This is a genomic window from Pseudoalteromonas sp. CST2 (genome assembly GCF_028599385.1).
In the GTDB taxonomy this organism is placed as follows: Bacteria; Pseudomonadota; Gammaproteobacteria; order Enterobacterales; family Alteromonadaceae; genus Pseudoalteromonas; species Pseudoalteromonas atlantica.
In genome coordinates this window covers 519,043-576,713 of record NZ_JAQREO010000001.1, presented here as the reverse complement: position 1 = coordinate 576,713, position 57,671 = coordinate 519,043, and the positions used below count along the sequence as shown (strand labels likewise).

Sequence of the window (57,671 nt, the reverse complement as noted above, 5' to 3'; positions counted from 1 at the left end):
GTGTGCGGAACAATCGATTTAAAGTTTTGCTTGCGATCCCACGGGCAACCGTCGCTAGGATCGCGAAGCAACGCCATAATATCGAGTAGTTGCTCAAGGGCGTTACTGTTTGCCATTTTATTGGTTTCGCTTGGCACTGTGCACACCTTCAATTTGATGCAGCTTTGACAAAACCCGGTTTGTGCCCGATAGATCATGCACTTCTATTTGCATAGTAAATACTGCTAACTGATCGGCCCCAACTGTATTGACGTTCATGTTGATCACATTTACTTTTTCGTTAGCCAGTACAGAGCTAATATCGCGAATTAAACCTGAGCGATCGCTGGCTTCTATTTTTATACTTAGCGCATAAGAGCCGTTTATTTCATCTGACCAACTAACCGATATAACACGCTCTGGGTGTTGCTCTTTTAAGTTGTTAAATGAATCGCAATCTTCGCGGTGTACCCCAATGCCACGGCCTTGTGTAATATAGCCAATTATTTTATCGCCAGGTACTGGGCGGCAACACTTAGCAACGTGGCTCATTAAGCTGCCTACACCATCAACCACAATGCCGTTTTTATCGCCAGTTACTTTACTTGGCGCTTTAAAACGAATAACGGGTTCTTCTTCAGTACGATCACTGACAAAGTTAAGCATTTGGTTTAAGCGAACATCGCCGGCACCAATGGCAACCATTAAGTCATCTAGTTCTTTAAAATTAAAGCGCTTAATGGCTGGGTCTAAATCTTTGTAGGTTAAATCTAGCTTTTGCAGTTCGTTATCTAGAATCTCTTTACCGGCGCTTAAGTTTTTATCGCGGTCGAGCTGTTTAAACCAATGATGGATTTTAGCCCTTGCACGCGACGATTTAATATAACCAAGCGATGGATTTAACCAATCGCGGCTTGGATTAGGCTGCTTTTGCGTGAGAATTTCTACCTGATCGCCCGTTGATAGCTGATGTGTAAACGGCACTATTTTGCCAAATACTTTAGCCCCTATGCAGCGGTGCCCTACATTTGAGTGAATGTAGTAAGCAAAATCAAGCGGTGTAGCGCCAACAGGTAAATCGATGATATCGCCACTTGGGGTAAATATATAAACGCGGTCTTCTACAACTTGGTTTTTAAGCTCTTCGGCTAAATCGCCCCCATCAACCACTTCTTCTTGCCATTGCAGTAATTTGCGCAACCAGCTAATTTTTTGCTCATAGCCTGAGCCACGCCCAGGTAAAGCGCCTTCTTTATACATCCAGTGCGCGGCTACGCCTAGCTCTGCATCTTGGTGCATTTCGCTGGTGCGTATTTGTATTTCAACGGTTTTCCCTTCAGGGCCAAATACCACGGTATGAATTGATTGATAGCCATTTTGTTTGGGTGTAGCAACGTAGTCGTCAAACTCTTTATTAAGGTGGCGCCAATTAGTGTGCACAATACCTAGCGCGCCATAACAATCTTGCAGGCGCTCTACAACAATTCGCATTGCCCTAATATCAAACAGCTGATCAAACTCGTAGTTTTTTTGCTGCATTTTTTTATAAATGCTGTAAATGTGCTTAGGGCGGCCATACACTTGCGCCTCAATACCGGCTTCGCTTAAGCGAGCTTTTACTTGCGCAACCATGTCTTCCATATAGGCTTCACGAGCAAGACGTTTGTCATCAAGTTGTTTAGCAATGCTTTTATAGGTGTCGGGGTGTAAATACCTAAACGATAAATCTTCTAGTTCCCACTTAAGCTGGCCTATACCTAACCTGTTTGCTAACGGGGCAAAAATATCGGCGGTTTCTTTAGCGGCAATAACACGCTCTTCTTCATCGCCATTTTTTACATTGCGTAAATGGCACACTTGCTCAGCAAGTTTAATCACCACAGCGCGCACATCTTCAACCATGGTAAGTAACATTTTACGAATGTTATCTACCTGCATAGTGCCTTTACCTTGGTGCGATAAAGTACTAATAGCAGCCATTTGCGCAACCCCAGTTAAAAGCATGGCTACATTTTTGCCAAGTTGTGCTTCTACGGTTTCAAGGTCTACTAAGTCATTTAAGTAGTAATGCGTGAGATACGCGGTTGCGAGAGATTCTGCATCTAAATTTAGCTCGGCTAAAATCTCGACCATTTCTATGGCCGTGTTTTGCCGTGCTTGGTTGTCACATGTAACACACAATGCTTGCGCTTTGTTTAGTAGCGTTATTTTCTCTTGCGATAACGCTAACTGTTTTAGGCTAGTAGCAAAGTCACCTGTGTCGTCCTGCTGATGTGATTGACGTGTAGCGACCATAAAACGCTTTACCTCCGTTGAAATAACGCCATTGTTTCTATGTGTCCTGTATGTGGAAACATATTCATTAGCCCAATTTTAGTAACTTCAAAGCCTGCTTGCGAAATAATTGCACTGTCACGGGCTAAAGTAACAGGATCGCAAGAGACATATAAAATGGTTTTAAACTGCTTTAAAGGTAGTTGCTCTAAAACAGCCATAGCACCTGTGCGAGAAGGGTCTAATACTAATACGTCTAGCGCCTTATTAAACCATTGTGCTGTTTCAATTTTTTGCGTTAAATCAAAACAATGAAAGTGCGCATTAGTGATAGAGTTAGTTTGCGCATTTTGTGTCGCCATTGCAACCGCCGATGTAACCCCTTCTACTCCAATAACCGATTTAGCATGCTGGGCTAGCACTAATGAAAAGTTACCAATACCACAAAATAAATCCAATACTTGCTCGTTTCCTTGCAAGTTAAGCCAATTTACCGACTGAGCTAACATAGCTTGGTTAACTTCATCATTTACTTGAATAAAATTACCAAGGCCAAATTCAAACTTTAAATTAAACTTTTCTAAAAAATAATACGGCGTAGGCAAATAAGCCTGCTCTATAACATCGCTGTTGTCTTGCCAGGTAATTAACCACTGCTGTGCGTTTGCCGCTTCTTGTACGTAGCTTTTGGCTTCATCTGGTATCGCTTTAGTATGGCGAATAACAATAAAGTTCCCAGCCTCGTTTTGGCACAACTGTAAATGACTTATACTGTGTAGCGCTTTATATTGATTAATAAGCGTTTCAAAAATACTAAATACGTTAGTAAATGCCTCACTAAGCACATCACATTGCTCAATACTAATCACATTTTTAGAGCTAGGCGCACGATACCCAACTCGCATTTTTTTAGCGGCTTTATCATACATTACGGCAATACGGGCACTGCGTCTGTAATGAGTGGGCTTACTTAAAAGAGGCGCTTGCCAATTTAAGTCGCTTAATTTGGCAAATTTTTGAAACAGTTGCGTCACTGCATTCTGCTTTTCAGCCACTTGCTGATTTATTTCTAGGTGCTGCAACTGGCAACCACCACAGTGATTATAATGCTGACAAAAAGGCTGCGTGCGTGCATCGCTTGGATTAATAACCTTAACCAGCTTTGCACTACTGTATTTGGCTTTATCTTCTATTAGGGTTGCCGTTACTTTTTCATTCATTAAAGCGCCGCTTACAAAGCACACTTTATTATTGTGTTTGGCAACGCCCCGCCCTTGATGATCCATGGCCGTAATATTAAGTGTGAGTGTTTGCTGTTTAAGTGGTTTTTTCTTTGCTTTAAAAATTTGCGCCATGCGGCATTACCTTAAATTTTGTATTACGTATAAGCAAATCAGATGCTTTGAGAATAGCCGATGAACCGTATATACTCGATCCATACTAATAATGATAATAACGCTTCCATTATGACCAAATTAGGCTTACGTGATTCTGTTTTAACCTTAACCTTGATCCCCACAGTGATCATTGGTTTGTTACTTGGCGGCTATTTTACAATAAATCGTTACATTGAGCTTGATGAAATTTTATATCAGCAAGGCAGCTCAATATCTGAACCCTTAGCAATTGCTTTAGAGCAGCCTTTACTTGAAAAAAATAAAAAGCTGCTCAACCGTCTGATTAGTTACACACACAATAAGCACTCCCCAACCATTAAATCGATTGCTATTTTTGATACCAGCAATCAGCTTATTATGACCAGCAACTATCATCGCTCGTTTGATGAACTAACTCAAAAAGAACAAATTGAAAATCTTCACACAACAAAAATTAATAAATCAGAAGAGTTAATCACGTTCTATACTCCAATTTTTAATCACTCTGCACCGGTATCAAAATGGGATATTAATGATTTTCAAACCCCGCTTGGCACCGTTATTTTACAACTTAATAAAGACCAAGCGATTATAGGCCAGCAGCGAGCGGTTTTAATTAGCGGCATTGTTATTTTATTTTCAATAATATTGGCATCTATTTTAGCGCTTAAGCTTAGCCGTATGTTTATGAACCCGCTTAATAAGTTAGTACTTGCCACCGACAAACTAGTTGAAGGTAAAAGAGACACGGGTTTAAACGACACCATGATGGGCGAATTTGAACTTTTGCGTGAAGGGCTTAATACCATTGCCCACACTATGGTTATGCAAAAAGATGAAATGCAGAAAAATATTGATCAGGCCACGAGTGATTACCGCGAAACCCTAGAGCAATACGAAACTTCAAATATTCAGCTAACCATGGCCAAAAAAGAGGCGCAAGATGCTAACCGCGTTAAGTCCGACTTTTTAGCTAAAATGAGTCACGAGTTACGTACCCCGCTTAATGGGGTTATTGGCTTTACGCGCCAATTGTATAAAACACCTTTAAATAAACATCAAAAAGACTACCTCGATACCATAGAGCTTTCTGCCAATAGTTTATTGACGATTATTAGCGATATTTTAGATTTTTCTAAACTTGAAGCGGGCGCAATGGAGCTTGAATCAATCCAGTTTCAACTGCGCGATAGCGTAAACGAGGTTATGACATTATTAGCTCCCTCGGCGCATGAAAAACAACTTGAACTATCTATTTATATCAACCCACAAGTGCCTGATGATTTAACCGGTGACCCCACTCGCCTTAAACAAGTACTCATTAACTTGTTAAGTAATGCCATTAAGTTTACTGAAAAAGGCTCTATAAAAGTTGATATAAGCTACCGCTTATTAGATGAAGACCGCGCCTCTATTTTAGTATCAGTAACCGATACCGGTGTGGGTATTCCAATGGATAAGCAAGATGCGTTATTTACTGCATTTGGCCAAGCAGATTCATCTATCACCCGAAAATTTGGCGGCACTGGTTTAGGTCTTATTATTACCAAACATATTGTAGAGGCTATGAATGGCCGAATAACGCTAAATTCAGCCCCGGGAAGCGGCACCTGTTTTACCTTTAATGGTGTGTTTAGGTTGCCTGACCATACCTTTAGTAACGACTTACCTTCTAAATCACTTATTGGTAAACGCATATTATACTTAGAGCCACACGAGCATACGCACCACTCAGTGCTTTCTGTATTAAACGAGTGGGAAGCGGTTGTAACCGCCTGTTTTAATGAAGCAGCGTTTTTAGATGCCATCAAACATAAAATGTTTAAATACGATATTTGTATTATTGGTGATATGGCATCGGTAGATGATATGCAGCGACTTAAAGGCTATGTGAATATGGTTCGCGAGTCGTGCGATTATTTATACCTTATGCTCAATACTGTATCACATAATATGCGCGAAGCGTTTATTGGTAGCGGTGCCGATGCGTGCTTAAGTAAACCGCTTAATCATCGTAAATTATGTGAAGTACTGGCTGCGCCTTATCGCCTTGATCATCCAACCTTAAATATTGAGCCAAGCGATCAAACATTATTGCCATTAAAAGTACTGGTGGTAGATGACAACGATGCAAACTTAAAGCTTATTTGCACCTTGTTAAAAGAACAAGTTGAATTTATAGATACGGCCTACAATGGCTCACAAGCCTACAGTTTAAGTAAAAGCCATAAGTACGATGTTATTTTTATGGACATACAAATGCCGATTATGGATGGCATTACCGCGTGTAAACTTATTAAGGAGTCTTCTTTAAACGAAGACACACCTATTATTGCGGTAACCGCGCATGCACTGCACAGTGAAAAAGAGCAGCTATTAAAAGATGGCTTTAAAGGCTATTTAACTAAGCCTATTGATGAGGACATGCTGAGCCAAATTATATGCGATCATAGCCCGCAATCGCCCGTAAGCCGCGACAAAATTAAAAGTGTAACGTCACAAAGCCCAGCTCCATTTGAAAGTAACTGCTTAGATTGGTCGCTTGCGCTACAACGCGCAGGGGGTAAAGGTGAGCTGGCGCTGGAAATGCTCAATATGCTGTTACAAAGTGTGCCAGAGACACTCTCGCAGCTCAACGAGGCTATTGAGAAAAACGATTGCCAAACGGTATTAAGTGTTATTCACAAATTCCATGGCGCGTGCTGTTATACCGGTGTGCCTAAGCTTAAATCACTAGCAGAAACCATAGAAACCTCACTTAAAAGTGATTGCGTGCTAGATAACGTTGAGCCTGAACTATTTGAGCTTCAGGATGAGCTGGAAAACCTCATGGCAGATGCAAGTGTTACCGAGCATCAACGCTAAAAAACACGTAATAAAAAAGCGCAGTAAATGCGCTTTTAACAGGTTTTAATACCATTTTACTTAATTAAGTATTTCTATTAAATGGTGCCACCATAGGGTTAAATTTATAACCTTGCCTCAATCATGAGGCGTTTCATGTCGCGTACTGCTTTTTCAAGGCCATCAATAGCTGCGCGCGCAATAATAGCGTGGCCAATGTTAAGCTCATAAATTTCAGGCATTGCAGCAATTGGTTTTACGTTATGATAATGAAGGCCATGCCCTGCATTTACAATTAAGCCTAAGCTCGCCGCGTATTTTACACCCTCTCGTATGTGCTCAAGCTCTTTGTTTAAATCTTCATCATTAGTGGCATCTGCATACGCGCCGGTATGAATTTCTACATACGGTGCACCACACGCTTTAGCTGCATCTAACTGTGCTTTATCGGCGTCAATAAATAATGACACTTTAATACCCGCATCAGTTAGTGTTTTAGTGGCCGCTTTAATTTTATCTACATTACCAGCCACATCTAGGCCGCCTTCGGTCGTAAGCTCTTCACGTTTTTCAGGTACTAAACATACGTACTCAGGCTTTACTTCAAGGGCAATATTAATCATTTCATCTGTAACCGCTGTTTCAAGATTCATACGCGTTTGAATCGTTTTAGCCATTACGTATACATCGCGGTCTTGAATATGGCGACGGTCTTCACGCAAGTGAATAGTAATACCATCTGCACCGGCGTGCTCTGCCACACTGGCTGCATGTGCTGGGTCTGGGTATGATGTACCACGCGCTTGGCGAAGCGTTGCAATATGATCAACGTTTACGCCTAAAAGAATGTCTTTCATTTTGTTACCTGTAAAATATGTTTATTGAGAGGCCATAAATAATTCACGGCTTTTTAATGGTTTATTACCCAGTAAAGGTTTTAGTAAATAACGGCTTAATTGTTTTGCCATATAGAGTACATCGCTTTGGCTAAAATCATGATTAGCAATCGCTTTGAGCTGCGCGCCGCTAAACCCTGAGCGCGTATCTTGTTGCATCAAAAAACCCAACTCAGGAAAGTAACTATACGTTTGTCTTTCATCAATTGGCTCACCACTGGCATCAAAGCTAAAGTCGACGCCATAGCCCAACAACTCTAATAATTGAAATTCGTATGAGCGCAGCACCGACTGTAAATCAACATCGCTATTTAAGTTCTCTAGGTGAGTTTTGTAGAGCTCAAACACTTGTTCAAGTGGCTCGTTTACCGGCACAATGCGGTTAGTCAGCTCATTTAAATAAAAGCCACAGTAAAGCTTATCCTTTGTTAAATATAAAGGATTACCATGTAGCTCAAATTTATTAATGTATTTTAAATCGTACTTGCCACTGTAATGAACAAGCAGTGCCTGAAAAGGCTGCAATTGTGCTTTGTGTTTAGTGGCCTGGCGACCACTCACTCTGGCTAGCATTCTTAGCTGGCCTACGCCTTCTACCAGCATATCGAGCATTACTTGGGAGTCGCTATAAGGACGCCGATGTAATAGGTACGCTGTGTAGAAGTCGCTATCCATATTAGTTGGTTAAATGCAGGTTAATCTTCGCCATAGCCTAAACTTCTTAAGGCACGTTCATCATCTGCCCAACCCGATTTAACTTTAACCCAAAGCTCTAAAAACACTTTGTTATCGAGCATTTCTTCAAGGTCTTTACGGGCTTCACGGCCAATCACTTTAAGCTTTTCGCCTTTGTTACCTATTACCATGCGTTTTTGGGTTTCACGCTCAACAAGAATTAACCCGTTGATATGCCAAACACCGTTTTCTTGCCATTTAAACTGCTCAATTTCTACAGTAACAGAATACGGCAGCTCTTCGCCCATAAAGCGCATTAGCTTTTCACGAATAACTTCTGCCGCCATAAAACGCATTGAGCGGTCGGTTACATAGTCATCAGGAAAGTAAAATTCGCACGGTGGTAAGCGTTTAGTTACTTCGGCTTTAATTAAATCAACGTTTTTACCTTGCGTTGCCGATACCGGCATAATGCCCACAAAATCAAATTTGTCGCCAAGCATCTTCATATGCGGTAATACTAAATCGCGGTCTTTTACTTGGTCTATTTTATTAATAACAAGTAAAACGGGCTTACCACTTTGCGATACTTTATTAAGTACCATTTCGTCATCGGCATTCCAGTGAGTGCCCTCAACAACAAAAATAATAAGCTCTACATCACCAATTGAGCTCGATGCAGCACGGTTCATTAAGCGGTTAATAGCGCGCTTTTCTTCAACGTGTAAGCCCGGCGTATCAATATAAACAGCTTGGTGTTGCCCTTCTGTATGAATACCCATAATACGGTGGCGAGTTGTTTGTGGCTTGCGCGAGGTAATACTTACTTTTTGCTCAATGATTTCATTAAGCAATGTTGATTTACCTACATTAGGGCGGCCAACAATGGCAACCATGCCACAAAACGTATCAATATCACCTTCATGAGGCTGTATTAAGGTATCAAGATTCATTTTTTAGTATCTTCAATGCTTTTTCGGCAGCTTTTTGTTCGGCTTTACGGCGCGAGCTACCAACTGAAATAATGCTATCCATACCTTCAACTATACATTCAACCGTGAACGTTTGATTGTGCGCTTGACCTTTGGTATCAACAACGGTGTAGCCCGGTAAAGATAACTTACGCGCTTGTAGATACTCTTGCAGCAGGGTCTTAGGATCTTTTTGATTAAGCCCTGGTGAAATAGCATCAAGTCGAGATTCGTACCACGCTAAAATTAGCTCGCCACAGCGGTCTATGTTTGAGTCTAAAAACACAGCCCCTATAATGGCTTCTACAGCATCAGCTAATGTTGATTCACGACGAAAACCACCGCTTTTTAACTCACCCGGCCCAAGGCGCAAGTAGTCACCTAAACCAAACTCTAGCCCAAATTCAGCAAGGGTTTGGCCACGCACAAGCGTAGAGCGCATACGGCTTAAATCGCCTTCACGCGCTTTTGGAAATTTGTCGTACAAAGCATTGGCAATAACAAAGCTCAAAATTGAATCGCCTAAAAACTCTAAGCGTTCATTGTGCTGACCTTTATGACTGCGGTGCGTCATTGCCTGTTCAAGTAAACCTTGATCAGCAAATTCGTAGCCAATTCGTTTATATAATTCTGTTACATTTTTTTTCATTGTTACTGAATATTACCTAGGCGTTCAAAACGAACACCAGTTGGAACCCATCCTGGTAAAACATCATCTGGGCCATTCTCAAATTCAAAACTCATCCATATAAAGACAGCTTTACCCACCAAGTTTTCTTTTGGTACAAAGCCCCAAAAGCGACTATCTTGGCTGTTGTCGCGGTTATCACCCATCATAAAATAATGATCAGCTGGTACAGTCCATTCATCCGAAGGAGTCCCTGGTTGCTGATAGTAACGCCCTTTACGTTCAGGAGCGCGTGGGTTGATTAAAATGTCGTGCTTGAGTGTCGTTAAATCTTCATTTACTCGGGCAAGCGACATTTGGCCTTGTTTAAACTCATTATCGTTAATTAATTTAAAATCAATTTTATTAAACTCATTACAAAGTAAGTCACCCTGCTGGGTCTCGCCTTCTTTACAATTAGGTTGAATATATAAACGCTTATCACGATAAACAATTTTATCGCCTGGTAAACCAATAGCACGTTTTATATAATCTACTCGCTCATCTAACGGGTATTTAAAAACAACAATATCGCCGCGTTCAGGCTCGCCTACATCTACAAGCTGGCTACGCCATACTGGGTCTTTAATCCCGTACGAGTACTTTTGTACTAAAATAAAGTCGCCCACCAACAAGGTTGGCATCATTGAACCTGACGGTATTTGAAAAGGCTCAAAAATAAACGACCTAAAAATAGTAATAGCTGCAATCATCGGAAAAATCGACTTTGCAGTTTCTGTAATTGCCGGCTCAGGTGCTATTAACGCCGCTGTTTCTTCATCAAGCTGGCCACCGGCAGATGTTTGGGCAAGCGCCAAACGCTCTTGCCTTTTTGGCGCATACATTAGGTGGTCAATTAACCATATTAAACCTGAGCCTAACGTTAATAACACCAATAAAACTGAGAAATAACCAGCCATCTATAATCCTTTGTTTTTATTTACCAACTTTCAAAATAGCTAGAAACGCTTCTTGCGGTACTTCTACGTTACCCAATTGCTTCATTCGTTTTTTACCATCTTTTTGCTTTTGCAGTAGCTTTTTCTTACGACTCACATCACCACCGTAACACTTAGCGATTACATTTTTACGTAATTGCTTAACCGTGGTACGCGCAATAACATGTTGTCCTATTGCAGCTTGAATCGCAATATCAAACATTTGACGCGGAATAAGCTCTTTTAACGCATCAGCAAGTTGGCGGCCACGTGATTGTGCACTGTCGCGGTGAACAATTATAGCGAGCGCATCAACACGTTCACCATTGATAAGTATATCAACACGTACCATGTCTGATGTTTGAAAGTGCTTAAAGTTGTAATCAAGCGATGCAAAACCACGACTGGTTGACTTTAATTTATCAAAAAAGTCCATAACCACTTCAGCCATAGGTAGTTCATAAGTTACAGCGACTTGCTTGCCGTGATAACTCATTTTAGTTTGCATACCACGCTTTTCTACACACAGAGTAATAACGCTACCTAAAAACTCTTGCGGTACAAGTATGTTTGCCTCTACCACTGGTTCGCGTATTTCAACAATATCATTTACCGCCGGTAAGTCAGACGGGTTATCAATTTGACTCGTACCTTCTTTGGTTACTACTTCGTAGATTACAGTAGGTGCCGTGGTAATTAAATCAATATCGTATTCACGCTCTAAACGCTCTTGAATAATTTCCATGTGTAGCATACCTAAAAAGCCACAGCGGAAGCCAAAACCCAGTGCTGTTGAATTTTCAGGTTCAAAAAATAACGACGCATCATTTAAGCTTAGTTTATTAAGCGCATCGCGGAACGATTCATAATCATCAGAGGCAATTGGGAACATACCTGCATATACTTGCGGCTTAATTTTTTGAAAGCCTGGTAAACGCACTGGTGCCGCATTTTTTTGATGCGTAATCGTATCGCCCACTGGGGCGCCGTGTATTTCTTTAATACCGGCAATAACAAACCCTACTTCGCCGGTACGTAAAATACCCGTGTTGGTTTGTTTAGGGGTAAAAATACCCACGTGATCAGCTGTATGTACTTGCTCGTTCGACATTATTTTTATTTTGTCGCCGGCACGTAGTTCACCATGCTTAATACGCACTAGTGATACAACACCTTGGTATGGGTCAAACCACGAGTCAATAATAAGCGCCTGTAAAGGTTGATCTTTTTCACCTACCGGTGGTGGGATATCCTTTACAATCATTTCAAGTACTTCAGCAATACCAACACCAGTTTTTGCACTACATTGCACAGCGTCTAGGGCATCAATACCAATAATGTCTTCAATTTCTTCTGCTACACGAAGCGGATCGGCTTGCGGTAAATCTATTTTATTTAAAACAGGGATTACTTCTAAATCCATTTCAATGGCGGTATAACAGTTTGCCAGCGTTTGTGCTTCAACACCTTGTCCGGCATCAACAACTAAAAGCGCACCTTCACATGCCGCTAAAGAGCGAGAAACTTCATAAGTAAAGTCAACGTGCCCTGGTGTATCGATAAAGTTAAGTTGGTAGGTTTCGCCATCGTTAGCAGTGTAGTTAAGCGTTACACTTTGCGCTTTAATGGTAATACCGCGCTCACGCTCGATGTCCATTGAATCTAACACTTGCTTTTGCATTTCGCGGTCTGTTAAGCCACCACAAACCTGGATCAAACGATCTGAAAGGGTCGATTTACCATGGTCAATATGGGCGATGATCGAAAAATTACGGATATGCTTCATAAACTGGATTCTAAACTTCTATTTTAATAGGCTAAGTACGAATACCTGAGTGACTTGAAAATACTTATTGGGTATAAGTGCTATATAAATGGCTAAATGCGCTTTAGATAATCAAATTTTTGATTGCCTTTTTACCCTGTATTTCCAAGTTACTCTGGTATAAAACGGCAATTTTACATTTAATTGGCCTTAATCACCATCTATTTGCGTTAAAGGAAGGCTAATTGGATGAATTTTTATCACTTTTACATCATGCCTGAGTGTTTTTACTTTGCTTTTAGCTAAAAAGTAACCACCTACACCGCCCAAAGCGGCGAATAATATTTGCCATCCCTGCGCTAAAAGTAGTAATTCGGCACTAATAAATGCAAGCGTTAATCCTAAAAATAAAGGCAGCATGTATACAGCAAAAGCATGTTTGACTAGATGCGAATCATCTAATGAGAGCGTTACTTTTTGGCCCACTTCTACAGGAGTATCAAATTGATATGGAAAGGTTTTTTTATCGCTACCAAAGAGTTTGGCAAAGACTTGCGAGCCACAGCGGCCATTACACCCTTCGCAGGCTTTTTTTTGCTGGGCTTCTAAGTGGGCAGTGGTGCCATCTAGGGCAACCACTGTAAGTGTTTGTTCAATCATAACAACCCTTACGAATTGTTTATAATGCGCGAGTCACTGACTCAGCAATTGCCTTTGCGGTTTGGCTTGGCACATTACCAACAACGGATACATCAAAGTTTCCGCCATTATGCACATAAATTGTCGTTGCGCCAGAAGTTAATGATCCGCTTAAGCGGCGACCTGGTAGGGGGCGCTGTACAAAAACAGAAATTTCCACAAACCCATCAGAATATAAATAATAGTCAGTAAGTTCGTTGTTTAAATCAAGTTTATGGCGGTCTGATTTTAGTAATTTAAAGCCATTAGGTAACCAACCAATGCGCCAGTTTGTGGCATTACTTTTTTCACCTTCCAGCGCGTTACCTGGTAACGGCGTTGGAAAATTACGATTGAGCACTTCTAAAATCATCGGTGCTGGTTGCTCTGTTACGCTAATATGGGTTAACTGTAGCTGCTCTAATGCTTCACCTTGGTGGTTAACATAAGCGGCTTTTAATAACAGCGATGACTCTGTATCAAGCCAAATCCAATAGTTATATTTGTATTCATCTTTTGATTCTATTCTCACCAGTTGCGCCGCTCGCCCTGCAATACGGCCTTTACCACCTAGCACAAAATCATATTGGCTGCTTAGCGCTTCAATATCTTTAAATAATACTTCAGGTATTGGCCCAGCAATGGAGTCTGTATTTATAGAATATGGCTGCGATTGCGGTTCAAAGTAGGTTACTTGGTCGTTAATTCTCACCATTTCTAAGCCCGCTCCATTAAGTAAACTTAAATGCTCAAGCTCTGTTTCACCTTGCTTTGCATGCACCCAACGGTAAGGTTCCATGGCTTTACCCTTTACCACCACAAAAGAGGCGTCAAAATTACGGGTATGCACTGCATTCGCCATGTTTAGTAATAAATCTTTGGCGGGATTTGTGTCGTTAGCAAAAACATTAAAGCTTAATACCAACGACAGAACAAAAGTGATTACTTTCATTTAATTAGTTTTTTTCCTCTTGCGCTTTGTCACTATTTTGCGCTGTTTGCAAAGAGTGTGCAACACGTGCTTGACGTTGATGCTCTAAAACTAACGCGCCAATGCGTTGTTGCTGTAATTCGCGTAAACCTTGCTCAGCGTTTTCAAGAGCAGGTTCTGATGAATAACTCACCGGCGATGCCATACCTGTTAATGGGGTAGTTTGTAAAAGCGGAATTTCGCTTTCTTGCTCGCCCGCACCTTGCGGCAAGGTATTTACGCCAACAATGGCAAACATAGCTACGCTTGCAGCAATAGCAAGTTGTGCAACCGGCTTGCGCCAATTAAACGCCACTACTTTGTTATCTTGCTGGGCTTCACTGTGCTCGGTATCGGATGCGTTATTTGTTGTCGATTGGGTGAAATCGGCATACACAGGCTCACTTTCAAGTGCTAAGGCTATGTTATCGCTTATATCGATGTGTATGTCGTTGTTATTTTTTTGAGCACGCATCGCATCACCAATTAGCGCATATCGACCAAACGTAGCAACATCCTGATCAGAAATTTTACCCTCTGCAAGGTGTTGTTCGCCGTCAAGTAATGCTGATAACGTTTCGCTATCCAACTTGTTAACGTGTGCTTTTGTCATACTAAGACTCGCCTATTAATGGGTTTAATTTATTATCTATTGCTTCTCGGGCTCTAAAAATACGCGAACGTACTGTCCCAACAGGGCAATCCATTACCACGGCTATTTCTTCATAGCTCATCCCTTCGATTTCTCTTAGGGTAATCGCGGTTTTGAGGTCTTCAGGCAAACTATCAATCGTATTAAAAATAACAGCGCGTACTTCGTCGCTTAACAGTAAGTTTTCAGGCGATGCGTTTGAACGCATCGAATCCGCACCGTCATAAAACTCGGCATCTTCAGCGTCTATATCGTTTGCTGGCGGTTTACGGCCCTGAGCTACTAAATAATTTTTAGCACAATTAACGGCAATACGGTATAACCACGTATAAAAGGCACTATCACCTCTAAAGTTTGGAAGTGCACGGTAGGCCTTAATAAATGCCTCTTGTGCTACATCTGCAATATCGCCTTGGTTAGACACATAACGTGAAATTAACCCTGCAATTTTGTTCTGATACTTCTTTACTAATAGGTTGAAGGCGTTTTTATCTCCTTGCTGGACCCTTTTTACAAGCGCTAAATCTAATTCCTGCTCGCTCATTCGAGCCGGTACTCCTCTGTTTGATTCTTGCTGGTTATTCATAGTGTCGCCATTGTTCACAAATACTCTGACCTCTTTATGAATAAAAAGTTCTGCTTAATATTATTTTTTTATAAAATAGTCGTAAATAACGGCGCTAAGCCATTAAAATCACTACGTAGTAATATGACAAATATGATACAACTACATTATTAAAAACAAATATTGCTCTAATTTGAGCATTGTAACCGCAAAGTACCTCTGACATGAACCAAAATAAACATCATATTGCTGATGTCGCTATTATCGGTAGCGGCGCGGCGGGCTTATCTCTTGCATTGTCTTTAGCTAACTATTGTAATGTTACTGTGATCAGTAAAGGTGCCCTCACCGAAGGCTCTACACTGTATGCACAAGGCGGGATTGCCGCAGTATTTGATAAAAAAAACGACAGCATAGAATCACATGTTGAAGATACCCTTGATGCCGGCGGTGGTTTATGTGACCGAGAAGCTGTGCATTATACTGCAAGTAATGCGCATCAGTGTTTACAATGGCTCATTGAGCAAGGCGTTCCTTTTGATATGGAGTTTGATAGCAAAGGAAAAGAGCGCTTTCATTTAACCCGCGAAGGCGGACACAGCCATCGCCGTATTTTACATGCAGCCGATGCCACTGGTAAGGCCGTACAAACCACGTTAATTAGCCAAGTTAAAGCGCATAAAAACATTACCCTGCTCGAGCAATACAACGCCATCGATTTGATTAGTGATAAAAGCTTAGGTAAGCCGGGTTCGCATATTCATGGCATGTACGTGTGGAATAAAAAAGCAAAAAAAGTAGAAACTATTTCAGCTAAATTTGTAGCGCTCGCAACAGGGGGGGCAAGCAAGGTGTATTTGTACACTTCAAACCCTGATGTATCTAGCGGTGACGGTATTGCCATGGCGTGGCGTGCAGGCTGTAGGGTAGCCAATATGGAATTTAACCAGTTTCACCCCACAAGCCTTTATCATCCAGAGCTACAAAACTTCTTAATTACCGAAGCTATGCGCGGTGAAGGAGCGTATTTAAAGCGCCCCGACGGCACTCGCTTTATGAAAGACTTTGACGATAGAGAAGAGCTGGCACCGCGCGACATAGTAGCCCGTGCTATCGACTTTGAAATGAAGCGTTTAGGTGCAAATTGTGTATACCTAGATATTAGCCACAAAGATAAAGACTTTATTATTGAGCACTTCCCTACTATTTACGCAAAGTGTTTAAGTGTAGGGCTTGATATAACCAAAGAAGCCATCCCGGTTGTTCCTGCCGCGCATTATACGTGTGGCGGTGTAATGAGCGACTTTAACGGTAAAACCGATTTAGATAACTTATACGCTGTAGGCGAAGTAGCCTACACAGGTTTGCACGGCGCTAACCGTATGGCGAGCAATTCATTATTAGAGTGCATTGTATTTGCTCACGCTGCCGCTAAAGATATTTTAAGTAAACTTGAGCATGCGCCAGCACCACTTGCGCTGCCAAGTTGGGATGAAAGCCGAGTCAGTAATTCTGATGAAGAAATTGTTATTACCCACAACTGGCACGAACTGCGGTTATTTATGTGGGATTATGTAGGCATTGTGCGCTCAACTAAACGCCTAGAACGAGCACTGCACCGTGTTGAGTTATTACAACAAGAAATACATGATTATTACGCAAACTTTAGAGTAAGTAATAACTTATTGGAGCTTCGTAATTTAGTACAAGTAGCCGAGCTTATAATTAGAAGTGCAATGCAGCGTAAAGAAAGCCGCGGCCTTCACTATACGATTGACTACCCTGAGCAAAACGAAAACCCAACACCCACTATTTTGATTCCACCTCGCCATTAATGGCAATCAATGCTGCGCGCTTTAAACGTGCGTAGCTTTGCTTATTTACGCCATTAGCTGAAATAATAAGCCATTGGCGTTTATTAAAACCTTTAATGTGTAACCACACACTGGTATTTAATATTTTTGTTTTAGGGGTTATTTGCCCCTGAACTTTTAAACTTTCGTTTTCGAAGCGTATTTGCTTAGGCTCTAAAATAATAACGCCACTTTCAGGGTGAATGGCCACTATTTTTTGCCATACCCAGCAAAGCGCAATTGCATTTACAGTTATACAAACAACAATGCTAAAAAAAGAGCTTAAATAAAGCCCCAATACCACACTTAATAAGCAGAAAAACAGCACCACAGGCCGCTGCTCTGCTTTATTATTTACTACTGTAAACCTATACACGAACTCGGTCTAAAATTAGCGATACCATGGTATTAAGCTCAGCATCTTTACACTCTTCATGGCCCATAAACCATGCAAATAAATCAGGGTCTTCTTGGGTTAGCAAACGCTGAAATACAGCCTGTTGCTGTGCATTTAACGAATCATACGCCTGCTCTACAAATGGCATAAACAAAACATCTAACTCTAACATGCCGCGGCGACAAGCCCAGCGTATACGTGCTTTACTATGAATTTCAGTCATTTTAAACCTCATACTTAATTGTCCCGAGTTTAACAAATACCCGCCTAATTAGCAGCTATTAATCTGTGTTCAAATAATAAAAAACTGCCCGCCTTCGTTGCTGTACCCTAGGTTATAACTGCGTTATTATGTCTACTCATTTGTATTGCACAGAAGGTTTTTATGTCGAGCGTTTATGCATGTCCGTTATCTCACCAACTTATTAGCCTAACCGGTGCGGATAAATTGTCTTATCTTCACGGACAAATCACTCAAGATCTCAATAAACTATCTAACAGCAATTATTTATGGGCTGGTCACTGCAGTGCCAAAGGCAAGTTGTGGGGTGTGTTTAAATTATTTTCTCACCAAGATAGCTACTACTTAGCAGGTTCACAGCCTGAGGTAGAGAAGTCGCTCAGTGAGCTAAAAAAATACGCTGTGTTTGCCAAAGTAGATATTGATGTTTCTACGAACAGATTAATCGGGTTGATCAGTGACGATTTAACCCCAGTACTAGAAAAACTTGATATTCGTTTTTCTGATGACCAAACGGCCTGTGATTTCCCAAGTGGTAAAGCCCTTAAGTTAGCGCCAAATCGCGTTTTACTAATGGTTGATAGCCAATTTAGTATGCCAGATGATGTGTCTACATTAGATAACTGCGCACTATGGCAAGAAGCCGCTATAAAAGCGGGCGAGCCACAATTAAATAGTGACGCCATTGGCGAATACGTACCACAAATGGTAAACCTTCAAGCGATTAACGGCATTAGTTTTAAAAAAGGCTGTTACACCGGCCAAGAAACGGTTGCCCGTATGAAGTACCTAGGTAAAAACAAACGCGCTATGTATATTGTTACAGGTAAAAGCGATGGCCTACTTGAAGAGCCAGAGCTTGAAACCCAAGTGGGCGAAAACTGGCGCCGCGCTGGTAAACTAATTGCCCAAAGCTATAACGAAAATAGCCAAACCATATTTGGCCTTGTTGTGCTGCCAAACGATACACCAAGTACACACGTACTTCGTGCAAAGCACACCCCTCAGGTAGAGCTAAGCATTCTGCCTCTACCTTACTCTCTTGAAGATGAATAAATAGGAATGACTATGATCGTTGCACCAAACACAGTAGTAAAAATGCATTATTCAGTACTGGATAACGATGGCAATACCATTGATAACTCTTTTGATGGCGAGCCACTGGTTTTTATTATTGGCACAGGCTACTTAATCCCAGGGCTTGAAAATGCACTCCAAGGCAAGCAAGCCGGTGATACATTAAATGTAAAAGTAGAACCTGAAGAAGGCTACGGCGAACGTCACGATAACCTAATGCAAGCGGTGCCTAAGTCGATGTTTGATGGCATGGAGATTGAAGTGGGTATGCAATTTAGAGCGTCGACTGATGATGGTGATCAATCTGTGATGATTATCGAGATTCAAGATGAAGACGTTATAGTTGATGGCAACCACCCGCTTTCGGGTATTACCCTTAATTTTGATGTAGAAATTTTAGAGGTGCGCGAAGCAACCGAAGAAGAGCTTGCGCACGGCCACGTGCACGGTGAAGGCGGTTGTGGTCACGATCACTAATCATACCGCCGTTTATAAAAAAAGCGCCTAAGGCGCTTTTTTTTATAACATATTGTTGTAGGTCGCGGTTTTTATTGGCGCCGGTTCCTCTAAAGGGGTTTCACTGGGTGTTATTTTACCCTCAAGCGCACGTAATAAGCCTTGCTGATCATTTGTTCCCACTCGGTACTTAGTACCGTCTTTTAAGGTTAACTGTAGCGCACTAAACCCGGATACAGAATACACCCACCCATCATGCGTAATACGAATACCAATACCATGGCGGTAAGAGTTTTGCACCGCTTTAGCCTCCACTATGTCCGCAAGTGCTAATCGTTGCCCCGCAACGCCAGGGCCAAAAGCCCAACTAATTGTTTGCTCGTCAACTTTTACGGTTAAACCATGAAACAAAAAGCCGACTAAAACCAATACACCGGCAAATACCATTAATGGCACATCGGCGCCCATTAAGTTCCAGGCGAGGGCTACAAAGCCGCCTATCCATGCTAAAACAAAAAATATAAACACCGCATATTGTTTATGCTGATACATAACGCTCTCTTTATTATTAAAAACTGTACACCAACGTGGCGCTTAATTCTGAGTCGTATTTAAGGTTATCGTCTTCAGGTTTTGAATTATAACGATACATGTAGGCAAACTTTAACGATACCGCACCTATGACTTGGCTAATCAAAGCGGTTTCTGACTTCAAACGCGAATTTAACCCCGACAAAGACTGCTCAATACTCACATCTTGATTAAAGCGCGTGCGCTTTGATACCAAACGCTCCCACTGCATTGCAATACGAACTAAATAACCGGTTTTGTTTTCATCTTCTTCGCTTACCTCTGACTCATCATCAGCGACGGAGCGATATAAACCTGGGCCAATATCAATATCTACTTTATTTTTTACACCTTGGTAAACTCTGGCACCATAGCCAGTAGCCACCGTACTTTTGTAATCTAGGCCACTAAATTTATCTTCTTCGTAGTCACCGTAAATAAAAAATGAAGAGTTTTTAACGCCCACTTTGTAGTTACCCTGTGCAGAGACAAAAATACGGTCTGCCGTTACATCGGTTTGCCCTGTATCTTCGTTTTGATCTCGTTTATACAAGGTGTCTAATTTAAATTGGTTACGCCAATTTTCGAAGTCTTGGTATAAATTTCCTCTAAACTTAAAGCTGGTAGAGTTAGTATTACCCTTACTTAAAATCAAGCCAAATTCCGTATCGCCATAGAGCATTTCGCCTTTATGTAGCTCGTGAATTTCTTCATCAGAGAGTTGTCCATATTCATGAAAGTCTTCAAATGGATCAACAGCCCAACAGCGGCTGCTCATTATTAAAAACACGAATAGTAAATACTTATGCACGGTAAACTCTCTTGCACATACAAACAAAACTGCTTACTCAGCGTGCTCTGTTTCTTTCCACAAAATATGACAAAACGGCGCGTCTTTATCACGGCTAATTAAAATTTTTGCAAATAACACATCTTCGTTTTCAAACTCTAACCCCACTAGCACTTGCACAAATAACTCCGGCTCTATTTCAAGTGCTACAAAGTCTTGCCATTGCTCATCAGGCTCGCCCTCTTCAATAAACCCAAGTTCTTCTCGGTATTCGTTAAAGTCTTCAACATCTTGTTCGCTAAGATTATTTGGCGCCAGCTCTAAAAAAATATCGTACGCTTGATGGGTAACTTCTTCTTCGCTATATAAACGTGGGCCTGACATGGGTAAAACCTCAATGCATTTTAAGTGCGCACATAATATCAAAACTCATCTGTGTTTTGAGAAAAAACAGCTAAAAATAATGACTTTTTTGTTACCAGCTCATGCGCAGTTAAGCTTAAATAAGATTCAAAGTGCTTTGACTAAAAAAGTTAAAAATAATTCAATTTATTTTTTATTATAAAACAAACCGTTACTTTACTTAGTAAGGCGTACATCATAAGCTCAAACACATAATAATAGGAGAGCGCAATGATAAAACTAGAAATACAACAAGGCATTGCTAACGTTATTTTAAGCCGCGCAGAAAAACAAAATGCACTTAGCTTTGATATGTTCATGCAATTAAACAGCACTATTAAACGTATAAAAAAAGATAAAAGTGTTCGCGCCGTAGTGATAAAAGGTGATGGTGAGCATTTTTGCTCTGGGCTTGATGTGGCTGCAGTGATGGCCTCACCATTAAACATTGTTAGGCTGTTGCTAAAATGGCTACCTGGCAATCAAAACCTAGCGCAAAAAGTAGTACTGGGCTGGCAATCGTTAAGCGTACCTGTGATTGCGCAAATAAATGGAAATTGTTTAGGGGGTGGGCTACAAATAGCATTGGGCGCCGACTATAGAATTGTTGATACCCAAGCAAAACTGGCCATTATGGAAGCGCGTTGGGGGTTATGCCCCGATATGGGTGCTAATGTAGTGCTTGCTGGTTTATTAAAGCGCGACCAAGCACTGTGGCTGGCAAGCCACGCCAACCCGATTAGTGCATACACTGCCTACGAGCTGGGGTTAGTCACAGAGCTTACAGACAATACCGAACAGGCCACACAGCGCATGTTAAATATATTACGTGAGCGCTCCCCCGATACACTGGCAGCGATAAAGCGCGTTACTCAGCAAAGCTACACAACAAACCAGCGACAAATTTTAGCTAAAGAAACGTTTAGCCAAATTCGCTTGTTACTCAATCCTAATACTAAAAAAGCAATTGCCAAAGCAAAAGGGAAAACAGATATAAGCTATGCAAATTCAAAACGCTGGTAAGACTAAATTAGTATTTAATAATAGTGCGTATTTGCTAACGTTAATTTCTTTCTATATTAATGAGCCATTATCATGAAGTACTTGCTTAGCAGTGCAATTATTTTACTGTGCTTAGGGTGTGCTAAATTAATAATGCACTTAATTGGTGGCAGCTTCCCTGCACCGCTCCTTGGCATGGTTATTTTACTGAGTTTATTACTGTTAGGTGTAGTGAAAGAGCACCATATTAAACCCTCGGCCTCCCCTATTTTAAATATTATGCCAATATTTTTTATACCCGCGGGGGTAGGATTTATCGAGCACATTGCACTTATTAAGCTGCATTGGCCCTATTTGGTTTTGGTTATTTTGCTCGTCCCTGCCAGTACGCTTTTACTGGTAAGCAGCGTTGTTGGCTATGTTAAAGGTAAAAATAACAATGACTGAGCTGCACCTTACGCTATGGTACTTAACAACTCCCGCTATTATTTTGCTGTTTTTATTATTAAGAGCGTTTAATAAACACTGGCAGCAAAGCATAGTAAAGTCGCTCACCAACCCGGTGTTTTTAAGTATTGCGATTATTGCCTTAGTGCTTGTTAATTTAAAATTACCTTATGCTGATTTTTCCACGCATAGCCAACTACTTAGTTGGCTATTAGAGCCTGCTATAGTGGCACTGGCCTTACCTTTATATCAGCAGTTTATACATGTCAGAAAAAATCTACTGTTAATAGTAAGCACGTGTAGCTTAGGCATTATTAACGCCACTGTGGTGGCTTTTATTTTAAGTATTTTATTTGATGTACCCGCCAATTTAAGCGCCTCCGTAGCTGCATTAAGTGTAACTACGCCTATTTCGTTAATAGTTACTGAGTCTTTAGGGGGGATTAGCTCTCTTGCCGCAGCATTAGTCATATTTATTGGCTTACTAGGTGCACTCTTTGGGTTAATGCTCATTAAGTGGGTAGGTGTTAATAACCACCAAGCTCAAGGAATAGCAATGGGAACTGCGTGCCATGCTATAGGCACCGCAGCAGCACTGGACGAGCACCCAAAAATAGGTGCGTTTTCCTCGGTTGCGATGGCTTTAAGCGCATTATTAACCGCCATAATAGTCCCCGTGCTATATCCTTTTTTAGTCAACACTTTGCTATAGTTAGCAAAAAATAATTACGCAATATAAAGAGCCCACTATGATCAGTTCTGAAATAGAACAATTTGAAAAATACTACACCATGCTCACTGAGTATTTAGTTACCTACAGTATGCAAATTGTGGGTGCCGTTTTTATTCTTATACTAGGTTTGTGGGTTGCTAAAAAACTCTCAAATTTAGTCGCTAAATTGATGGCTCGTCATAATGTCGATATTACGCTTACCAGCTTTGTCAGTAACGTGGTAAAAGTATTGCTTATTGTGATGGTTGTAGTGATAGCACTTGGCAAAATAGGCATTAGTGTTACCCCCTTTGTAGCGGCTATAGGTGCTGCCTCTCTAGGTGCGGGTTTAGCCTTACAAGGGATGCTTTCAAACTATGGCGCAGGCCTTGCTATTATTGCAACGCGCCCCTTTGTGGTAGGCGATACCATTGAAGTAAAAGGGGTCAGTGGTCAAGTAAAAACAATTGAGCTGGGTTACACCATTTTAATAGATGAAGAAAAAGTAGAAATCACTATTCCTAACAAGCACATAGTGGGTGAAATTATTCACAACTCGTTTAGCTACTCGTTAGTTAAAGGAGAAATAGACATAGCCTATACTGCCTGCGCTGATACCGCTGTTAGCCTTATTGAAGAAGTATTAAAGGCTCATGATCAGGTGGCTCAAAACCCTATTTCTCAAGTAGGCATAGAGCGCTTTGCCGATAGCGGCGTAACCATTAGTTATCGCTATTGGGTGCCTACAACCAAAATAATAGAAACCAAGCTTGCTATTAACGCAGGCGTTTATAAAGCCATTAATAGCGCTGAGATAGAAATACCCTTTCCGCAGCGGGTGGTTACTATTAAAGAACGCGACCTTTCTTAATAAAAAACAAAGCCGCTTAATGCGGCTTTGTTGTTTTTTAGCTTAAAGCAGTAATAAACTGCCTAACCCTAAAAAGGTCACAAACCCAACTATATCGGTAACCGTGGTTAATATTACCGAGCCAGAAAGCGCAGGGTCTATTTTCATTTTGTCTAAAATAGACGGTATAACAACCCCAGCTAACGACGCAGCAACTAAATTAAGCAATATAGCAACGGTAATTGTAATGCTTAGCATTATGTCGCTAAACCAAACAAAGGTGAGCGCGCCAATCACTAATGCCCACACTAAGCCGTTCACCGCCCCCACCCGTAGCTCCTTTTTTAAAAGTGCATTGCGGTTAGAGTCGGTTACCTGGCCAAGCGCTAAACCGCGCACTATTACCGTTAAAGTTTGACTCCCGGCGATTCCGCCCATAGAGGCCACCACAGGCATAAGTACCGCCAGTGCCACAACCTGCTCTATTGTTGCGCCAAATAAGCCAATAAACCAAGATGCTAAAAACGCAGTGGCTAAATTTATACCCAGCCAAATTCCCCGGTTTTTAGCACTTTTTCTTACACTGGCAAACAGGTCTTCGTCTTCGCGTAAACCACCAGCTTTGGCCGCAGCTTCGTCGGCAATTTCTTGGCGTAGTTCGTATGCCGAGCTAATGGTTAAACGCCCGACTAATTTATTATCGGTATTAACCACCGGCATGGCCATTTTTTCACTGTGAATAACCACTTCTGCCGCTTCGTATAAATCATCATCTGCATGTAATGATGAAAAATCATAGTTTGCCAGCGCCAATAGGTTATCGCCTTCATCGGCTTTTATTAAATCATTTACTGCAAGTTCACCTATTAGGCTGCCTTGGCGGCTAACTAAATACACAACTTCGCTGTATTGTGGCAAACCTTTGTGCAGTAATTTTTTAACGCCTGCAATTGTTGCTTTTTCAGTTATTTTTAGAAAGTCGAAACCAACCCAGTGACCTAATTGCTCAGGCGGATACTGCTGAGCAAGATCGTATTGTTTCGTTTGTGCTTCATCGAGTTGCTTTTTAGCATAATCAACAAAGCGCTCAGGAATAACCTCTTCAAGCTCAAGTAATTCTTCAACATTCACTTCATCTAATAGCGCGTATGCCTCGCTATCATCTAAGGTTTGTAGTAACCATAAGCAGCTGTCATCGCTCAGGGTGACAAATATTTCATGCTGCGTGTCTTTATCTAATAGCTGCCAAATTTCTAGACGCTGTTCTTTTGGGATGGCTTCAAAAAGTAGCGATAGGTGCTCAGTAGATAAATTAAGCTGTGCATCGGCTAAAAGCTGGCTTTTTTGCGTGTGTGTTTCGCATTGTAATAAATCGTTTATTAGCTGCGGTAGTTGGTCGACTGGATACTCAATCATCTTGAAACCTTAAATTTAAAAATGCACATTGCTTATAGTTTACTTGAACAATAAAAAATTGCAGAAAAAACCTAAACTTATTAAGACGCTTTAAGCTTTGATGGTTGAAACTGCGCTCATTATTTTTGCGCATTGTAGGGGCAAAAACACCAGCGATACTACTGTTTATTTTAAAAATTAAAAAAGAAATTATTGGCCTTATTTTTAGCCAAAAAAAAGCCCATAACGCTAAGCTGTTATGGGCAAAGTCACACAATGAAAAAAGGGGAATTAAAATCTATCTGTTAAGTTACGTATTAGGTCAGAGTCCACAAACTGCGTGACCATTGCAGCACCCCATGCATATGCACGTTGTATTGGGTAGCCTTTAAATATCCAGCGTTTACGAACATGGTTAAAACGCTGCAAATACTGCTGCTTAGCACGCGGCAAAGGTGTACTACTTAGCTTATCCCACGCTTTATATACGCCCGACATGTCAGAACCGCGCATAAAACGTTGCAACCAACGCGCAAAGCGCGAAAAGCTAATGGTTGACTGAAAATCAATGATATAAGGCTTGCCATCGCTACCACATAATATATTGCCCATATTACGTAAATCTAAATGCACAATGCCTAGGCGGTGCATTTTTGCAACTTGGCGTTCAAGCTCAATAAAAAATTCAACAGGCAACGTCTCGCCCTGGTGTATTAAGCTCCTAAGCGGCGTGCCTTCTATGTAGTCATACGCCACCGCTATCGGCGATAAACGGCTAAACCGATTAGCAACTGCATCAAGCTGTGCTAAGCGGCTCAACCCTTTAAATTCTTGATTTACAGAAAGCTTGGCAAAGGTTTTACGAATAAACCACGGGCTTTGGCTAAAGTCTTTTACTATTAAGTCAAACGTATCATCTTTGTACCTGTATACAATTGCGTTCGCAAAACGCCCTTTATGAACAACACTTAAATACTGTTGCATAAATACATGTTCAGGAAACTGCTGCTGTAATTGTGATAACAACTTATTTTCAATCATAACAAACCTAACAAGATGATAACTTTAATTGCCTAGGCAACTATATTAGCAAAGTTGGATTTGCCGCACAATTAGATCTAGTACTTAGCAGGCTAAGTTTTTATTGAAACAGTATCGCTAAAATGTTGATAATCTTTTTTAGAGATTTAAGAAGGTGTATCTAGGTTGTTTATTGCTCGGTTTAGTAAGTCCATAACGCTGTGTTTTTCATTTTCAGAAAAACCGCTAAGTGCTTTTTCGTACACTTGATTTACTAAGGGCATTATTTGCGGATAAAGCGCTTTGCCTTTATCACTTAAACTTAAAAGTGTAGAGCGTTTATCAAACTCACATTGTGTTTTTTCAATTAAGTCTTTTTCTTCTAAACGCTTTAACAAACGGCTCATCGCCCCTTTATCGTACACCATATGATCGCTCAGCCCAGCTAATGTGTTTACTGAGCCACGCGCTAATAGCACTACCACAATATATTGCGCAGAGGTTAAGTCCATACAATCGAGTTGGGCATCAATGTGTGTGGCAATTTTTGAACGTAAAAACGATATCAACCGGCCTAGGTCTTGCTCTGCTACGAGCGTTTCGGGGTCGGCGTTTTGTACTGAAGGCATACTTTGTTGCATATAAGGGTTACTCTGTTTATTCAAAATGCGTGTAATAGACTACACATAATTAATAAAATTCCCTAGGGTTAGCGTACTTTCAAAAATAAAAATTTGTTCTACCTAGGGTCTGGCATGTTTGGCGTTAATACTGCGTTATCCCCTATGCCTGTGCAGCAACCTTAAAATATAAGCACAGCTTTACCAAATAAAAGTACCTTGCTAAAAATTCAACCTCAAAAAGCAAACAACCTCTAAACCATTTTGTATTTAAAATAAAAAGCCGCAACATAAGTTGCGGCTAGTAGTGGTTTATGCAATGACGTTTTAAACCTTAAACTGCCCTATTAACTGTCCTAAGTTTTCACCGCGCCCTGCTAAATGCTGGCTAACCTCAGAGGTGGCCTTACTTGCTTGGGTTAGTTCATTAACAATTTCTTGAATGGCAAACACATTACGGTTTATCTCTTCTGTCACTGAGCTTTGCTCTGTGGCAGCGGTTGCAATTTGCGTACTCATGTCGTTAATGGTGGTAACCGACGTAGTCACAGCACCTAAACTTTGCGATATATCGCGCGATGACTCAACTGAGCGATTACAACTTGCTTGGCTCGCCTGCATGGCATTTACCGCGGCGCCCACTAAGTTATGTAATTCACTTAGCATTTCACTAATTTCATGGGTACTAAGTTGTGTACGACTCGCTAAGCTCCTTACTTCATCAGCCACCACGGCAAAACCCCTACCCTGCTCGCCGGCACGTGCGGCTTCTATGGCGGCGTTAAGTGCAAGCAAGTTAGTTTGCTCGGCAATGCCACCTATTACACTAAGTACACTGTCTATTTTTTTAGATTGCTCACTTAAAGAGTTTACCTGATCAGCTGCTAGGTTAATTTCGCGCATAAGGTTGGAAACTTCACTTAGGGAAATATCTACGCACTCTTGCGCTTTTGCCACTTCTAGCGTTGCCGTATGAGTAGACTCAGCAACTTGCGTGGTATTTTTAGCCACTTCGTGAGAGGTAGCCGACATTTCGGTAATCGCTGTGGCAACTAAATCTGTTTCGTGGTTATGATTAAGCAGTTTATTTTCAAACAGTTTTGTTTGCGAATTAATATCGCTTGAGGCATTTTTTACATCATTAGTAACATCAGCCACATTACTTATAATGCTTTGCAGCTTGCTAACAAACACATTAAACGATTCGCCCAACTGCCCTATTTCATCGTGCGTATGTATAGCTAGGCGTTTTGTTAAGTCGCCTTCACCTTTAGCAATATCATCTAAGCTTTGGCCCATTATTTGGATAGGTTTAACCATAGCGTTAGACGCTAAAAGTGCGCCCACTACGCTAACCACAACCCAAAATAAGGCAATTAATAACAAGGTGGTTATTTTTTCGCGAGTATGTGATTGCATAGTCTGTTCATAATTTGCAAGCTCTGTTTGTATATCATCCATATAGGCACCCGTACCAATCATCCAATCGGTACCTGGTATCATTACGGCATACCCTATTTTCTCTACTAACCCGTTGGTATTTGGCTTTTGAAAATGGTAATTAAATGCCCCGCCACCTTTACGTGCTTGCTCTAATAATCCAACAATTATTTTTTTACCATTTGGGTCTGTCATCCCTATTTTATTTTGCCCTTCAATAGCACTTCCTAACAAGGCATGGAACACACTAACGCCGCGTGTGTCGTAAATAAAAAAGTAACCGTCGTCACCAAAAGTAAGCTCCCTAAGGACATTTTTAACACTTTGTGTTGATCCGTTATCCAACTGATGGCGTACCAACTTGCTTGCTATTTCCACTTCGGTGGCAAGTAGCGTGTGTTTGTCTTTAATGAGTTTAGATTTAATTGTTTCAAAATTTTGTTGCTGATTTTGCGATTCTAAATAGTATGAGCTGGCCATTAAGCTAATCAATAACAAGCTCAACGGTAAAATAGCCAGTAATAAAAGTTTATTTCTCAAGCTTAAGTTACTCATTAAATCTCCACAAATAGGGTATGCACGTTATCACTGTCTGCTTTGCAGTAATTAACGCAATAAAGTAAGCATTTAATATGTCACTATTTATATCAATTTATAAATAGCGCAGGGGGTTGCCAAGGGCTGGCAAGGTGGGCGCATTATAATTAGATTACAGCGCTTTAGATATACATTATCACTCGACATTAGTCGCAATTTTTTATCGAAAACACTGTGTAGTAAGGCGTTTTCATTACCTTTTACTTAGCTAACACTCAAGCAGCCCCACCACTATTCATCTCACATTAAGGTAGCCAGGCATTTTTATTTAACATATAATCATCACAATTCTAATAATAAATACTTATACAAAAAGCGGGACAATGTTCAACGTTAACTTAGGCTGTGGTTTTTAAAAATAATAATGAAGTACTTCTTATATCTAACGTTGTTGATTTGTTTAAACGTGTGCGCTCAACCTGCTAACAAGAGCATTGCCTTTTATTACTCATCCCCCATGCCGCTGGCTGAAATGACCTTTTATTCACGGGTTGTTGTGCAGCCGCAAAGCATCACTCAACACGAACTTAATTGGCTTAAAGAGCGCAACATTAGCGTATTCGCTTATTTAAGTGTGGGAGAATCGTTTACTGAAAATGAATCCTCAGTAGCAAAAAATCCACACTGGAATAGCCATATTGCTGATTTAACCGCTGAGCATTGGCAACAACACCTGCAAAAACAAGCACGTGAATTACAACAACGAGGCTTTAACGGTTTATTTTTAGATACGCTCGACAGCTACCAATTATTAAAACCCGATTACGATAAAGCGGCTCAACAAGTGGGGCTTGTGAATATAATTAAAGGTTTGTCGAGTACATTTAATAAACATTTAATTTTAAATAGAGGGTTTGAGCTACTGCCACAGCTTAACGATTACGCCTCTGATTTAGTTGCCGAGGGGCTATTTAGCCACTTTAATCCAGTAGATAACAGCTACAAACTTACCACTGAGAACGATCAAGCTTGGTTAAATGAAAAGCTTCATAAAGCACAATCACTGGGCTTTAACGTACAGGTAATTGATTACGCTAAACCACAGCAGCGCCTTGCGATGGCTAAGCAGATTATTGCCCAAGGTTATGCTCCTTGGGTTACTGATGGGCACCTTCAAACTTGGGGGACATCTAATATACAGCCTGTGCCTAGGCGCATACTTATTCCATACAACAGTAATGTAAAGCCACTTATATACACCACGGTTCACTTAAAGCTTGCCACAATGATTGAGTATTTAGGCTACATACCTGATTACATAGACATGGCTAACACGCCTTTACCTAAAGTAGATACTAGTCTCCATGCAGGCATTATCTCTTGGACGACGAGCGATCAATTTTATAATGCACAGGTTATTGAGTGGCTCGAAAGTAACTTAGGCGTGGTACCGCAACTGGTACTTGGCGAGCTCCCTCCTTCTAATAGGTTACTTAAAAGCTTAGGAGTCGAGCCTTTTAATTTGCCTTCAAATGGGCCTTATAAACTCGCAGCTATGTCATCTTGGCTCAAGGGTGAGTCAACCACTGCGCCCGCTATTGTAAAGCCCTATTTATTAACACTTGCAGAGAATGCGCAATCATTAATATCAATACACGCTGAAGATGGCACCACCCTAACCCAAGGAAGTAAAACTAAGTACGGCGCACTTATCGCGGCACCTTGGCTTATAGATACACTGCCTATGGAGGGCAGTAACTGGGTTGTAGACCCCAAAGCCGTGTTAACTAAGGCAATGGGGCTTGCGCCTATACTAGCCCCAGATACAACTACATTAAGCGGTCGGCGTATGCTAACCCTTCATATTGATGGCGACGGCTTTACGAGCATTGCACACTTTGCAGGTAAACCTTACGCAGCAGAAGTTGTGCGCGATGAAGTTATAAAAAAATACAAGCTACCACTGACCTCCTCAATTATCCAAGCCGATATTGAGCCTAACGGATTGCATGGCGCTGACAGCCCAAAGCTTGAAAAAATAGCCAAGGAAATTTTTGCGCTCCCTTATGTCGAAGTCGCATCACACACTTACAGCCATCCCTATTTTTGGACAGCCTTATCAGGTAGAAAAGAAATAAATAAAGACGACACCGACTACGGGTTTCATTTAGATGTACCCGGATATGACGCCATCGATTTAAATAAAGAAATAACCGGCTCAATAAATTACATTAATGAGCGGCTCGCACCAAAAAATAAAAAAACAGTGATGATGCTATGGTCGGGTGATGCAACCCCAGGCCCAAAAGCCCTCGAACTTGCCCGCGATGCCGGTGTAATTAACGTTAATGGAGGAAATACCGACGTCAATGCCGACAATCCAAGCTTGTCGCATATATCACCTATTGGCCGTCCTGAGCGAGATTTGCTGTATCAAATATACGCGCCCATTTTAAACGAAAATGTTTACACCAATTTATGGCACGGCCCTTACTATGGTTTTAAACGCTTAGTAGAAACATTTGAAATAACCGAAAAACCATACAGGTTAAAGCCTTACACAATTTACTTTCACTTTTACTCTGGCGAAGTGCCAGCAGGGCTTGATGCGCTGCATTACAATATTGATTACGTATTAGCCAGAGAAAATACCCCGGTGCATTTAAGTCAATATGCACGCATTGCCAAAGACTTTTATTTTTCTGCGCTTGCTAAAAATACGCACGGCGAATGGCTATTTAGTTCTAAATATATAAAAACGCTGCGCTTGCCTGCTATTTTTGATGTGCCCAATATGACTAACAGCCACGGTATTTTAGGCGTAACCGCGCAAGGAAACTATATTCACGTGGGCGATGAAATAGCCACAATTAACTTTGATCATACAACGCCAGATAACCAACCTTATTTGCTCTCTGCTAATGTCGCGTTTAGTAATTGGCAGGTAAACGGCCCTGTCAGCTTTAAAGCGTGGATTGAGGCTAAAATTGAGCTTAAAAATGCTCGCAATTGTCAATTCATTTCGCATATGGGAAAGCGCTTTAGCGGAAAAACCTTTGGCAATACAACGCAGTTTACATTACCTGCTGGCGAATTTTATGGCTATTTAAACTGCGCAAGAAGGGCTCAATAATGAATAACAAAAAGCGCCCTCACTTAGTATCAGTTAAAACCATTTTAATTATATTAGCGGTTAGTTGTTTTTCACTTTACGCGCTGTTTCCGCACACCTTATTTTTTGAAGATGACTCGCTATCGCAAGATTATACCTTTGAAAAAACCTACTTAAATGCCGCATTAAGTAGCGACCCTAATAATGAAAAACTACGCGCCAAAAAAATAGCCATTCACCTGGGCTTAAATGAGTATTCGCAAGCGACTAACGAGCTTGAAAAACTCCCTAAGAGCGATACAAAAACTGAATTAGAAATAAAACTTTTATACGCATTGTGGGTTGATAGTGGCGCAAATAAAGATGACCGTTTTGAAGAACTAACACTTAAACTTGCGGCATTTAAACACTGGGATAGCCAGTTATTAAATATAGCTAAAGCCACGGGGCTCAATGTAAACGTAGCGCAATATTATGAGCAACACGCACAGCCATTATTAGCCGCTGATTTTTGGTTAGGCGCAGGTGAGCCTGGCAAAGCGCTCGCTATTTATAAAACCCACATTAATGCCGATGTAGCCCAAAAAGCCATTGAAACTGCACTGGGTGCTAACAATCCAAAACAAGCTTACACATGGTGGAAAAAATACGGTGATACCGCTAATACCGAGCGTACATTATATTTTGCAAGCTTAGCGGGTGATAATAAAGAAGCCTTAAAAGCAGTAGAAAAATTATTAAAAACTCAGCCTAATAACAGCGAATATTTAACCAAAGCCATGCATTTAAACTTAGCCAATGGCAATGCAAACGCAGCTGAACAATTAATCGCAAAGTTATTACTTAAAACACCCAATGATAAAGCGCTGAGGCTTTTAAATTGGAAAATTATGCGCTGGCAAAATAAGCCTAAACAGGCGCTTAAAGAATTTAAATGGTTAATGGCCCATAAAGCCGTTGATGTAGCTATGCTGACCGACAGCATTAATGATGCGAATGCCTTGTACTTATATCAAGATGCCAACGACATTTACGAATATAAAGCGCAAAACCGACAGCTTAAAGACAACGGGTTTGCAAATTGGATGCAAACCAACGAATTTATTGGTAACGCAAAACAAGAGCTTAATCATATTGAGCGCTATGAGCAAATAAACGGAAAAACACCTCTTTCACAATATTGGAAAGCCAAGGTGTTACATGATACCGGTAATTTAGCTGGGCTGAGAGCCTTGTGGCCTCACTACGCAGGGCCGAAAAACGAAGAAGACTTACTTTGGCTTGCAAGAGCGCATTGGTTAAACGATGACTTTACAACCGCTTTGGCCATTTTAAAACAAAAAGCACGTAGTAACGATGATGAGTTTTGGGGCGCCCGCGTTGATATGGCTTTGCGTGTAAATGATAAAAAAGAAGAGCTGTACGCTTTAGAGCAATTAAAAAACATTAGCCCACTGAGTGTAGGTGATATGCTGCATTATCAGCAGCTAAAATTTGCCGACAACCCACAAGGGTTATTAAATTACCTATGGCAACAAACAGCACTCACTGATAGACAGTTAATCCAAATTACCTTATTAAGCACGCAAATTGGCGATGAAGAACACGTTACTCGTGCTCATCAGGCTCTTGAAAAACAACGTTATAATAAAGCGCTTTACCCTGCATGGTTAATATTATCAAATTGGTACCAAAATCAAAGTGACTTAAATTACGCATACACAACACTTAACCGCGCAGCAAAACTAAGTGAATACAATCCCGATGTGGTACTAGCGCAAGGCTGGCTTGCATTGCAAATGCACGACACCATTATGATTAAGCGTATTTTAGCTAACTACTCAAGCAATGAACCCAGCCGAGAGTGGGCACAATTACTGGCGAGTTTATCTATTCATCAAAAAGCCTTTAATAGTGCTTATTTTTATCTGCGCCAATTAGCCATTAGTAACCCTCGAGATTTAACTACTTTAGTAAATTTAGCCGATGTTATGAACCAGTTAGGCTACTACGCTAATGCCAGCGAACTTAAACATTATTTATTAAACCATTTACCAAAAGACAAATACGCATACCGAGGTTTAATGATCCAATGGGCCGGCGCAATGGCCGTGCCCCACTTACGTCAATTTAGCAGCTTAGATGACATAGCACCTGAGGCTATAAACAACGCAACCGCCAACTGGTGGTTAGCCAGACGCGCAGCACAAAAACTTGAGCCATGGCAAAAGCTACAATTGGCTATGAGCAACGGCGAGTTTAATAAAGTAAAAGCACTGGTAAATACGCAAACGTTAGGCAAAATAGATGAGCTAAGTGCTTTGCTCTATTTAAGGCAGCCTTATGCAACTATGCAGCGTTGGTATGAGGAGTTAACACACGAGCAAACACAAGCCGAAACGTCTTTATTGCGTAATGCCCGCACCAGCTACTTTAGAGCATTAGAGATTAACCTATCCCCTGAGGCCGGTTTAAATACCAGCCAGTACGATATAAATGTTTATTTTCCTTATGCTAAAGGGCAATGGAAACTTAGCATTAGCAATCAACAAAACTTAAATAACAACGGGTTACTGTTTGCCATAGAAGATAAAATGACATGGGGTCGTTGGTACTTTGATGCAAAAGTAGACTCTCATCAGGGCAATTTAATGAGCCGCCAAGGCTTGAGTCTAGATGCGCGTTACCAGTGGGACTCGCGCACGCAGGTAGGCGTAAAACTTGAGCACAACGTTGAAAACCGCCAATCAGAAACCTTACTTAGCTTTGCTAAATTAAATAAAACCACGGCTTATATAAATTACGCTATTGATGGGCGTCAAAACATGCAGTTCTCGGCAGCCGCAATGGCATTTAAGCGCCGCAGTGATAGCTCAACGCTTGTCAGCGGACAAGAATATAACGCCCGTTATCAATACACTATTTTAAAAGACCGCCCTATTTGGAGTACTTATTTTAGTGCTCAATGGCAAGACTTTGAACGCACATTAGCCCCTTTAGGCATAGATCAAAGAGCGCGACCGCTGCTTATTGATATACAACCTTTTAGGCGCTTTGCTCTGGGCACTTCGCTTTCGTCAAACTCAAACTTAGCCCCCCCTTATTTAGGCGAAAGCCCCTCGTGGTTATTCGACATCAGTACGGGTTATCAAACGTTAAACGACACTCTCGACATTTCAGTATCAAGTGGTGCAGGCTGGTCAGTGCTAGGGGATGATTTATTTAAATTACAGCTGGGTTATCAAAGTAGTAATAAAGTGGGTAACTCAGATACACAATTACAATTAGGCTATTACGTACATTTTTAATGTTAGGAGAGAATATGTTTCGTTTAATCATACCGTGTTTGGTATTAGTGCTCAGTGCATGTACCACCAGCCGTGTGGCTGATGATGTAGAGCTAGGTCCATCAACTACCGTGGCTTTAATGCCTTTGGTAAATCATGCGCAAACCCCCTTAGCCGGTGAACGTGCAGAAGATATACTTGCGAGTATTTGGCAGCAAAATAAGCTTCCTACGTTATTACGTGCACCGCGCAGTAACTCTAAAGACCTTCCGCCACTTGACGATCAATACCGTCTTGATAACGCCATGCAGTGGTTAAGCACACAGCAAACAGACTATGTGTTATCAGGTAGCATAGAAGAATGGCGTTATAAAGCGGGCCTAGATGGCGAGCCGGTAGTCGCACTTACACTTAGCTTAACGGCTAAAGGTCAAACAACCCCACTTTGGACGGGCACTATCGCAAAAAGTGGTTGGGGTCGCGACAGTATTGCCGCGACAGCACAAGATGTCATCGCCGATTTAATTTCGTACATTGAGGTTAGTGAGTGAAAACACATTTTTTTCGACCAAGAGAGGTCCCTGAGCTACAAATTTGGGCTGAGGTAATTGTATTTACCGCGCTTGCAATTGTGCTGCCGGTTATATTTAACGCCGAAGACCCCTTTTGGACGGAAAATGGGTTTTCGTGGCCGGTACTTGGGCCGCTGTTAGTGGCTTTGCGCTATGGTTTTTCAAAAGGCTTTATAAGCATATTATGTTTATTAGCCGGGCAATTGCTGTTAAGCAAAAGCGAAGTATTAGCGCAGCCTAACGAATTTAATATTAACGCCATGATTGGTTATTTAATTGTAATTATGATTGCTGGCGAATTCAGAGATGTATGGGAGCGCACTAATCAACAGCAAAGTATTGAGCTTGAGTATGTAACTAACCGATTAGAAACCTTTACCCGCCAATACCATTTAATAAACTCATCCCACGACCGGATTGAGCAAATGTTAGCAGGTCATACTCTTAGCCTGCGCGAATCGCTCCAAGCGGTACGGGCCGTTATAGGGCAACTAACACAAAGACGGTTAGACAGTGCGGCAAATAGCATTTTAAACTTATTTGTTGAATATGGCTCACTTGAAAAAGCAGCGCTTTATAAAGTAGAAAACCACACCATAATAGAGCAGCCATTAGCAAGCATAGGTGCTATGGGCGAGCTAAATAGGGAAGACCCCCTTATTAAAGCCATGTTTGAAGAGCGCGAACTGGTTTCTGTTAAAGAGGTTAAAAATAAATTTAGCCAATACCATATTGCTATCCCATTAGTTGATATTAATAACACTATTTACGGGGTAATTTTAGTACAAAGCATTCAATTTTTTGCCCTTAAAAACACCACACTTACTTTGCTAGCCGTTATGGCCGGTAACATTGGCGATTTGCTGCGTCATGAAATTACCAACCCAGTAATGACCCCACAAGAAACCCCTTATTTTGTAAGGCAACTACGCAGGGCGAACAAAGAAGCTAAACGCTATAATATTCCCTCGCAGCTGCTTAAACTCAAAGCAATGCAAACAAGTGAAGAGTCGCGCCAATTATTAGAGTATTTAAGTGAAGCTCGCAGAGGTTTAGATATTTATCTTTACGATAGTCAAAACCACACACTATTACTACTTATGCCAATGGCAAGTGAACTGGACAAAAGTGGCTTTATATCGCGTATTAATACTTGGTGTATCGAGCACTTTGGTAAAACCGTTGAGCAACTGCAAATTAAAATAGAAGAACAAATGGCATTGCCTATAAGCAGCGAACACATCGCTAAGTTAGTTGCATCCCATGATTAAAATTATCGTTGCCGCTTTTATTGGCTGTTTATGTGAATACTTTGCTTTTGCGCATATTTTAGATGCGCCTAACTGGCTGTTGATTGTTTTATTACATGGCATTGCTAGCCTGTGCTTTACCTTTGTAAGCCATGCGTTTATTCCTAACAAATACAAAACCACCTTAAAAAGTGGCTCAGCGCTGTTATTTTTACTGCTATTTACCTTGCCTGTATTTGGTATTTTAGGGGTGGTATTTGCCATTACTTTTGCCCTTAGTAAACCGCTTAAAAACAACGATATTGATATTGTAGAGCACAAGGTTCCTGCCCTGCCCTTTGAAGCCAGAAGTGTCTCAGCAACGCCTATTTACTCTATGGGTGGACTAAAAGCTATTTTAAAACACGCCAGTGAGCCAAATAAACGCCTAAGTGCAGTAATGGCTGCACGGCACATGAGCGATGCCCAAGCTATTCCTATACTCAAACTGGCTTTAAAAGACTTAGAAGATGATATTCGCTTACTTGCCTATTCAACTCTTGATAGCAAAGAAACTAAACTGAACGAAAAAATAAGCCAATGCCAGCACGCTATAGCCAATACCACGCAACAACCTAAATTGAGCAATCTGCAACGCCAACAAGCCGAGCTTTATTGGGAGCTTAGTTACTTAGGCTTAGCACAAGGCGCACTAAAAAAGTACGTACTAGAAAAAGCAGAAGCACTAACCTTAACAAGTATAAAGTTTAACCCTCAGCCAGCAAGCTATGTGTTTTTAGGGCGAATTCAACTTGCGCTCGGTAAATTAAATGAGGCGCAGCAAAGCTTAAATTTAGCCACGCAATTAGGCATGGCTAGGCGCCACGTACTACCTTATAAAGCCGAAGTCGCCTTTGGATTACACAATTACACAGACTGTCAGCGCTATCTTGAAGAGCTAGCACTACAGCCTAAAGGCTCTGAGTTACGCCATTTACAGGAGTATTGGCATGAGTGAAAAAAAAGCCGATATTTTACTCTTACTTGAAGGCACTTACCCTTATGTACGGGGCGGCGTATCGAGTTGGGTACACCAAATTATAGAAGGCCTGCCTCACTATAACTTTGAATTAGTGTTTGTCGGTGGCGCACCCGAACACTACGGCGACATTCAGTACACGCTACCGAGTAATGTAACTAAGCTGCATGTGCATTATTTAGTTACGCAACACAGTACAAAAATAAAAGCGAAACATGGCGTTAAATATAAAAAAGAACTGTTTGATTTTTGGCAGCAATTACAAGGGTATTTCCGTGACTGTAAAGACCCAATACCGACGGAGCTTTTAAAGTTTGCCTTTGAAAATCTAGCTAAAAAAGACGGTATCAACGAAGCCGATTTTTTATACAGCGAGTCGTCGTGGCAGGTGCTGGCAAACTATTATTTAACCTATTGCGATGAATCGTCATTTATCGACTTTTTTTGGTCGTACAGAAATTTGTATAAACCACTGTTTAAAATAGCCGAAATAGCCCGTTCACTCCCCGATGTTAAACTTATTCATTCTATTTCGACAGGCTATGCTGGCATATTGGGCGCAGGTGCAAGCGTTATACACAACACGCCATTTTTGCTTACCGAGCACGGTATTTATACTAAAGAGCGTAAAATAGATTTAATACAGGCCAGCTGGATAAAAGAGTCTGAACAAAGCCTAGGTAAAAACCTAAATACTGAAATGGGCTTTATTCGCCGAATGTGGATCAGCTTTTTTGAGCAAATTGGCCGCACTACTTATAACCAAGCCGACAAAATCATCTCGCTTTATGAGGGGAATAGACAAAGGCAAATTAAAGATGGCGCCAGCGAAAGTAAAGCTTCGGTAGTGCCTAATGGTATAAAAACAAAACGCTTTGTTGATGCCCTTAACGCTAGACCTAAATCGGTCCCTATGGTGGTTGGGTTAATTGGCCGTGTAGTGCCAATTAAAGATATTAAAACCTTTATTCGTGCCATTAAAGAGGTCCAAGCCGAACTGCCAGACATAGAAGGCTGGATCATAGGCCCTTTTGAGGAAGACCCACAGTATTATAAAGAGTGCCAGCTACTAGTAAGCAGCCTAGATTTAGACAAAAACATTACGTTTACCGGCATGAAAAACATCGTCGAAATACTCCCAAAGCTAGGTATTGTTGCGTTGACTTCAATTTCTGAAGCTCAACCATTAGTGCTGCTTGAAGCAATGGCAGCAGGCGTACCTGTACTTGCAAGTGACGTGGGCTCGTGCCGAGAAATAATAGAAGGGGCAAGCGAGGAAGATAGGACCCTTGGTAAAGCTGGCGAAGTAGTTTCTATTGCCTCACCCAGCGAAACCGCACAGCAAATAATTACCCTATTAGAAAATGAGCAAACATGGTATCAGTACCAACAAAACGGCCTCAACCGTGTTAAAACATACTACGACGAGAGCCATATGTTTGCCCGCTACGATAAACTTTACAAGGATACAATCGCATGGCCGGAATAGGTTTTGAGATACGTAAAATTCTCAAAAAAAACACCCTACTCTCTGTTTTTGAAGCATACGGTTATGCGGGATTAATAGGCTCAGGCCCTTGGCTGCTTTCTATCATTGCGCTCATGCTAATTGGTATTTTAAGCCTAGGTGTCGTGCTGCCAAAAGTATTAATTATTCAGTTTTTAACGCTTATTACGTATATGATGGCAGCATCCCTTATATTAACCGGCGGTCTGCAACTATTATTAACGCGTTTTGTTGCCGATCTGTTTTTTCAAAAAAAGGACGACCAGGTACTGCCTAATTTACTTGGCGCGCAGCTTGTTACCACCCTTGCCGCATTACTGATTGGCTTAGCTGTATGGCCAATACTACCGCTACCTGTTGTGACTAAAATAATAATATTAGGGGCGTTTGTAAGCTTATGTAACCAATGGCTTGGCGCTATATTTTTGTCGGGAATGAAGGAGTACCGGCTTATTTTAGTAACCATGTTAAGCGGTTACAGCTTTATGGTGTTACTGGCATTTTTACTGCGCGACTGGCAAATAGACGGGTTGTTTTTTGCTTTTTTTGCCGGTGAAGCGCTGCTCTTTTTTAGCTTTTTGTTTATGATTATTCGTCGCTACCCTGGCGGTAAACTCATTAGTTTTGATTTTTTAAACAACAAAAAAGTGTATTACAGCCTATTTTTTTGTGGGCTTTTTTACAACATAGGCGTGTGGGCCGATAAAATTATTTTTTGGTACTCCCCCGCTACCTCTATTCAAATTATAGGCACATTAAGAGCAAGCCCTATTTACGACTTGCCTATATTTTTAGCCTATTTAACCATTATTCCAGGAATGGCGGTATTTTTAGTCAGAATGGAAACCGACTTTGTAGAACAATACGACCGTTTTTATACCGCCATTAGAGGTGGCTCATCGCTTGAAGAAATTTTTTACCTAAAAGATAAAATGGTGCAAACAGCGCAAGGCGGCCTTTACGATATATTTAAAATCCAAGGTATCACCGTTGCGTGCTTATTACTGTGGGGCGAGCAAATACTGACCTTTATAGGCATAGACCCTAACTATAAAACATTGCTGTTTATTGATGTGGTGGGTGTAGGTGTACAGGTTATATTTTTGTCTATTTTAAATATTTTATTTTACTTAGATAAGCGTGCCACCGTATTATTTTTATCTGGGCTGTTTTTGTTTATCAATATCGTATTTACGATTGCCTCAATTGCATTAGGGCCGCAGTTTTATGGTTACGGTTTTGCGCTCTCGACCATAATTACATCTGTAATTGGTCTTTATTGGCTATCAAAACAATTTGAAGAGCTTGAGTACGAAACTTTTATGCTGCAGTAGAACCATTGTACCATTAATGGTAACTTACAAAAGTAAAGCTAACTTTAATTAAAAAGGACTTATCTTTAATGAAAAAAGGAATTACCACGCGCTTTAATATCTTTGCAACCATAGCTTTGTGGGCTATTAGCTTGTTGTATACGTTAATGACGTTTGATGTAGGGAATGCATATCAAAGGAATAGCCTTATTGATATTTATATACAAACATTCACAGTAAAAATGGTGCTACTGCTAGCAATGTGGATTATAAGCGCCTGTATTTTGTCGGCACTATTTAAAGAAGTTTGGAACCGTTTAATTTCAGACATCTTCAACCTTCGCTTAATTGGTTTGAACGAGTCTTATACCTTATGTGTTTTAATAACATGGCTGTTATTGAGTTAAATCTTTGCTCTTAAATTTTGAGTAAAAGGTAAAAGGTAAAAGGTAAAAGGTAAAAGGTAATCAATATTTAACAATGACCTGCTTAGTATTGGCAAAAAAATTGCCAATACTTTTTATGCTAACGTGATTACTAACCATGAAACATATATTACTTACTCACCCAGCGCGCTTTAAAACCACGCGTATCAACATGTATAAATGCACCGCGATGTGATTTTGGCCCGTAAACACCTAAACCGCCAAGTAAGCCTTTAAATGACTCTCGCTTAGCGAGCGACTCCACTATACCAGCCATAGCTTGTGCATCGCCAATAGAGTGCTTGCCGTCGTTGTTTATATCATCCATACGGTAGTCGCCATCGTTATCTATAAATATATCGGCAGCGTCGCCAAACACATGGCGGCTAAGCTTTACGTTACCAATGGCTTTGTTGTAATAAGGGGTGCGGTAACCGCTCATTACCACCATATTTTTAACCGGTATGTTTTCTAAAATCAGCTCTTTGCGTATTTTTTCAAGTTTAAGTAACAACTTGTTTTGTAAGAATAAGTATTTAGGGTGCTTACTTCGTTGCTTACTCACAAATTCTTTAAGAGAAAAATGCGGTGATATTTTTATATTTTCGTTCTCTGGGGTCACCTTTACAAAACCATCGGGCACTATGTAATGCTTACTATCTTTAATTTGTGAGGGCGTTGGGTAATGGCCAATGTGGTAATATTTAAGCTTTCCACCTTGTACTTCATCTGCAGGTACTTTAACAAACACATTAATTGTCATACGTTGCTTTTTGTCGGGGGATTCAATAATTACCCGTGTTAAGCCAGGCTTTTTAGGCGCCTGCCACTGCCAGCGGTTTGTATCAGTTAAGGTGGCGTTGCTATGGTTATTAAGTAATGAATAGGGTCGTTTTGATTGTGCGTAAAGCACTTCAAACTCAACTGCCTCATTAGGCATCACAAATACAGAAAACACCGAATACGGCATTACTATGTCGTTAATTTTTAGGCTAAACTCTGCATCTTCAAAATTTGCTTTATTTTGAATATCAACGCTTGGGTGTGCTTTTTTCACGGGCTCGGCGGCATAACTACCTACGCTTACGCAAAGCGCTAATATGCAGCCTAAAATACGTGGTATAAACGGCATAAATCCTCTCATAGTCTATTTTATCAATGCAGCAATGACTGACTGATCTTCGTTTTTAAGTAATGCTTTTGCGTCATGTTGATAAATATCGTCTCTAAAATTAACGAGCATGTCTTCATCAACCCACGCCGTCCAATACACCAAATGAATAGGTAAGGGCTCATTTAAATAAAAAGTTTGAGTGGTATCGGTATCTCTGGCTTTATCCACTTGCTTAAGAGTGCGCTCTTCACCTTGGTGCTTAATTATTTCACGCGCCAATGAAAATGGCTCTTCAACCCTTATACAGCCATGTGATAGCGCACGCTGCGCTTGGTTAAAACGCTGCTTTGCTGGAGTATCGTGAACATAAATGGCTTCAGGATTTGGAAACAGATATTTCACTTCGCCAAGTGGGTTTTTATCCCCTGCACGCTTAACTAAAAAGTGATCAAACTGATAGGGCTTAATAGACTGCCAATCAATATTACTGGGGTTAACTGTTTTAGAATCTAGGTAGCTGTTTTTTCTAATTTCGATATTATTTTTAGCAAGGTACTGAGGATCTTTTGCCACCTTTGGTGCTATTTCTTTGGTTGCAATAGAGGTTGGTATACGCCACTCAGGGTTTACTACAAATTTTTCGATTTCGTCACTAAAGGCAGGTGTTTCCCAGCTCGGCTTACCCACAATAACGTTATTTTGTAGTTTTACTTCGCCTGCTTTTACATAGCGCAATGTGTACTCAGGTATGTTTACGTACACATACTGCGAATCACTTGAGCCTGCGAAGTTAGTTATGCGGTAAAAATTAAGCTTTAATTTAGCCAATTTTTTCTTAGCGGGTACATTAAGCTTAGCTAAGGTGCGCTTTCCTACTCGCCCATCAACCTTTAAACCGTGGCGACGCTGAAACTGTTGCACAGCCTGCTCAATGGTTTTATCAAATGTGCACATTGCGGTGTCACATACATTGCTGGTTAAGTCACGCTCTTGATACAAACGCAGCGCCAACTGACTCACCGCTTTACTAGTGCTGCCAAGTTCAAGCAACTCATTAGTGTATAAAGGGGTAAACCCGCCACTGTTAACTATTTCTGTGTACCAGTTAATTGCTTTTTCGGTGCGCGCGATTAACTGTGCTGCATTTTGATCAAAATAATAATCGCCATTTTGCAATTGTTGTTGCGAGTTGTAAGTGGTTAATGAAGAGTTGGCAAGTGCCACACTTTCAAGATCTGCACTGCCTAGCGCTTGCCCTGTTAGCATGGCGCTAACGCAGCCTGCAAGCGTAGCGTGTAACGTAATGTGCTTTACCTTTGTAGACAATGCCTTTGAAAATAACCCCTTCACTTTGTACCTCCTCGCTAAATATCATTGATAAATGCTTTTGTACTTACTGCTTAACAGTAATTTGAAGGTGCAATGCAGGTGCCAAAATAAAATAAAAATACAACACACTGAAATTTAATAACTTTTTAAAATTTTACATGGTAATTAAAAAACACTTCAACTACGCAATTATGTAATTTGGTTGCTGTAGTGTGTAAAGTTGCTATAGCAATTAGTCTTTTAAAAAGGCCAAAAAGCCACGCTCATAACGACTCAAGTATTTTGTTTTTCGCGGTAAAGAAAGCGACTCTCGCCACGCTGTTTGGGTTTGTTCATCCTCTTTACACAAGGCAATTAAATCCGGGTGAACATACGATTTACGGGCAATAGCGGGCGTATTACCTAGCTGCTCAGACACGCTCTCGAGCATACTTTTTAAACTAAGTGCGCCTTTTGCTTTTACAAGTTGCTTAAAGGCAATAACACTGGCTCGCCAGGTTCTAAAGTGCTTAGCGCTAAAGTCCTCACCCATTATTTGTTGAATATAATGGTTAATTTCACTAGAGGTTACGTTTGTGCGCTCTCCATCGCTTATATATTGAAACAAATGCTGACCGGGTAAATCTTGTAGGTCTTTAATTACATGGCTAAGCACTCTGTCGGTTATGTTTACCTCGCGCTCTTTGCCCGATTTAGCCCGATACCGTAGCTGTATATTTTTACCCGTAAGCTTAGCATGGCGATTGCGCAGGGTTGTGGCGCCAAAACTTTTGTTTTGCTTTACATTTCGCTCGTTACCTACCCGCAATGCACCTAAGTCCATAAGCCTAACTACCGCAGCTAATGTGCGCTCTACGCTGAGCTCATCCCCTTGTAAATCGTTTTCTAAACGGGCACGCAGTAATGGCAGCTTATTGCCAAACACCCCACAGGCTTGGTATTTTTTCGCCTCTTGTTGAGCTCTAAAATCTTCATGGTAACGGTATTGCTTACGGCCTTTACTATCTATCCCGGTTGCTAAAATATGGCCATTTTCTTCAGGGCAAAACCAAGCATTTTTGTAGGCGGGCGGAAACGCTAACGCATTTAAACGATCAATCACTTTTTGATCGGTGATTTGCTTTCCTATTGGGTCAAAGTACAGCCACGTTTTGTTTTTACGCTTACGGGTTATACCGGGTAAATTATCATCGACGTAGATTAGTTTCATTTATGCTCCTAGCAACTTAAACCATCATCAATAAAGGTATCACTGTAAAATAACCTTAAACTGAACAACGTTATTGATATATAATCAAAAATTGAACAATAATATAAAAATCCGTTTAGTTTAATTACCTGCTTAAGTATATAAACTGCACCTTTTGGTACCGTTTAGCTATGCTCATTTTGGCCAAAATATACACGGATAATAATACCAACTCGCTTAATTAATTAGTCTATTTGAGCCCGGAAAAACATAGCTAACACTAGGTTTGCCCTCGCAAATGATTAAGTATTATTGCAAAACTGGTAACCCCCTTAAATAATGTGCTGTTTACAAGGAGCATACAATGGCATTTGATTATGGTTCTATTGATCTTGGGTTAAAAAACCCCTTTAAGTTGGAAGGTAAAGTAACCGCGCTAAGAGGTATTATTGAGTCGGTAGCAGGCGTAAGTTTACTTGTTATAGCTGCAAGCTCGGTGAAAGAAAGTACCACCGCAGGCTGGATTTTAATGTTATTTGGCATGTTTATTTTAGCGCTTGGTATTCGCTCTTTATCGTCAGGTATTTATGCCACCTTAAAATACTTTGTAGGCAGAAACCACCCTACATCGCTTGCGTATAATTTTAGTAAGTCTGAGAGCTCTACCGCGCAAGAAGAAAAAAAAGAAGTAGCCTATAACGCCCAATCACTCGAAGAAATGCTGGTTGGTCGTAAAAACAGTACCTTTAAAGAGCCTAACGGGTTTTTATCTCGTTTGTTACACAGCTTAATTCCCAAACTGTTATTTTTACCTTACCCAATTCGAAATGTTGCGCAGCGATTATTTGGCTCATGGGTGAGCACGCTTGTTGCTTTAGTTGCTTATGGGCTAGTTGCGTTTGTTTCGCTGTCGGGCTTTACTGGGGAAGCCGGCGAATTAGCCTTTCCGGTTTACAGTGCTATTTTAATGTTTTATGTGCTTTTTTCTTGGCGCTCAAGTAGCAAACCTATCTCTCGCAATGCTGAAAGAAACATTGAAGCACTGGGAGGCGGTACATTAGCTAAAATTATTTCGTTGTCGTTTATTTTGCCGATTGTTATTGGCCTTTCTATGTCGTGGCTAATGCAAGAGCAACATATCAGCAAACAAGAAATAGACGCGTGGCTGGCACAACTGCCAAACTTGCATGCTGGCATCTACCTCATTGCCATTATTATATTAGCAACGTTAAGCTGCGCATTAGTATTTACAATGATCAAAGCACGCTTAAACGCAGTGACCCCTACCGCCGAAGTGTCAGAATTACGTGAAAACTGGCAAGAGTCTGTTCACCCTGATGAAGTATTTATAAACCTTGATAATCTTGTCATGGCAAATAGACGCTACAAAGAAGTGCCTAATAGAGTTTACCGCGAGCTAGACCCAAAACTGCAAGAGCAAATAGAAGGTAAAGGCGGTTTTAAAGGCGAAATGATTCAAGAGGTTCAGCCTAAACTACATGCTATGGAGCTAGGTAAAAACTTTACCCTAGCCAGATTAATTGCGCTAATCAGTGCTAATTTACTTTATATTGTGGCATTAGTATTAACGGTGTTGTTAGCCTATTCATTAATAGATATTTATTACTACATAGATAGCGCTAATATTAATAATTTACAGCAAGCGTTTAATAACCAAAATGTTATACAGTTTAGTAGCTTACTAATGAGCAGTGTTCATATTTTAATAATAGCAGGGATTATTAAAGCCTTTGCTCGTTTACTGGCTAACTGTGCTCATTTATTTTTTGCTGAAATGCAGTTTGAATCATTACTTGTGTACTTTAAATGTGAAGGTACATTTACCGAATCTAAAATTTCAACGGGTACAGGTATTCACGACAGCACTCGCTCAGAAAACACCTTAGTGCGCAGCAGTATCACGCCATGGGTCATTGTCTCTCGTGTTATTACGAGCACGTTTGCTGCCACCGGTATGAAAAACCTTGAACATCCTCGCCATATAATGGAAATGCACAAAGATGAAGGTCAATTACAAGCCATTAAAAATGATGTAATTGCCTTTCTAAAAGACCGCGAATCAATTGCTTCAATTACCAGTGAGCGCGATTTAGGTAATGCATCGCAAATACATCAATTAAACCAACAAACCCGTGCAATACCTACTCAGCAAGCAATAACAAAAGAGGATGAAGAGGCCGCAGGTTACCTAAGGCAAGAAGAGAACTTAACACCAGAGCCTAAAGCTTAATAATCGCTTTGCTATATTTGTAAAAGCTAAACTGCGCCGCGGTTTGTAATCTAGGCAACTAGGTTACAAACCGTGCGCGCATTAAATACTTACCACTAAACCTTTTTTAAATACCAGCTTGTTAAAATTTATGGTGTTTATCTGCCTTATTATTAACGTATTTTTAATTGTCCTTCACTTTATTGAATCATTTATACCTATTTGACCGATTAATTCTAAATTTACGCATAAACCCCTTGCTTTATGCGTTAAAAACCAAATAATGAAGCAATTATAAACTGGGTAAGAATGAGGAAAATGAGCTATATACTAACCACCCAATGTGCCGACGATGTAGGCCTAATTGCCAAAATTACAGGGCTTTGCCACGCGCACAATTTAAATATTACACGTAATAACGAATTTGTAGATAAAGACGCCAAGCGCTTTTTTATGCGCACTGAACTAACCGGCGAGCCACAAAGTGACTTTTTATCGAAATTACGCGCTTTATTACCTGAGGGTGCACAACTTGCTCTACATGATGATACAAAAACTAAAGTGGTACTGCTTGCAACAAAAGAAGCACATTGCTTAGGATCTGTATTACTTAAACAGTTTGAGCAAGCGTTAAATATTGAAGTATTAGCTGTGATTGCCAACTACCCAGATTTAGAGCCGTTAGCAAAAGGCTTTGATGTGCCTTTTCATGTTGTTTCGCACGTAGGCCTAAGTCGCGCCGAGCATGATGAAAAAGTAGGTGATTTAATTGCCTCTTATAACCCTGACATTATTGGCTTAGCAAAATACATGCGCATACTAAGCCCTGAGTTTGTGGGTCGCTTTGAGAACAAAATTATTAATATTCACCACTCGTTTTTACCGGCCTTTATTGGCGCTAAACCGTATCATCAAGCATTTGAGCGCGGCGTAAAAATTATTGGTGCTACGGCTCACTTTGTAAATAATGAGCTAGATGAAGGCCCTATTATTTTACAAGACGTCACCAGCGTAACACACGCTAATACCGCTGAAATGATGGCTAAAATGGGTAAAGACGTAGAAAAAACCGTGTTTAGTAAAGCCTTACAACTAGCTTCTGAACACAAACTATTTATTAACGGTAATAAAACCGTGGTATTTAGCTAATACCATTTCGCATAATTAAGTGATCTATTTTGAGAATGGATAAACGTGTTGATAGCAAGGCAAAAAATTCGCTATTTAGTTGCTCTAAATGAGAATTTTTTAACGCAGATAGCGACACGTTTAGCCCCTGAAAATGATTAAGTATTATTGCGGATTGGTATAAGACCCCTTTTTACATACTATAAAGCCAGCAACAGGGTTTCCCCTTTTGCTGGCTTTTTTATGCCTAACAGCTTAATTAGAGTCAGATATTAGCTGTAGCTGTGTTTTATCCGACACCATAATTAATTCTAAATTGGCATCCACCATTAAGGTGTGTAATAAATAGGTGACTCAGGCCCTACTGGCAAGCCTAAAGCAAACACCCATACGTAAAATAAAATGACCCAACCGATAAAAAACACAATACTGTATGGCAGCATAGTGGCCACTAACGTTCCTATACCCATGTCTTTTTTATATTTAACTGCCACCGCTAAAATTAAGCCAAAATAGCTCATCATTGGGGTGATTAAGTTAGTCACAGAGTCACCAATACGATACGCCGCTTGGATGGTTTCTGGCGCGTAACCAATAAGCATAAGCATAGGCACAAAAATAGGGGCTGTAATCGCCCACTGCGCCGATGACGAGCCTAAACTCAAGTTAACCATTGCACACATTAATATAAACAATACAAATACTTCTGGGCCAGTAAGGTTTAACGCTTGTAATAGTGCTGCACCATTAATTGCCAAAATAGTGCCTAAATTAGTCCATTTAAAAAAGGCCACAAACTGGGCTGCAAAAAATACTAATACTATATATAAACCCATTGAGCTCATGCTTTTGCTCATTGCGTTAATAATGTCTTTATCGTTTTTCATGCTGCCAACAACACGCCCATAAACAAAGCCTGGCACACTAAAAGTTACAAATATAATTGCGACTATTCCTTTTAAAAAAGGCGAGCCTGCCACTTGGCCTGTTTCTGGGTGGCGTAAAATGCCATCGGCAGGAATAATCGTCCAAGCAAATAACGACAGCACCACTAATAAAGCAACGCCCGCCCATTTTAGACCGGTTTTTTCTAACGTGGTAAGTGTATCAATATTGTTTTGTGACAAGTCGATACTGGCTTCATCGGGGTTATATTTACCTAAACGCGGCTCTACTATTTTTTCGGTTACAAGTGTACCCAGTGCGGCAATAAGTAATACTGATATCATCATGAAATACCAGTTAGCCTCGGCGCCAACTTCGTACGTTGGGTCAATCATTTGTGCTGCTGGCGTAGTTATACCTGCTAATAATGGGTCTATTGTGCCAAGTAGTAAATTAGCGCTATAGCCGCCAGAGACACCGGCAAATGCAGCCGCTAAGCCTGCTAAAGGGTGGCGCCCCAAACTATGAAATATCATGGCTGCAAGCGGAATTAACACCACATAGCCAAGCTCAGAAGCTGTGTTAGACATTATGGCCGCAAACACCACCATAAAGGTAACTAAACGCTTTGACGCACCCATAACCATGCCTCGCATAGCAGCAGAGAGTAGCCCTGAATGCTCTGCAACACTTACCCCAAGTAGTGCCACTAATACTGTGCCTAAAGGCGCAAAACCGGTAAAGTTAGTAACCAGGCCAGCCATAATACGCTGTAGCCCTTCAGCACTGAGTAAACTAACAACTTCAATTACTCCATCAGGCGCACGCCCTGCTGCCCCAATCGGTCTTGGGTCAATTGCGCTTAGCCCAAACCAATCAGCAATACCACTAATTAGCACAATCGAAACCGCAAATATCGCAAATAAAGTAATGGGATGAGGAAGCATATTTCCTAAAAACTCAACGGTTGCTAAAAAGCGATTAAATAAGCCGTTATTGTCTTTAGGTTGATTATTAGGTGAGTGTGTGGAGTCTGTCATACTTGGCTCTATAAATTACAAAATTGCGCTAACCTAGCATTGTTTGCAAAAGAGATCATGTATAAAAGGTAAATAACGTGTAGGTTTTAAGTTTAAAAAGCGCTGCTTGAGTGTATTGGCTTTTGTGGATTGAAGTTTATTCAGTCTTGCCATATCACCGAGAACAGCGCATATCTGGTATCTGTAAGCGCTTATCACCTATAAACAGGCAATAAGCACATTAGCTAGACACTGCTTTGCCTAAACAATAAACAAATTTTAGCGCTTTTAATATTTTAAGCTTGCTCTATTGGTTCTAGTTGTAATTTAGCGGCAATAAGAACGGCTTGGGTACGGTTATAAACGCCAAGTTTTCTAAAAATTGCGGTAATGTGTGCTTTGACTGTTGCCTCAGAAATATGTAGTTCGTACGCTATTTGCTTATTTAGTAACCCTTCATGAAGGTATTGCAATACACGATATTGCTGCGGCGTTAACGATGCAACCTGCGCGGCAATTTCTCTGTCTTCTCCTTCTATTTCGGCTACTTTATTCTTTAACTCTTTTGGAAGCCACGTATCGCCTTCTAGTATTTGGTTTATAGCATTAGCAATATCATCTGAAGATGATGACTTAGGAATAAAGCCCATTGCGCCATAACCCATTACCTTAGACACTATGTTGATGTCTTCACTTCCTGAGACAACCGCTATGGGTAAGCTTGGGTAGTCTTCGCGAATGCGGATCAGGCCATATAAATCGCCATTACCTGGCATGTGTAAATCTAGCAGTAATATATCAAGATCTTCTTGTTCGCTAAGTACTTGCAGTGTGCTGTCAAAATCTGATGATTCAAATACCTCTAAATCGTCAAACTTAGCACCTAATGCTCCTTTTAGTGCCTCGCGAAATAACGGATGATCATCCGCTATTAAAAACTGACTCATGGTTCGCTCCTAATAAATTCGGCTGCCAATAAGGTATAAAGTACTTACTGACAGCCGATATACTACGTTTAGAATCAACTTGTAATCAAGTTTTTAACGCGCATTTAACGATTTAATCGGTTTTCTATGAGCTCATCTACCACGGTTGGGTCTGCAAGTGTTGATGTATCCCCTAGCTGTTGATGTTCATTTGCGGCTATTTTACGTAAAATTCGACGCATAATCTTACCTGAACGCGTTTTTGGTAGGCCTGGCGACCATTGAATCATATCAGGGGAAGCTATTGGGCTTAGTTCTTTACGTACCCAATTACGGACTTGAGTTGTCAGCTCATCACTTACAGTAACGCCCTCATTTGGCGTAATGTAAACATAAATACCTTGGCCTTTAATATCATGCGGATAACCTACTACGGCGGCCTCTGCTACAGCTTCGTGAGCAACCAGCGCGCTTTCTATTTCAGCGGTGCCTAAACGATGCCCTGATACATTAAGCACGTCATCAACACGCCCTGTGATCCAGTAATAGCCATCTTCATCACGACGACAGCCGTCACCTGTAAAGTAAACACCGGGGTAAGCACTAAAATAGGTTTGTTCAAAACGTTCGTGGTCGCCATAAACAGTACGCGCTTGTGAAGGCCAGCTATCTAATATCACTAAATTACCGTCAACGGCACCTTCTAGTGTATTACCCTCTGCATCAAATAGAGCCGGCGCAATACCAAAAAACGGATGCGTTGCTGAACCTGGCTTAGTTTGGGTGGCACCAGGCAGTGGGGTGATCATAATGCCGCCCGTTTCGGTTTGCCACCACGTATCTACGATTGGGCAATTAGCATTACCAATATTTTCGTAATACCACGTCCATGCTTCAGGGTTGATGGGTTCACCCACCGAGCCTAAAATGCGTAAACTTTGACGATTAGATGACGCGGTTGGCTCATCGCCTTTAGCCATTAACGCTCGAATAGCGGTTGGTGCAGTGTATAAAATGGTTACGCCGTGCTTATCAATCACCTCCCCCATGCGCCCTGCAGTTGGGTAGGTCGGCACGCCTTCAAATACCACTTGCGTACAGCCATTAACCAGTGGGCCATAAGCAATATAGCTGTGGCCGGTGATCCAACCTACATCGGCGCTACACCAATATACGTCGTCCTCTTGTAAATCAAATACGTATTCGTGGGTCATTGATGAGTAAACTAAGTAACCCCCTGTAGTATGCACAACCCCTTTTGGTTGGCCGGTAGAGCCCGAAGTATATAAAATAAAGAGTGGATCTTCTGCATTCATTGGCTCCGGTTCGCACTGCGCCGGTTGGTCGGCTACAAGCTCATGCCACCAAATATCGTGCTCGTTCCAATCAACTTCGCCACCGGTTAGCTGATGTACAATAACGTGTTCAATGCTTGTCACCAACTCTTGTGCTACGGCTTCATCAACATTCGCTTTTAAAGGAACACAATTACCAGCTCGGCGGCCTTCATCGGATGTGATCACCACTTTAGCGCCAGAGTCTTTAATTCGATCTGCAATGGCAGAGGGAGAAAAACCACCAAATACAACCGAGTGAATAGCACCAATACGTGCACAGGCCTGCATGGCGTAAATTGCTTGCGGCGTCATCGGCATATAAATAGCAACTCGGTCACCTTTTTGTACGCCCAGTTTTTTTAAACCATTAGCAAAGCGTGCCACTTCATCATGTAATTGTTGGTAGGTAATGTTTTCACTTTGGTTTGGGTTGTCTCCTTCCCAAATAAGCGCAACTTTATCGGCTTTGGTTTTTAAATGGCGGTCAATACAGTTATAAGAGGCATTTAAAACTCCATCTTCGTACCATTTTATATCGATATGGCCTTTATCAAATGAGGTGTTTTTTACTTTGGTATACGGAGTAAACCAATCTAAGCGCTGGCCATGTTCACGCCAAAACCCTTGTGGGTCATCAATCGACTGTTTGTAGAGTGTATTATATTTTTCGTTATCAACTAACGTCGTTTTTTCAATATGTGCAGGAACAGGATAGATACTTTGTGACATCTCAGTCTCCATTTTAATAACTTGCCATGATTAAAGGATTACTCAGCAGTACTTTATTAAGTATTAGACCTTAGTTGTACAACCCTTCTAATTAACATTTTGTGGTTTATAATCTCGCCGCTCATGACTTTTTTACATAGAAATACAGTATGTTAAATATAAGTAAGTGGCCATTGAATTACTCTTAAACCTTCGTCTTATAGACCAATAGGTAATTGAGTAAATTTTGCACATATTTAAAAGTGGTTTTCGGACATTAAAATAATGATGCAGCCATGCAAGTTAAACACTTATTTAACGAACTCGTAGCGTGATGCAAGATAAATAAATTTTTATTCGTAAGTAATACCTGTAGCAAGTAATACATTTGAACGTTTAAAAAGCAACAAACAACAAGTAGCCTTTAAAGGACACCACAATGAAATTTACCCCATTAAAAACTCTTGCAGCGAGTGCTGTATTATGTGCTTTAACAAGCACAGCTTATGCGGCAACTGCAGCTAAAGTAGGTAACACCGAATTTACTTACGGCGGATACATTAAGCTAGATACAATGTGGAGTGATTACTCTGCAGGCGCTCCTGATGGCTCAAATGTAGGGCGTGATTTTTACGTACCAAGCACACTGCCAGTAGGCGATGACGATGATTCGGATGCCGTATTTGATATGCATGCACGTGAGTCACGTTTTAACTTTGGTACGTCAACGTTAATGGATAACGGTAAAACAGTTAAAACTAAAATTGAGTTAGACTTTTTAGCATCGGCCCCTGGCGGTAACGAGCGCGTATCAAACTCTTATGCTCCACGTATTCGCCATGCATTTGTAACTTACGATGGCTGGTTATTTGGTCAAACATGGTCAAACTTTCAAAACGTGGGTGCACTGGCAGAAACACTTGATTTTGTAGGCCCTGCTGAAGGCACTGTTTTTGTTCGCCAAACGCAAATTAAGTACACAACCGGTGCTTGGTCGTTCTCACTAGAAAACCCAGAAAGCACAATTACCACTCAAGGTGGCGCACGTGTAGAAACAGATGATGCGTCACTTCCTGATTTTACTGCGCGCTACACACACAATGCCGATTGGGGTAACTTTGTAGTTGCAGCACTTGCTCGCCAACTTACTTATAAAGTAGGCGATGTTGACGCTGATGAAACCTCGTTTGGTATTAGCGCTTCGGGCCGTGTAAATTTTGGCGAAGACTATCTTAAATTTATGCTTACACAAGGTAAAGGCCTTGGCCGTTACGTGGGCTTAAATGTTGCCCATGGTGCAGTGCTTAATGGCGATGAACTAGATGCAATAGACTCAACATCTGGTTTTGTTGCTTATCAGCATAAATGGACAAGCCAGTGGCGCTCAACTTTCTTATATTCTTTCTTTAGTGCTGACAACAACACCGATCTATTAACAATATCAGGTGACCCTGTTGAATCAAGCCAAAGCTTTAGTGCAAACATTTTATACTCACCTGTTAAGCGTTTAACATTTGGTGCAGAGTTTAAACATGCCGAGCGCGAAACAGAAAGTGGTATTGACGGTGATTTAGAGCGCTTACAATTTTCTGTAAAATACAATTTTTAATTAAACATAGTGATCACAATAAAGCGGCTCAGGCCGCTTTTTTTAGCTATACAACTTGAACTCTGTTTAAAAGGTTTAATAGTACTGTGATAGTAATGGTATTTAAGAATGCTTTTTTGTCTGATATTTTCAGTAAATTAAACACGGTTAGCACTTAAACAAGCTAAAATAGCAGCATTTGGAAGAGCTCAGATAAAAGTTTGTACAGAAATAGCACCCTCTTTGCGATTAAGGAGTATTACCTTAGCGCTAAACTAAGCGGCTACTTAGTTGCTAAAATCCACTAAATTCCCACAATTTCGGATAACTATTAATTATTTTACACAAACAACAAACATGTTATTGAAAATCACTCTCATTTAGATTATGTTATGCACTTCTTTTTTGAACCTATTGGAAAAACACATGTCGTCCCAACAAATTTTGCGTTTATCTAAGCTAAGCCTTATTACTTCACTTGTTTTATCTGGTCATGCATTTGCACAAGAAACTACAACAAATACAGATGACTCATTAGAAAAAATAGCAGTGTATGGCCAGCATCATAAAAACTACATCACAGAAGATGCGCAATCTGCTACAAAATTAGGCCTAACAATCAAAGAAACCCCACAAAGTATTTCTGTTGTTTCTCGCGCTTTAATGGATGATTTTTCACTAGATGATATTAACTCAGTGCTAGAGAGCACCCCCGGTGTAACTGTAGAACAAATAGAAACTGACCGTACTTATTTTAAAGCCCGTGGCTTTGAAATAACAAACTTTCAGGTTGATGGTTTAGGCATCCCACAAAGCTCAGGCTCTATTCAGGGCACTTTAGATACGTCTATTTACGACCGTGTAGAAATTGTACGTGGTGCAAACGGCCTTATGACTGGCGCAGGTAACCCATCTGCAACCGTAAATATGGTATTAAAAAAACCAACTTACATAACTCAAGCGCATGCATCTGCATCGTATGGTTCATGGAACAACAAGCGTTTAGAAGTAGATGTTTCAACGCCAATTAACGACGACCACGCTGTGCGCGCCGTATTTACCAAGCAAAAAGCGGAGTCATACCTAGATCGTTACGAAACAGATAAAACAATTGCTTATCTTGCTTACGAAGGCAAGCTAACCGACGACACGACATTAAGCATCAACTATGTTAACCAACAAAAAGATGCCGATAGCCCACTTTGGGGCGCACTCCCTCTTTATTACACCGATGGCACAGCAACAAACTACGACGCCTCTACAAGTACGGCATCTGATTGGTCTTACTGGGATAACAGCGCAGAGCAAGTATATGTAACACTTGAGCAAAACCTATCGGCTACGTGGGTTGCAACAGCGCGTTACGCACACATAGAAAACGAGCAAGACTCGGAACTATTTTACGTATATGGCACACCAGATAGCGAAACTGGCCTTGGTTTAACCGGTTACGCAAGCCGTTACGACTACGAAGATAAGCACGATTTATTTGATTTATACGCCAGCGGTAAATTTGATTTATTTGGCCAAGAGCACGACCTGTCATTTGGTGTTAGCCAAGCAAAAATGGATTACAACGAACAGTCGCTTTACGATTACACCACGGGCAACGGCTTCCCAGCAATGCCTTCGCTTGATACATGGGATGGCGTAGTACCTGAAGCAACCCTTGCTGATGGCTTAAATGGCAGTGACATAGAAAACAAACAGCAATCAGCTTATATGTCTACTCGCATTAAATTAAGCGCTCCGCTAAGTGTGTTAGCAGGTGTACGTTACACTGATTGGGAAACATCCGGCACTGCTTATGGTGTAGAACAAACACGTAACGACAGCGAAGTTATCCCGTATGTGGGGGCTGTGTATGACTTTAATGAATCGCTTTCAGCCTACGCAAGTTACACAGAGACCTTTGTGCCACAAAAAGAGCTTGATATTAATGCTGAGCAATTGGCGCCAATTACAGGTAAAAGTAGCGAAATTGGTTTAAAAGCACAGCTTTTAGACGACCAAGTATTTGTAACCTTTGCTTACTTTGATGCAAAACAAGAAAACCTAGCTGTTGCATTACCTGATTCATTACCAAGCGATACTCGTTATTATGGTGCTGATGGTATCACCAGCGACGGTTTTGAAATTGAATTAAGTGGTAAAGTGACCGACGATTTAAGTGCAAGCATCAGCTTTAGTAATTTAAGTATTGATGGTGATGATTTAGTTGAAGATTACACGCCAGAGAACCAGCTAAAACTGGCTGCAACTTACCAAGTACCATTTGTTGAAGGCTTAACTTTTGGTGCAAATTATCGTTGGCAAGACTCGGTTAGCCGCGTACAAGTTGAAGATGCAACCGGCGCTGCACTTGTAACCACGAACCAAGATGCTTACGGTATTCTTGATTTAATGGCTAACTACAAAATTACAGAAAACGTTGGGGTTACTTTTAACGTTAATAACACCACAGATGAAAAATACCTACACAGCTTATACTGGGCTCAAGGTTATTACGGTGCGCCACGTAACTACGCGCTATCTGTAAACTGGCAGCTATAAGTCGCTTTTTAAAGTACGGCTTTTAAATTTAAACGGCACTTTTTAGTGCCGTTTTTGCTTTAAGCCCCCTTAAGTTAAAGCGCTTATCCCCCTCCTTGCGCTATCTATTTTATGCAAAGTCC

48 protein-coding genes (1 of these 48 running past the window's edge) are annotated in these 57,671 nt (G+C 40.9%); 20 read left to right on the top strand and 28 right to left on the bottom strand.

The annotated features are described in order from the left end of the window. The 3 genes in view from mazG to rlmD are tightly spaced (at most 8 nt apart) and all read right to left on the bottom strand, a layout consistent with a single transcriptional unit that may run on beyond the window. On the bottom strand, nt 1-116 hold the beginning of the coding sequence (gene mazG / locus PSH41_RS02610) for a nucleoside triphosphate pyrophosphohydrolase (RefSeq protein WP_273588801.1). It extends 682 nt beyond the left edge of the window; 116 of the gene's 798 nt are visible here — the first part of the coding sequence; the start codon lies at nt 114-116; its stop codon lies beyond the left edge, outside the window. Nucleotide 117: 1 nt separating this feature from the next. Beyond that, the gene (relA, locus tag PSH41_RS02605; protein WP_024033076.1) at nt 118-2,274 is read right to left on the bottom strand and encodes a GTP diphosphokinase; all 2,157 of its coding nucleotides are present in this window, start codon (nt 2,272-2,274) and stop codon (nt 118-120) included. A gap of 8 nt (nt 2,275-2,282) precedes the next feature. Next, on the bottom strand, nt 2,283-3,608 hold the full coding sequence (gene rlmD / locus PSH41_RS02600) for a 23S rRNA (uracil(1939)-C(5))-methyltransferase RlmD (protein ID WP_273588794.1): 1,326 nt from the start codon (nt 3,606-3,608) through the stop codon (nt 2,283-2,285). 111 nt (nt 3,609-3,719) lie between these two features. Between rlmD and barA the strand changes: the two genes are divergently transcribed. Continuing rightward, nucleotides 3,720-6,494, top strand: coding sequence for a two-component sensor histidine kinase BarA (barA, locus tag PSH41_RS02595; protein WP_248452056.1), 2,775 nt, complete (start codon nt 3,720-3,722; stop codon nt 6,492-6,494). A gap of 104 nt (nt 6,495-6,598) precedes the next feature. On the opposite strand, the gene pdxJ is transcribed toward barA, so the two are convergent. The 10 genes from pdxJ to rpoE form a co-directional block, all read right to left on the bottom strand. Continuing rightward, nucleotides 6,599-7,330 (bottom strand): pyridoxine 5'-phosphate synthase, encoded by a 732-nt coding sequence (pdxJ, locus tag PSH41_RS02590; protein ID WP_248452055.1) that lies wholly within the window; start codon nt 7,328-7,330, stop codon nt 6,599-6,601. A 21-nt stretch (nt 7,331-7,351) separates the two neighbouring features. Next, a complete protein-coding gene (gene recO / locus PSH41_RS02585; protein ID WP_024033080.1) occupies nt 7,352-8,044 on the bottom strand; it encodes a DNA repair protein RecO in 693 nt (230 codons plus the stop codon). Nucleotides 8,045-8,064: 20 nt separating this feature from the next. Continuing rightward, on the bottom strand, nt 8,065-8,997 hold the full coding sequence (gene era / locus PSH41_RS02580; protein ID WP_004586229.1) for a GTPase Era: 933 nt from the start codon (nt 8,995-8,997) through the stop codon (nt 8,065-8,067). Beyond that, complete coding sequence (gene rnc, locus PSH41_RS02575; protein WP_004586228.1) at nt 8,987-9,664, bottom strand: ribonuclease III; 678 nt, start codon at nt 9,662-9,664, stop codon at nt 8,987-8,989. Before rnc ends, era begins: the two co-directional genes overlap by 11 nt. A gap of 2 nt (nt 9,665-9,666) precedes the next feature. Continuing rightward, a complete protein-coding gene (gene lepB, locus PSH41_RS02570; protein WP_004586227.1) occupies nt 9,667-10,602 on the bottom strand; it encodes a signal peptidase I in 936 nt (311 codons plus the stop codon). Nucleotides 10,603-10,618: 16 nt separating this feature from the next. Beyond that, nucleotides 10,619-12,406, bottom strand: coding sequence for a translation elongation factor 4 (gene lepA / locus PSH41_RS02565; protein WP_029771928.1), 1,788 nt, complete (start codon nt 12,404-12,406; stop codon nt 10,619-10,621). A gap of 189 nt (nt 12,407-12,595) precedes the next feature. Further along, complete coding sequence (locus PSH41_RS02560; RefSeq protein ID WP_004586225.1) at nt 12,596-13,045, bottom strand: SoxR reducing system RseC family protein; 450 nt, start codon at nt 13,043-13,045, stop codon at nt 12,596-12,598. A 19-nt stretch (nt 13,046-13,064) separates the two neighbouring features. Further along, nucleotides 13,065-14,015 (bottom strand): MucB/RseB C-terminal domain-containing protein, encoded by a 951-nt coding sequence (locus PSH41_RS02555; protein ID WP_054982697.1) that lies wholly within the window; start codon nt 14,013-14,015, stop codon nt 13,065-13,067. Nucleotides 14,016-14,019: 4 nt separating this feature from the next. Continuing rightward, nucleotides 14,020-14,646, bottom strand: a complete 627-nt coding sequence (locus PSH41_RS02550; RefSeq protein ID WP_273588793.1) for a sigma-E factor negative regulatory protein — start codon at nt 14,644-14,646, stop codon at nt 14,020-14,022. A gap of 1 nt (nt 14,647) precedes the next feature. After that, nucleotides 14,648-15,229, bottom strand: coding sequence for an RNA polymerase sigma factor RpoE (gene rpoE / locus PSH41_RS02545; RefSeq protein ID WP_004586222.1), 582 nt, complete (start codon nt 15,227-15,229; stop codon nt 14,648-14,650). A 245-nt stretch (nt 15,230-15,474) separates the two neighbouring features. Between rpoE and nadB the strand changes: the two genes are divergently transcribed. Then, nucleotides 15,475-17,085, top strand: coding sequence for an L-aspartate oxidase (gene nadB / locus PSH41_RS02540; RefSeq protein WP_024033085.1), 1,611 nt, complete (start codon nt 15,475-15,477; stop codon nt 17,083-17,085). On the opposite strand, the gene PSH41_RS02535 is transcribed toward nadB, so the two are convergent. Both PSH41_RS02535 and PSH41_RS02530 read right to left on the bottom strand, forming a co-directional pair. Further along, on the bottom strand, nt 17,060-17,479 hold the full coding sequence (locus tag PSH41_RS02535; protein ID WP_085065394.1) for a hypothetical protein: 420 nt from the start codon (nt 17,477-17,479) through the stop codon (nt 17,060-17,062). The two genes, nadB and PSH41_RS02535, sit on opposite strands and share 26 nt — an antisense overlap. Then, the gene (locus tag PSH41_RS02530) at nt 17,472-17,723 is read right to left on the bottom strand and encodes an FAD assembly factor SdhE (RefSeq protein WP_004586219.1); all 252 of its coding nucleotides are present in this window, start codon (nt 17,721-17,723) and stop codon (nt 17,472-17,474) included. Before PSH41_RS02530 ends, PSH41_RS02535 begins: the two co-directional genes overlap by 8 nt. Nucleotides 17,724-17,885: 162 nt before the next feature. Between PSH41_RS02530 and ygfZ the strand changes: the two genes are divergently transcribed. Continuing rightward, the gene (gene ygfZ, locus PSH41_RS02525) at nt 17,886-18,797 is read left to right on the top strand and encodes a CAF17-like 4Fe-4S cluster assembly/insertion protein YgfZ (RefSeq protein WP_256851215.1); all 912 of its coding nucleotides are present in this window, start codon (nt 17,886-17,888) and stop codon (nt 18,795-18,797) included. Nucleotides 18,798-18,809: 12 nt separating this feature from the next. Then, entirely contained in the window at nt 18,810-19,295 is a 486-nt protein-coding gene (locus PSH41_RS02520; RefSeq protein ID WP_004586217.1) for an FKBP-type peptidyl-prolyl cis-trans isomerase, read from the top strand. A gap of 42 nt (nt 19,296-19,337) precedes the next feature. Here the strand turns inward: PSH41_RS02520 and PSH41_RS02515 are convergent, their stop codons facing one another. The 3 genes from PSH41_RS02515 to PSH41_RS02505 form a co-directional block, all read right to left on the bottom strand. Next, nucleotides 19,338-19,826: a hypothetical protein gene (locus PSH41_RS02515; RefSeq protein ID WP_004586216.1), complete on the bottom strand. Its 489-nt coding sequence runs from the start codon at nt 19,824-19,826 to the stop codon at nt 19,338-19,340. A gap of 16 nt (nt 19,827-19,842) precedes the next feature. Beyond that, the gene (locus PSH41_RS02510) at nt 19,843-20,622 is read right to left on the bottom strand and encodes a DUF481 domain-containing protein (RefSeq protein WP_276537847.1); all 780 of its coding nucleotides are present in this window, start codon (nt 20,620-20,622) and stop codon (nt 19,843-19,845) included. A 66-nt stretch (nt 20,623-20,688) separates the two neighbouring features. After that, nucleotides 20,689-21,018: an HI1450 family dsDNA-mimic protein gene (locus PSH41_RS02505; protein ID WP_004586214.1), complete on the bottom strand. Its 330-nt coding sequence runs from the start codon at nt 21,016-21,018 to the stop codon at nt 20,689-20,691. 249 nt (nt 21,019-21,267) lie between these two features. On the opposite strand from PSH41_RS02505, the gene PSH41_RS02500 reads away from it, so the two are divergent. From PSH41_RS02500 to PSH41_RS02485, 4 genes are all read left to right on the top strand, one after another. Next, the gene (locus tag PSH41_RS02500) at nt 21,268-22,059 is read left to right on the top strand and encodes a crotonase/enoyl-CoA hydratase family protein (protein WP_248531608.1); all 792 of its coding nucleotides are present in this window, start codon (nt 21,268-21,270) and stop codon (nt 22,057-22,059) included. A 72-nt stretch (nt 22,060-22,131) separates the two neighbouring features. Continuing rightward, the gene (locus PSH41_RS02495; protein WP_004586211.1) at nt 22,132-22,485 is read left to right on the top strand and encodes a CidA/LrgA family protein; all 354 of its coding nucleotides are present in this window, start codon (nt 22,132-22,134) and stop codon (nt 22,483-22,485) included. Next, nucleotides 22,478-23,197: an LrgB family protein gene (locus tag PSH41_RS02490; RefSeq protein WP_273588792.1), complete on the top strand. Its 720-nt coding sequence runs from the start codon at nt 22,478-22,480 to the stop codon at nt 23,195-23,197. Before PSH41_RS02495 ends, PSH41_RS02490 begins: the two co-directional genes overlap by 8 nt. Before the next feature lie 37 nt (nt 23,198-23,234). Then, the gene (locus tag PSH41_RS02485; protein ID WP_029774567.1) at nt 23,235-24,068 is read left to right on the top strand and encodes a mechanosensitive ion channel family protein; all 834 of its coding nucleotides are present in this window, start codon (nt 23,235-23,237) and stop codon (nt 24,066-24,068) included. Between the two features lie 42 nt (nt 24,069-24,110). On the opposite strand, the gene PSH41_RS02480 is transcribed toward PSH41_RS02485, so the two are convergent. The 4 genes from PSH41_RS02480 to PSH41_RS02465 all read right to left on the bottom strand — a co-directional run bounded on the left by PSH41_RS02480 (nt 24,111) and on the right by PSH41_RS02465 (nt 29,077). Further along, nucleotides 24,111-25,463 (bottom strand): magnesium transporter, encoded by a 1,353-nt coding sequence (locus PSH41_RS02480; RefSeq protein WP_024033089.1) that lies wholly within the window; start codon nt 25,461-25,463, stop codon nt 24,111-24,113. Nucleotides 25,464-25,733: 270 nt separating this feature from the next. Continuing rightward, complete coding sequence (locus PSH41_RS02475; protein ID WP_024033091.1) at nt 25,734-26,483, bottom strand: serine/threonine protein kinase; 750 nt, start codon at nt 26,481-26,483, stop codon at nt 25,734-25,736. 146 nt (nt 26,484-26,629) lie between these two features. Further along, entirely contained in the window at nt 26,630-27,103 is a 474-nt protein-coding gene (locus tag PSH41_RS02470; RefSeq protein ID WP_052026274.1) for a MarR family winged helix-turn-helix transcriptional regulator, read from the bottom strand. Between the two features lie 306 nt (nt 27,104-27,409). Next, nucleotides 27,410-29,077: a methyl-accepting chemotaxis protein gene (locus PSH41_RS02465; protein ID WP_273588791.1), complete on the bottom strand. Its 1,668-nt coding sequence runs from the start codon at nt 29,075-29,077 to the stop codon at nt 27,410-27,412. Nucleotides 29,078-29,483: 406 nt separating this feature from the next. On the opposite strand from PSH41_RS02465, the gene PSH41_RS02460 reads away from it, so the two are divergent. The 8 genes from PSH41_RS02460 to PSH41_RS02425 all read left to right on the top strand — a co-directional run bounded on the left by PSH41_RS02460 (nt 29,484) and on the right by PSH41_RS02425 (nt 41,525). Beyond that, a complete protein-coding gene (locus PSH41_RS02460; protein WP_273588790.1) occupies nt 29,484-32,192 on the top strand; it encodes an endo alpha-1,4 polygalactosaminidase in 2,709 nt (902 codons plus the stop codon). Further along, nucleotides 32,192-35,479 (top strand): tetratricopeptide repeat protein, encoded by a 3,288-nt coding sequence (locus PSH41_RS02455; protein WP_273588789.1) that lies wholly within the window; start codon nt 32,192-32,194, stop codon nt 35,477-35,479. Before PSH41_RS02460 ends, PSH41_RS02455 begins: the two co-directional genes overlap by 1 nt. 14 nt (nt 35,480-35,493) lie before the next feature. Next, the gene (locus PSH41_RS02450; protein WP_024033096.1) at nt 35,494-36,009 is read left to right on the top strand and encodes a hypothetical protein; all 516 of its coding nucleotides are present in this window, start codon (nt 35,494-35,496) and stop codon (nt 36,007-36,009) included. Then, complete coding sequence (locus PSH41_RS02445; RefSeq protein ID WP_126007942.1) at nt 36,006-37,301, top strand: PelD GGDEF domain-containing protein; 1,296 nt, start codon at nt 36,006-36,008, stop codon at nt 37,299-37,301. Before PSH41_RS02450 ends, PSH41_RS02445 begins: the two co-directional genes overlap by 4 nt. Next, nucleotides 37,294-38,277, top strand: coding sequence for a tetratricopeptide repeat protein (locus tag PSH41_RS02440; RefSeq protein WP_054982710.1), 984 nt, complete (start codon nt 37,294-37,296; stop codon nt 38,275-38,277). Before PSH41_RS02445 ends, PSH41_RS02440 begins: the two co-directional genes overlap by 8 nt. After that, entirely contained in the window at nt 38,270-39,787 is a 1,518-nt protein-coding gene (pelF, locus tag PSH41_RS02435) for a GT4 family glycosyltransferase PelF (protein ID WP_273588788.1), read from the top strand. The genes PSH41_RS02440 and pelF overlap by 8 nt, the downstream gene beginning before the upstream one ends. Next, nucleotides 39,775-41,139, top strand: coding sequence for an exopolysaccharide Pel transporter PelG (pelG, locus tag PSH41_RS02430; RefSeq protein ID WP_273588787.1), 1,365 nt, complete (start codon nt 39,775-39,777; stop codon nt 41,137-41,139). Before pelF ends, pelG begins: the two co-directional genes overlap by 13 nt. A gap of 68 nt (nt 41,140-41,207) precedes the next feature. Beyond that, the gene (locus tag PSH41_RS02425) at nt 41,208-41,525 is read left to right on the top strand and encodes a hypothetical protein (RefSeq protein ID WP_024033101.1); all 318 of its coding nucleotides are present in this window, start codon (nt 41,208-41,210) and stop codon (nt 41,523-41,525) included. Nucleotides 41,526-41,673: 148 nt separating this feature from the next. Here the strand turns inward: PSH41_RS02425 and PSH41_RS02420 are convergent, their stop codons facing one another. From PSH41_RS02420 to PSH41_RS02410, 3 genes are all read right to left on the bottom strand, one after another. Then, nucleotides 41,674-42,675, bottom strand: coding sequence for a D-Ala-D-Ala carboxypeptidase family metallohydrolase (locus tag PSH41_RS02420; protein ID WP_096739208.1), 1,002 nt, complete (start codon nt 42,673-42,675; stop codon nt 41,674-41,676). Nucleotides 42,676-42,690: 15 nt separating this feature from the next. Further along, a complete protein-coding gene (locus tag PSH41_RS02415; RefSeq protein ID WP_096739207.1) occupies nt 42,691-44,007 on the bottom strand; it encodes a L,D-transpeptidase family protein in 1,317 nt (438 codons plus the stop codon). Between the two features lie 211 nt (nt 44,008-44,218). Continuing rightward, entirely contained in the window at nt 44,219-45,196 is a 978-nt protein-coding gene (locus tag PSH41_RS02410) for a DNA topoisomerase IB (protein WP_096739206.1), read from the bottom strand. A 343-nt stretch (nt 45,197-45,539) separates the two neighbouring features. Between PSH41_RS02410 and PSH41_RS02405 the strand changes: the two genes are divergently transcribed. Both PSH41_RS02405 and purU read left to right on the top strand, forming a co-directional pair. Further along, entirely contained in the window at nt 45,540-47,426 is a 1,887-nt protein-coding gene (locus PSH41_RS02405; RefSeq protein WP_264390004.1) for a hypothetical protein, read from the top strand. Between the two features lie 297 nt (nt 47,427-47,723). Beyond that, nucleotides 47,724-48,554, top strand: a complete 831-nt coding sequence (purU, locus tag PSH41_RS02400) for a formyltetrahydrofolate deformylase (protein WP_264390005.1) — start codon at nt 47,724-47,726, stop codon at nt 48,552-48,554. A 308-nt stretch (nt 48,555-48,862) separates the two neighbouring features. On the opposite strand, the gene PSH41_RS02395 is transcribed toward purU, so the two are convergent. The 3 genes from PSH41_RS02395 to acs form a co-directional block, all read right to left on the bottom strand. Further along, on the bottom strand, nt 48,863-50,458 hold the full coding sequence (locus PSH41_RS02395) for an AbgT family transporter (RefSeq protein WP_096041267.1): 1,596 nt from the start codon (nt 50,456-50,458) through the stop codon (nt 48,863-48,865). 275 nt (nt 50,459-50,733) lie between these two features. After that, nucleotides 50,734-51,384 carry a response regulator transcription factor gene (locus PSH41_RS02390; RefSeq protein ID WP_096739203.1) on the bottom strand — a complete coding sequence of 217 codons (651 nt, stop codon included), beginning with the start codon at nt 51,382-51,384 and terminating at the stop codon, nt 50,734-50,736. A 104-nt stretch (nt 51,385-51,488) separates the two neighbouring features. Further along, on the bottom strand, nt 51,489-53,429 hold the full coding sequence (gene acs, locus PSH41_RS02385) for an acetate--CoA ligase (protein WP_273587463.1): 1,941 nt from the start codon (nt 53,427-53,429) through the stop codon (nt 51,489-51,491). 418 nt (nt 53,430-53,847) lie between these two features. Between acs and PSH41_RS02380 the strand changes: the two genes are divergently transcribed. Together PSH41_RS02380 and PSH41_RS02375 are read left to right on the top strand one after the other, a co-directional pair. Then, a complete protein-coding gene (locus tag PSH41_RS02380; protein ID WP_004586195.1) occupies nt 53,848-55,017 on the top strand; it encodes a DcaP family trimeric outer membrane transporter in 1,170 nt (389 codons plus the stop codon). Nucleotides 55,018-55,422: 405 nt separating this feature from the next. After that, nucleotides 55,423-57,549, top strand: coding sequence for a TonB-dependent siderophore receptor (locus PSH41_RS02375; protein ID WP_273588786.1), 2,127 nt, complete (start codon nt 55,423-55,425; stop codon nt 57,547-57,549). Nucleotides 57,550-57,671: the final 122 nt, after the last annotated feature.

Bases quoted from the DNA above. Each gene is read 5' to 3' on its own strand.
- relA (WP_024033076.1), bottom strand. From the start codon at position 2,274: ATGGTCGCTACACGTCAATCACATCAGCAGGACGACACAGGTGACTTT.
- rlmD (WP_273588794.1), bottom strand. From the start codon at position 3,608: ATGGCGCAAATTTTTAAAGCAAAGAAAAAACCACTTAAACAGCAAACA.
- barA (WP_248452056.1), top strand. From the start codon at position 3,720: ATGACCAAATTAGGCTTACGTGATTCTGTTTTAACCTTAACCTTGATC.
- pdxJ (WP_248452055.1), bottom strand. From the start codon at position 7,330: ATGAAAGACATTCTTTTAGGCGTAAACGTTGATCATATTGCAACGCTT.
- recO (WP_024033080.1), bottom strand. From the start codon at position 8,044: ATGGATAGCGACTTCTACACAGCGTACCTATTACATCGGCGTCCTTAT.
- era (WP_004586229.1), bottom strand. From the start codon at position 8,997: ATGAATCTTGATACCTTAATACAGCCTCATGAAGGTGATATTGATACG.
- rnc (WP_004586228.1), bottom strand. From the start codon at position 9,664: ATGAAAAAAAATGTAACAGAATTATATAAACGAATTGGCTACGAATTT.
- lepB (WP_004586227.1), bottom strand. From the start codon at position 10,602: ATGGCTGGTTATTTCTCAGTTTTATTGGTGTTATTAACGTTAGGCTCA.
- lepA (WP_029771928.1), bottom strand. From the start codon at position 12,406: ATGAAGCATATCCGTAATTTTTCGATCATCGCCCATATTGACCATGGT.
- PSH41_RS02560 (WP_004586225.1), bottom strand. From the start codon at position 13,045: ATGATTGAACAAACACTTACAGTGGTTGCCCTAGATGGCACCACTGCC.
- PSH41_RS02555 (WP_054982697.1), bottom strand. From the start codon at position 14,015: ATGAAAGTAATCACTTTTGTTCTGTCGTTGGTATTAAGCTTTAATGTT.
- PSH41_RS02550 (WP_273588793.1), bottom strand. From the start codon at position 14,646: ATGACAAAAGCACACGTTAACAAGTTGGATAGCGAAACGTTATCAGCA.
- rpoE (WP_004586222.1), bottom strand. From the start codon at position 15,229: ATGAGCGAGCAGGAATTAGATTTAGCGCTTGTAAAAAGGGTCCAGCAA.
- nadB (WP_024033085.1), top strand. From the start codon at position 15,475: ATGAACCAAAATAAACATCATATTGCTGATGTCGCTATTATCGGTAGC.
- PSH41_RS02530 (WP_004586219.1), bottom strand. From the start codon at position 17,723: ATGACTGAAATTCATAGTAAAGCACGTATACGCTGGGCTTGTCGCCGC.
- ygfZ (WP_256851215.1), top strand. From the start codon at position 17,886: ATGTCGAGCGTTTATGCATGTCCGTTATCTCACCAACTTATTAGCCTA.
- PSH41_RS02520 (WP_004586217.1), top strand. From the start codon at position 18,810: ATGATCGTTGCACCAAACACAGTAGTAAAAATGCATTATTCAGTACTG.
- PSH41_RS02515 (WP_004586216.1), bottom strand. From the start codon at position 19,826: ATGTATCAGCATAAACAATATGCGGTGTTTATATTTTTTGTTTTAGCA.
- PSH41_RS02510 (WP_276537847.1), bottom strand. From the start codon at position 20,622: ATGAGCAGCCGCTGTTGGGCTGTTGATCCATTTGAAGACTTTCATGAA.
- PSH41_RS02505 (WP_004586214.1), bottom strand. From the start codon at position 21,018: ATGTCAGGCCCACGTTTATATAGCGAAGAAGAAGTTACCCATCAAGCG.
- PSH41_RS02500 (WP_248531608.1), top strand. From the start codon at position 21,268: ATGATAAAACTAGAAATACAACAAGGCATTGCTAACGTTATTTTAAGC.
- PSH41_RS02495 (WP_004586211.1), top strand. From the start codon at position 22,132: ATGAAGTACTTGCTTAGCAGTGCAATTATTTTACTGTGCTTAGGGTGT.
- PSH41_RS02490 (WP_273588792.1), top strand. From the start codon at position 22,478: ATGACTGAGCTGCACCTTACGCTATGGTACTTAACAACTCCCGCTATT.
- PSH41_RS02485 (WP_029774567.1), top strand. From the start codon at position 23,235: ATGATCAGTTCTGAAATAGAACAATTTGAAAAATACTACACCATGCTC.
- PSH41_RS02480 (WP_024033089.1), bottom strand. From the start codon at position 25,463: ATGATTGAGTATCCAGTCGACCAACTACCGCAGCTAATAAACGATTTA.
- PSH41_RS02475 (WP_024033091.1), bottom strand. From the start codon at position 26,483: ATGATTGAAAATAAGTTGTTATCACAATTACAGCAGCAGTTTCCTGAA.
- PSH41_RS02470 (WP_052026274.1), bottom strand. From the start codon at position 27,103: ATGCAACAAAGTATGCCTTCAGTACAAAACGCCGACCCCGAAACGCTC.
- PSH41_RS02465 (WP_273588791.1), bottom strand. From the start codon at position 29,077: ATGAGTAACTTAAGCTTGAGAAATAAACTTTTATTACTGGCTATTTTA.
- PSH41_RS02460 (WP_273588790.1), top strand. From the start codon at position 29,484: ATGAAGTACTTCTTATATCTAACGTTGTTGATTTGTTTAAACGTGTGC.
- PSH41_RS02455 (WP_273588789.1), top strand. From the start codon at position 32,192: ATGAATAACAAAAAGCGCCCTCACTTAGTATCAGTTAAAACCATTTTA.
- PSH41_RS02450 (WP_024033096.1), top strand. From the start codon at position 35,494: ATGTTTCGTTTAATCATACCGTGTTTGGTATTAGTGCTCAGTGCATGT.
- PSH41_RS02440 (WP_054982710.1), top strand. From the start codon at position 37,294: ATGATTAAAATTATCGTTGCCGCTTTTATTGGCTGTTTATGTGAATAC.
- pelF (WP_273588788.1), top strand. From the start codon at position 38,270: ATGAGTGAAAAAAAAGCCGATATTTTACTCTTACTTGAAGGCACTTAC.
- pelG (WP_273588787.1), top strand. From the start codon at position 39,775: ATGGCCGGAATAGGTTTTGAGATACGTAAAATTCTCAAAAAAAACACC.
- PSH41_RS02425 (WP_024033101.1), top strand. From the start codon at position 41,208: ATGAAAAAAGGAATTACCACGCGCTTTAATATCTTTGCAACCATAGCT.
- PSH41_RS02420 (WP_096739208.1), bottom strand. From the start codon at position 42,675: ATGCCGTTTATACCACGTATTTTAGGCTGCATATTAGCGCTTTGCGTA.
- PSH41_RS02410 (WP_096739206.1), bottom strand. From the start codon at position 45,196: ATGAAACTAATCTACGTCGATGATAATTTACCCGGTATAACCCGTAAG.
- PSH41_RS02405 (WP_264390004.1), top strand. From the start codon at position 45,540: ATGGCATTTGATTATGGTTCTATTGATCTTGGGTTAAAAAACCCCTTT.
- purU (WP_264390005.1), top strand. From the start codon at position 47,724: ATGAGCTATATACTAACCACCCAATGTGCCGACGATGTAGGCCTAATT.
- PSH41_RS02395 (WP_096041267.1), bottom strand. From the start codon at position 50,458: ATGACAGACTCCACACACTCACCTAATAATCAACCTAAAGACAATAAC.
- PSH41_RS02390 (WP_096739203.1), bottom strand. From the start codon at position 51,384: ATGAGTCAGTTTTTAATAGCGGATGATCATCCGTTATTTCGCGAGGCA.
- acs (WP_273587463.1), bottom strand. From the start codon at position 53,429: ATGTCACAAAGTATCTATCCTGTTCCTGCACATATTGAAAAAACGACG.
- PSH41_RS02380 (WP_004586195.1), top strand. From the start codon at position 53,848: ATGAAATTTACCCCATTAAAAACTCTTGCAGCGAGTGCTGTATTATGT.
- PSH41_RS02375 (WP_273588786.1), top strand. From the start codon at position 55,423: ATGTCGTCCCAACAAATTTTGCGTTTATCTAAGCTAAGCCTTATTACT.